Origin of the sequence: Marinomonas arctica, assembly GCF_003259225.1 — a bacterium.
Lineage (GTDB): Bacteria > Pseudomonadota > Gammaproteobacteria > Pseudomonadales > Marinomonadaceae > Marinomonas > Marinomonas arctica.
This window is the reverse complement of sequence record NZ_QHJF01000019.1, coordinates 1-57671: the sequence shown is the minus strand read 5'-3', so window position 1 is coordinate 57671 and position 57671 is coordinate 1. Positions and strand designations below refer to the sequence as shown.

General features: G+C 44.2%; 55 protein-coding genes and 1 tRNA gene (1 of these 56 running past the window's edge). 21 read left to right on the top strand and 35 right to left on the bottom strand.

All coding sequences use genetic code 11. The features are described from left to right. The 3 genes from clpP to DK187_RS12490 form a co-directional block, all read right to left on the bottom strand. Window positions 1-229, bottom strand: the start of a protein-coding gene (clpP, locus tag DK187_RS12500) for an ATP-dependent Clp endopeptidase proteolytic subunit ClpP (RefSeq protein ID WP_111607686.1). It extends 404 nt beyond the left edge of the window; the window shows 229 of its 633 coding nt (coding positions 1-229); the start codon lies at window positions 227-229; the stop codon falls past the left edge of the window. Between the two features lie 74 nt (window positions 230-303). Next, window positions 304-1629 carry a trigger factor gene (gene tig / locus DK187_RS12495; protein ID WP_111607685.1) on the bottom strand — a complete coding sequence of 442 codons (1326 nt, stop codon included), beginning with the start codon at window positions 1627-1629 and terminating at the stop codon, window positions 304-306. A 118-nt stretch (window positions 1630-1747) separates the two neighbouring features. Next, window positions 1748-1824 (bottom strand) — tRNA-Arg (locus DK187_RS12490). Window positions 1825-2309: 485 nt separating this feature from the next. Here DK187_RS12490 and DK187_RS12485 point away from each other — a divergent pair. After that, window positions 2310-3170 (top strand): YihY family inner membrane protein, encoded by an 861-nt coding sequence (locus DK187_RS12485; RefSeq protein WP_111607684.1) that lies wholly within the window; start codon window positions 2310-2312, stop codon window positions 3168-3170. A gap of 39 nt (window positions 3171-3209) precedes the next feature. After that, the gene (locus DK187_RS12480) at window positions 3210-3761 is read left to right on the top strand and encodes a hypoxanthine-guanine phosphoribosyltransferase (RefSeq protein ID WP_111607683.1); all 552 of its coding nucleotides are present in this window, start codon (window positions 3210-3212) and stop codon (window positions 3759-3761) included. A gap of 93 nt (window positions 3762-3854) precedes the next feature. Here DK187_RS12480 and sthA read toward each other — a convergent pair whose 3' ends face one another. The 9 genes from sthA to DK187_RS12435 form a co-directional block, all read right to left on the bottom strand. Continuing rightward, window positions 3855-5249, bottom strand: coding sequence for a Si-specific NAD(P)(+) transhydrogenase (sthA, locus tag DK187_RS12475; RefSeq protein WP_111607682.1), 1395 nt, complete (start codon window positions 5247-5249; stop codon window positions 3855-3857). A gap of 21 nt (window positions 5250-5270) precedes the next feature. Further along, window positions 5271-5504, bottom strand: a complete 234-nt coding sequence (nqrM, locus tag DK187_RS12470; protein WP_111607681.1) for a (Na+)-NQR maturation NqrM — start codon at window positions 5502-5504, stop codon at window positions 5271-5273. 40 nt (window positions 5505-5544) lie between these two features. Continuing rightward, window positions 5545-6558: an FAD:protein FMN transferase gene (locus DK187_RS12465; RefSeq protein WP_111607680.1), complete on the bottom strand. Its 1014-nt coding sequence runs from the start codon at window positions 6556-6558 to the stop codon at window positions 5545-5547. Window positions 6559-6620: 62 nt separating this feature from the next. Next, window positions 6621-7847, bottom strand: a complete 1227-nt coding sequence (nqrF, locus tag DK187_RS12460) for an NADH:ubiquinone reductase (Na(+)-transporting) subunit F (RefSeq protein ID WP_111607679.1) — start codon at window positions 7845-7847, stop codon at window positions 6621-6623. Window positions 7848-7889: 42 nt separating this feature from the next. Beyond that, the gene (nqrE, locus tag DK187_RS12455) at window positions 7890-8498 is read right to left on the bottom strand and encodes an NADH:ubiquinone reductase (Na(+)-transporting) subunit E (protein WP_111607678.1); all 609 of its coding nucleotides are present in this window, start codon (window positions 8496-8498) and stop codon (window positions 7890-7892) included. Further along, a complete protein-coding gene (locus DK187_RS12450) occupies window positions 8499-9161 on the bottom strand; it encodes an NADH:ubiquinone reductase (Na(+)-transporting) subunit D (protein WP_111607677.1) in 663 nt (220 codons plus the stop codon). Then, window positions 9161-9961: a Na(+)-translocating NADH-quinone reductase subunit C gene (locus DK187_RS12445; RefSeq protein ID WP_111607676.1), complete on the bottom strand. Its 801-nt coding sequence runs from the start codon at window positions 9959-9961 to the stop codon at window positions 9161-9163. Before DK187_RS12445 ends, DK187_RS12450 begins: the two co-directional genes overlap by 1 nt. Further along, window positions 9954-11150 carry an NADH:ubiquinone reductase (Na(+)-transporting) subunit B gene (locus DK187_RS12440; protein ID WP_111607675.1) on the bottom strand — a complete coding sequence of 399 codons (1197 nt, stop codon included), beginning with the start codon at window positions 11148-11150 and terminating at the stop codon, window positions 9954-9956. Before DK187_RS12440 ends, DK187_RS12445 begins: the two co-directional genes overlap by 8 nt. Before the next feature lie 3 nt (window positions 11151-11153). Continuing rightward, entirely contained in the window at window positions 11154-12491 is a 1338-nt protein-coding gene (locus DK187_RS12435) for a Na(+)-translocating NADH-quinone reductase subunit A (RefSeq protein ID WP_111607674.1), read from the bottom strand. A 441-nt stretch (window positions 12492-12932) separates the two neighbouring features. On the opposite strand from DK187_RS12435, the gene folX reads away from it, so the two are divergent. Genes folX through DK187_RS12420 form a run of 3 tightly spaced genes read left to right on the top strand, consistent with a single transcriptional unit; the run spans window position 12933 to window position 17399 of the window. Further along, window positions 12933-13301 carry a dihydroneopterin triphosphate 2'-epimerase gene (gene folX / locus DK187_RS12430; RefSeq protein ID WP_204355628.1) on the top strand — a complete coding sequence of 123 codons (369 nt, stop codon included), beginning with the start codon at window positions 12933-12935 and terminating at the stop codon, window positions 13299-13301. Between the two features lie 7 nt (window positions 13302-13308). Then, window positions 13309-16722 carry a transcription-repair coupling factor gene (gene mfd / locus DK187_RS12425; protein WP_111607673.1) on the top strand — a complete coding sequence of 1138 codons (3414 nt, stop codon included), beginning with the start codon at window positions 13309-13311 and terminating at the stop codon, window positions 16720-16722. After that, a complete protein-coding gene (locus DK187_RS12420) occupies window positions 16719-17399 on the top strand; it encodes a CsiV family protein (RefSeq protein WP_111607672.1) in 681 nt (226 codons plus the stop codon). Before mfd ends, DK187_RS12420 begins: the two co-directional genes overlap by 4 nt. Window positions 17400-17509: 110 nt before the next feature. Here the strand turns inward: DK187_RS12420 and sohB are convergent, their stop codons facing one another. Then, window positions 17510-18556: a protease SohB gene (gene sohB, locus DK187_RS12415; protein WP_111607671.1), complete on the bottom strand. Its 1047-nt coding sequence runs from the start codon at window positions 18554-18556 to the stop codon at window positions 17510-17512. A 248-nt stretch (window positions 18557-18804) separates the two neighbouring features. On the opposite strand from sohB, the gene nhaB reads away from it, so the two are divergent. After that, on the top strand, window positions 18805-20307 hold the full coding sequence (gene nhaB, locus DK187_RS12410) for a sodium/proton antiporter NhaB (RefSeq protein ID WP_111607670.1): 1503 nt from the start codon (window positions 18805-18807) through the stop codon (window positions 20305-20307). A gap of 127 nt (window positions 20308-20434) precedes the next feature. On the opposite strand, the gene dnaQ is transcribed toward nhaB, so the two are convergent. Genes dnaQ through DK187_RS12395 form a run of 3 tightly spaced genes read right to left on the bottom strand, consistent with a single transcriptional unit; the run spans window position 20435 to window position 22328 of the window. Beyond that, window positions 20435-21151, bottom strand: coding sequence for a DNA polymerase III subunit epsilon (gene dnaQ, locus DK187_RS12405; RefSeq protein ID WP_111607669.1), 717 nt, complete (start codon window positions 21149-21151; stop codon window positions 20435-20437). Next, the gene (gene rnhA / locus DK187_RS12400; protein WP_223232202.1) at window positions 21148-21591 is read right to left on the bottom strand and encodes a ribonuclease HI; all 444 of its coding nucleotides are present in this window, start codon (window positions 21589-21591) and stop codon (window positions 21148-21150) included. Before rnhA ends, dnaQ begins: the two co-directional genes overlap by 4 nt. Next, a complete protein-coding gene (locus tag DK187_RS12395; protein ID WP_111607668.1) occupies window positions 21588-22328 on the bottom strand; it encodes a class I SAM-dependent methyltransferase in 741 nt (246 codons plus the stop codon). Before DK187_RS12395 ends, rnhA begins: the two co-directional genes overlap by 4 nt. A 95-nt stretch (window positions 22329-22423) precedes the next feature. Between DK187_RS12395 and gloB the strand changes: the two genes are divergently transcribed. Then, window positions 22424-23197: a hydroxyacylglutathione hydrolase gene (gene gloB, locus DK187_RS12390; RefSeq protein WP_111607667.1), complete on the top strand. Its 774-nt coding sequence runs from the start codon at window positions 22424-22426 to the stop codon at window positions 23195-23197. A gap of 54 nt (window positions 23198-23251) precedes the next feature. Next, window positions 23252-24907, top strand: a complete 1656-nt coding sequence (locus DK187_RS12385; RefSeq protein WP_111607666.1) for a LysM peptidoglycan-binding domain-containing protein — start codon at window positions 23252-23254, stop codon at window positions 24905-24907. A gap of 73 nt (window positions 24908-24980) precedes the next feature. Here DK187_RS12385 and ppnP read toward each other — a convergent pair whose 3' ends face one another. The 4 genes from ppnP to DK187_RS12365 form a co-directional block, all read right to left on the bottom strand. Then, window positions 24981-25271 carry a pyrimidine/purine nucleoside phosphorylase gene (gene ppnP / locus DK187_RS12380; RefSeq protein WP_111607665.1) on the bottom strand — a complete coding sequence of 97 codons (291 nt, stop codon included), beginning with the start codon at window positions 25269-25271 and terminating at the stop codon, window positions 24981-24983. 58 nt (window positions 25272-25329) lie between these two features. Further along, on the bottom strand, window positions 25330-26217 hold the full coding sequence (gene gcvA, locus DK187_RS12375; RefSeq protein WP_308422566.1) for a transcriptional regulator GcvA: 888 nt from the start codon (window positions 26215-26217) through the stop codon (window positions 25330-25332). 141 nt (window positions 26218-26358) lie between these two features. Continuing rightward, entirely contained in the window at window positions 26359-27705 is a 1347-nt protein-coding gene (locus DK187_RS12370) for a DEAD/DEAH box helicase (RefSeq protein WP_111607663.1), read from the bottom strand. Window positions 27706-27793: 88 nt separating this feature from the next. Then, window positions 27794-28339 (bottom strand): DUF1285 domain-containing protein, encoded by a 546-nt coding sequence (locus DK187_RS12365; protein WP_111607662.1) that lies wholly within the window; start codon window positions 28337-28339, stop codon window positions 27794-27796. A gap of 193 nt (window positions 28340-28532) precedes the next feature. On the opposite strand from DK187_RS12365, the gene DK187_RS12360 reads away from it, so the two are divergent. After that, entirely contained in the window at window positions 28533-29492 is a 960-nt protein-coding gene (locus DK187_RS12360; RefSeq protein ID WP_111607661.1) for a hypothetical protein, read from the top strand. Between the two features lie 5 nt (window positions 29493-29497). On the opposite strand, the gene DK187_RS12355 is transcribed toward DK187_RS12360, so the two are convergent. After that, on the bottom strand, window positions 29498-30505 hold the full coding sequence (locus tag DK187_RS12355; RefSeq protein WP_111607660.1) for a glycosyltransferase family 9 protein: 1008 nt from the start codon (window positions 30503-30505) through the stop codon (window positions 29498-29500). A gap of 110 nt (window positions 30506-30615) precedes the next feature. Here DK187_RS12355 and DK187_RS12350 point away from each other — a divergent pair, with 110 nt between their 5' ends. Beyond that, window positions 30616-31326: a 3-deoxy-D-manno-octulosonic acid kinase gene (locus tag DK187_RS12350; protein WP_111607659.1), complete on the top strand. Its 711-nt coding sequence runs from the start codon at window positions 30616-30618 to the stop codon at window positions 31324-31326. After that, complete coding sequence (locus DK187_RS12345; RefSeq protein WP_111607658.1) at window positions 31319-32248, top strand: lysophospholipid acyltransferase family protein; 930 nt, start codon at window positions 31319-31321, stop codon at window positions 32246-32248. Before DK187_RS12350 ends, DK187_RS12345 begins: the two co-directional genes overlap by 8 nt. Window positions 32249-32328: 80 nt before the next feature. On the opposite strand, the gene DK187_RS12340 is transcribed toward DK187_RS12345, so the two are convergent. The 6 genes from DK187_RS12340 to DK187_RS12315 all read right to left on the bottom strand — a co-directional run bounded on the left by DK187_RS12340 (window position 32329) and on the right by DK187_RS12315 (window position 38942). Beyond that, window positions 32329-33312 carry an LLM class flavin-dependent oxidoreductase gene (locus DK187_RS12340; protein WP_111607657.1) on the bottom strand — a complete coding sequence of 328 codons (984 nt, stop codon included), beginning with the start codon at window positions 33310-33312 and terminating at the stop codon, window positions 32329-32331. Between the two features lie 153 nt (window positions 33313-33465). Beyond that, complete coding sequence (locus DK187_RS12335) at window positions 33466-35820, bottom strand: fatty acid cis/trans isomerase (protein WP_111607656.1); 2355 nt, start codon at window positions 35818-35820, stop codon at window positions 33466-33468. A gap of 152 nt (window positions 35821-35972) precedes the next feature. Next, entirely contained in the window at window positions 35973-36572 is a 600-nt protein-coding gene (locus tag DK187_RS12330; RefSeq protein WP_111607655.1) for a hypothetical protein, read from the bottom strand. Window positions 36573-36657: 85 nt separating this feature from the next. Beyond that, on the bottom strand, window positions 36658-37038 hold the full coding sequence (locus DK187_RS12325; protein ID WP_111607654.1) for a YacL family protein: 381 nt from the start codon (window positions 37036-37038) through the stop codon (window positions 36658-36660). Between the two features lie 11 nt (window positions 37039-37049). Next, window positions 37050-38078, bottom strand: coding sequence for a ribosome biogenesis GTPase YlqF (gene ylqF, locus DK187_RS12320; protein WP_111607653.1), 1029 nt, complete (start codon window positions 38076-38078; stop codon window positions 37050-37052). A 264-nt stretch (window positions 38079-38342) separates the two neighbouring features. After that, complete coding sequence (locus tag DK187_RS12315) at window positions 38343-38942, bottom strand: acyl carrier protein phosphodiesterase (protein ID WP_111607652.1); 600 nt, start codon at window positions 38940-38942, stop codon at window positions 38343-38345. A gap of 221 nt (window positions 38943-39163) precedes the next feature. On the opposite strand from DK187_RS12315, the gene DK187_RS12310 reads away from it, so the two are divergent. The 6 genes from DK187_RS12310 (at window position 39164) to DK187_RS12280 (ending at window position 45888) form a co-directional block, all read left to right on the top strand. Then, window positions 39164-40696: an ABC transporter substrate-binding protein gene (locus DK187_RS12310; RefSeq protein ID WP_111607651.1), complete on the top strand. Its 1533-nt coding sequence runs from the start codon at window positions 39164-39166 to the stop codon at window positions 40694-40696. Between the two features lie 281 nt (window positions 40697-40977). Beyond that, window positions 40978-41958 (top strand): ABC transporter permease, encoded by a 981-nt coding sequence (locus DK187_RS12300; RefSeq protein WP_111607649.1) that lies wholly within the window; start codon window positions 40978-40980, stop codon window positions 41956-41958. Beyond that, on the top strand, window positions 41955-42893 hold the full coding sequence (locus DK187_RS12295; RefSeq protein ID WP_111607648.1) for an ABC transporter permease: 939 nt from the start codon (window positions 41955-41957) through the stop codon (window positions 42891-42893). The genes DK187_RS12300 and DK187_RS12295 overlap by 4 nt, the downstream gene beginning before the upstream one ends. A 1-nt stretch (window position 42894) precedes the next feature. Then, a complete protein-coding gene (locus DK187_RS12290; RefSeq protein WP_111607647.1) occupies window positions 42895-43893 on the top strand; it encodes an ABC transporter ATP-binding protein in 999 nt (332 codons plus the stop codon). After that, the gene (locus DK187_RS12285) at window positions 43893-44903 is read left to right on the top strand and encodes an ABC transporter ATP-binding protein (RefSeq protein WP_111607646.1); all 1011 of its coding nucleotides are present in this window, start codon (window positions 43893-43895) and stop codon (window positions 44901-44903) included. Before DK187_RS12290 ends, DK187_RS12285 begins: the two co-directional genes overlap by 1 nt. Before the next feature lie 49 nt (window positions 44904-44952). Beyond that, window positions 44953-45888 carry a LysR family transcriptional regulator gene (locus DK187_RS12280; protein WP_111607645.1) on the top strand — a complete coding sequence of 312 codons (936 nt, stop codon included), beginning with the start codon at window positions 44953-44955 and terminating at the stop codon, window positions 45886-45888. Between the two features lie 46 nt (window positions 45889-45934). Here the strand turns inward: DK187_RS12280 and DK187_RS12275 are convergent, their stop codons facing one another. After that, on the bottom strand, window positions 45935-47428 hold the full coding sequence (locus tag DK187_RS12275; RefSeq protein ID WP_162623513.1) for a putative bifunctional diguanylate cyclase/phosphodiesterase: 1494 nt from the start codon (window positions 47426-47428) through the stop codon (window positions 45935-45937). Window positions 47429-47624: 196 nt separating this feature from the next. Between DK187_RS12275 and dbpA the strand changes: the two genes are divergently transcribed. The 3 genes from dbpA (at window position 47625) to guaD (ending at window position 50831) form a co-directional block, all read left to right on the top strand. Continuing rightward, a complete protein-coding gene (gene dbpA / locus DK187_RS12270; protein ID WP_111607643.1) occupies window positions 47625-49007 on the top strand; it encodes an ATP-dependent RNA helicase DbpA in 1383 nt (460 codons plus the stop codon). 30 nt (window positions 49008-49037) lie between these two features. Then, window positions 49038-49409: a VanZ family protein gene (locus DK187_RS12265; protein ID WP_111607642.1), complete on the top strand. Its 372-nt coding sequence runs from the start codon at window positions 49038-49040 to the stop codon at window positions 49407-49409. A 120-nt stretch (window positions 49410-49529) separates the two neighbouring features. After that, the gene (guaD, locus tag DK187_RS12260; RefSeq protein WP_111607641.1) at window positions 49530-50831 is read left to right on the top strand and encodes a guanine deaminase; all 1302 of its coding nucleotides are present in this window, start codon (window positions 49530-49532) and stop codon (window positions 50829-50831) included. Between the two features lie 8 nt (window positions 50832-50839). Here guaD and DK187_RS12255 read toward each other — a convergent pair whose 3' ends face one another. Continuing rightward, window positions 50840-51139 carry a helix-turn-helix domain-containing protein gene (locus DK187_RS12255; protein WP_111607640.1) on the bottom strand — a complete coding sequence of 100 codons (300 nt, stop codon included), beginning with the start codon at window positions 51137-51139 and terminating at the stop codon, window positions 50840-50842. Then, window positions 51132-51446, bottom strand: coding sequence for a transcriptional regulator (locus DK187_RS12250; protein WP_111607639.1), 315 nt, complete (start codon window positions 51444-51446; stop codon window positions 51132-51134). The genes DK187_RS12255 and DK187_RS12250 overlap by 8 nt, the downstream gene beginning before the upstream one ends. Window positions 51447-51588: 142 nt before the next feature. On the opposite strand from DK187_RS12250, the gene DK187_RS21100 reads away from it, so the two are divergent. Beyond that, a complete protein-coding gene (locus tag DK187_RS21100) occupies window positions 51589-51750 on the top strand; it encodes a hypothetical protein (protein WP_162623512.1) in 162 nt (53 codons plus the stop codon). Window positions 51751-51760: 10 nt separating this feature from the next. Here the strand turns inward: DK187_RS21100 and DK187_RS12245 are convergent, their stop codons facing one another. From DK187_RS12245 to DK187_RS12225, 5 genes are all read right to left on the bottom strand, one after another. Beyond that, window positions 51761-52264, bottom strand: a complete 504-nt coding sequence (locus DK187_RS12245; protein ID WP_111607638.1) for a hypothetical protein — start codon at window positions 52262-52264, stop codon at window positions 51761-51763. A gap of 1 nt (window position 52265) precedes the next feature. Further along, window positions 52266-53078 (bottom strand): hypothetical protein, encoded by an 813-nt coding sequence (locus DK187_RS12240; RefSeq protein ID WP_111607637.1) that lies wholly within the window; start codon window positions 53076-53078, stop codon window positions 52266-52268. A 38-nt stretch (window positions 53079-53116) separates the two neighbouring features. Then, a complete protein-coding gene (locus DK187_RS12235; RefSeq protein WP_111607636.1) occupies window positions 53117-55219 on the bottom strand; it encodes a site-2 protease family protein in 2103 nt (700 codons plus the stop codon). 12 nt (window positions 55220-55231) lie between these two features. Further along, window positions 55232-56569, bottom strand: a complete 1338-nt coding sequence (locus tag DK187_RS12230; protein ID WP_111607635.1) for an efflux RND transporter periplasmic adaptor subunit — start codon at window positions 56567-56569, stop codon at window positions 55232-55234. A gap of 3 nt (window positions 56570-56572) precedes the next feature. Beyond that, window positions 56573-57671, bottom strand: a 1099-nt coding sequence (locus DK187_RS12225; RefSeq protein ID WP_204355627.1) for a putative Ig domain-containing protein, incomplete at its 5' end; no start/stop codon positions are given.

Below are 57671 nucleotides of genomic sequence, written 5' to 3'. Positions count from 1 at the left end.
AATGAATGTCTTTGTCAGGGTTTTCTGACTCTAAAAACAATAACTGAGCGACAACCAAGTTGGCCATGTGATCTTCAACTTGACCAACTAAAAATATCACTCGCTCCTTAAGTAAGCGCGAGTAAATATCAAATGACCTTTCTCCACGAGCAGTCTGTTCAATAACCATTGGAACAAGGCCATTACTTGTAATAGCAACAGGACCGGTAGTTGGGTTCATCAAATTCATATCGCATTCCTTAAAACAAAAAAGTCGACATAACAAATGCTATGTCGACCTTATTAAAAAAGATAAGACTCGTCTTATGCTTCTTCCCCAGCCTCTTCAGCTCGGGCATTTGGCTTGATAGCGTCTTCATATCCCAATGTTACTTCAGTAACTTGGGCAGATTCCAACAGTTTATCAACAACTTGCTCCTCAAGTACAGCAGATTGCACTTGCGCCAATTGTTCTTTGTTCTTTAAGTAAAAATCAATCACTTGTTGTGGCTCTTGGTAAGCCTGAGCCATGTCTTCTAAGAAAGAACGCACACGGTCATTATCCACTTTCAAATCGTCTTTTTTGATTACTTCAGAGATAAGCAAACCAAGTTTAGCGCGTTTTTTGGCTTCTTCTTGGAATAACTCAGCTGGCAACTGAGACGCATCAAAACCTTGACCACCAAACTGCTGAGCAGCTTGCTTACGAAGTGCATCCACTTCTTGATCAATAAGAGCAGAAGGTACTTCCACTTCGTTGATTGAAGCTAGACCTTCGAACAAGGCATTTTTCAATTTAGCTTTGATCGCTTGATTCAGCTCACGCTCCATATTTTTGCGTACTTCAGCACGCAATGCAGCCACTGTCGCTTCTTCTAGACCAAATTTCTCAACGAACGCATCGTTAAGTTCAGGAAGAATTTGCTCGGCAACAGCAGAGACCGTAATTTTGAACGTCGCTTCTTTACCTTTCAAATTCTCTGCTTGGTAATCTTCAGGGAAAGTCACAGCGATAGTGCGTTCTTCACCTGCTTTAGCGCCCAAAATACCTGATTCAAAGCCAGGGATCATAGTGTTAGAGCCTAATACCAATTTATGACCTTGAGCAGCACCACCCTCAAACGCTTCGTCGCCTAGGTAGCCAACAAAGTCGATCGTTACTTGATCGCCATCAGCAGATTCACGCTCAACAGCAGACCATTCTGCATTTTGCTTACGCAGTGTTTCTAGCATGACATCAACATCAGCTTCAGTCACTTCTGATACTACGCGATCTACTTTAATCGCAGAGTTATCAGCCAATGTTACTTCTGGGTACACTTCTACCTTAACAACAAACTCAAGGTCAGCGCCTTCAGCAAAGTTCTTAGGTTCAATTGAAGGCATGCCAGCAGGTTGAATAGATTCTTTTTGAATCGCTTCAACATATGCATCACGCATAATTTGTTCAACAGCATCTAAACGAATGCCTTGGCCGTAACGTTTCTTAACAACGCTAACTGGCACTTTACCTTTACGAAAACCGTCAATGCGAATTGTCTTCGCTGTTTTAGCCACTTCAGAATTTACTTTTTCGTCCACACGAGCAGCGGGAACACTGATTGTCAGAACGCGCTCAATTGGAGACGTTGTCTCTACAGAAACTTGCATAAAACTTCCTCTCGGGAACTTGCTTTAATTTGTTGGCAATCTCGTCATTAACAAGACATACATTCAATTACCAGCCAACAAAACCTAAATAAAAATTAATTAAAGTAATGGACTGAAATGGTGCTCCGTACTGGATTCGAACCAGTGACCTACCGCTTAGAAGGCGGTTGCTCTATCCAACTGAGCTAACGGAACTATGCTCATTACATTTCATGTGGTGGGCTATTATAGGGATGGAATAGCAATCGTCAACCAATAGACATAAAAAAGCCCAGTAAAACTGGGCTAAAAATGACTATTTGCAACCAAGGAACCGAGAATAGTTAAAATTCACTACTCCGCAGCACAAATATCACAAAAGGAACGAGGTAAATATTACAAGCAGACCTAACAAAAAACAAGCTAAGTGCGCCAAAAGGAATCACCTTGCACTGTGTTTGTGCAATGTGCATTGAAAAGAAGATTAAGGATATTTTTTAAATTAAGCTGACAGCCAAACGAATCAGCAAAATACATTTAAAACAGTGAAAAGCATGATGCAAAAATCAAAAAACAAGTTAGACCAAAATAACAGCTAGCATTAAAAATTTAGGCATAACAAGCCATCCAAGAGCTTAGGAGTCGTGAAAAAATCTCAGGCTATGATATCGTAACGGTTCAACCAAGAGAGTTTCATCACCATGCCCGATCGTCTTATGTATTTTTTTCTTATCTTCAAACGTTATGGATATTTGACCATTACAAGATTCAAAAACAGCAACCTGTCACAAAAGGCGGCACAACTTACACTATCAAGTCTATTAGCTGCGGTTCCTATCATCACCATCATTGTAGGCATACTCAGCTTCACGCCAGCTCTTGAGTCAATGCAAACTCAATTATTTAAACTCATTGAGCAACACCTTGCACCAGGCTCCAGTGACATCATGATGCCTTACCTCATTAAATTTTCAGCACAAACGAAAAATCTGCCTGTGGCTGGCCTGATCGCCCTATTTGTTACCGCCCTATTGTTGCTCAACAGCTTTGAAAGTAGCGTTCAATCAATTTGGGAAATCAAGAAAGCCCGAAAAATCAGAGAAAGACTGCTCACTTACTGGGCCATTCTCACATTAGGCCCCATTATTTTTGCCTCATCGTTAAGCCTATACGGCACACTTATATCCATGCAGATATATGGGGTACAAACAAATGCTTGGCTTGATAATCTATTAGAGCTTGGCAGCATCATTCTCTACTTCTTGATGTTGTTCACACTGAATTTTTTAACACCGAATGCTGAAGTATCGGCAAAGTGGGCAGCCATCTCGGCTTTTGCTGGCAGCGTGGGTCTGTACTTATTAAACACCCTATTTGGCTCGTTCGCGCAGTTTTTTGCAGGCTATCAGGTCGTTTATGGTGCGTTTGCAGCCATACCCATTTTTCTTGTCTGGCTACAAAGCTCGTGGCTTGTTGTACTCGCTTCAATCTGCCTGTGCGCCACCTTGCATAACATAAAGCACACTTCTCAACAGAAAAACTTAGCATCTGGTCAGGATTAATGTAAAATCCCGCCAATTTTTTTCACAATAGGGCTTACCATGACGAATACAATCAACGACCTAAACAAAATTTTAGATGAAGCGGATTGCTTAGTCGACGAAGTAAAACTCAATGAAGCCCTTGATAAAATGGCATCTCAGATTTCAGCCGATCTCGCTGATAAAATGCCTCTTGTTCTGTGCGTAATGAACGGTGGACTTATTCCAACGGCCGCCCTAATAGAACGCTTACATTTTCCATTAGAATTAGACTACATCCATGCGACACGTTATGGAATGGAAACCGAAGGCGCCTCTCTAAACTGGCTAAGCTACCCGCAAACCAGCCTAAAAAACAGACACATATTGGTCATTGACGATATTTTTGACCAAGGCCACACGCTGCAAGCTATCGTAAACTGGCTGGAACAACAGGGAACCAGTAGTGTATACACTGCCACCGTGATCAACAAACTGCACGATCGCAAAACAAATATGACACCTGATTATATTGGTACAGAGGTAGCAGATAGATTTTTATTTGGTTATGGCATGGATTACAAAGGCTTTTTCAGAAACCTGAAAGGCATTTATGCCATCAAAGGCAGCTAAGCTGACTAAGAGATTAAAAATTCATTAAGTTATGATTAGCCAACAAAAATGCCCACTTCAAAGTGGGCATTTTTATTTCTCTATTCTGTGCGACTAAAAAACGCGGTTGAATCCATTTAACGCCGCAACACGATAAGCCTCAGCCATGGTCGGATAGTTAAACGTAGTATTTAAAAAATACTTCAAAGTATTCTGCTTGCCTGGCTGCTTCATAATAGCTTGTCCGATATGAACAATCTCTGATGCTTGGTCACCAAAACAGTGAATACCCAATAACTCAAGTGACTCACGATGAAACAGTATTTTCAACATCCCTACGGCTTCGCCAGTGATTTGAGCGCGAGCTGTGTTTTTAAAGAAAGCACGACCCACTTCATAAGGCACTTTTTCAGCGGTCAGTTCAGCTTCTGTTTTACCAACAGAACTGATCTCAGGAATAGTGTAAATACCTGTCGGCACTTCACTAATGAATTCCCCACCTGCTAGACCAAACATGTTGGCTGCCGCTGCACGCCCTTGATCGTAAGCAGCACTTGCCAAACTTGGCCAACCAATGACATCACCAGCCGCATAAACACTCTCAACCTGAGTTTGATACGTGTCATTTACCGCTAACTGGCCACGTGCATTGGCCTCTAAGCCAATCGCCTCTAAACCTAAATTGTCGGTATTACCAGAACGCCCATTACAAAACAGCAATGCATCAGCACGTATCTTCTTGCCTGACGCCATATGCATCACAACACCACGCTCTGTTGTCTCAACAGAATCATAGGTTTCATTATGACGAATCAGCACACCACCATCACGAAGGTGGTAACTCAAGGCATCGGTAATCTCGTCATCTAGGAAACTTAACAATTTTTTCGCTGGGTTAATCAGTTCAACTCGAACACCCAATCCGCAGAAAATCGACGCGTACTCACACCCAATAACACCCGCACCATAAATAATCAAAGAACGAGGAGTATGACTCAAACTCAAAATAGTATCAGAGCAATAGATACGAGGATGGGAAAAATCAATATTGGTTGGTCGGTATGGGCGAGAACCCGTAGCGATCACCACTTTTTTGGCCACCAGTAATTCCGGCCCTTTTTCATACGTATTTACTTCGATGGTGTTCACATCTTTGAACTTACCACGCCCAAAATAAATATCAATGCGGTTACGTGCGTAATATTCAGTACGCCCCATAACCTGCTTATCAATAACACGGTTTGCTCGATCCAACACTTTCGGAAATGAAAACCAACGAGGTTCACCAATATCACGGAACATAGGATTGGTGTTAAAGGCAATAATCTCTTTAACAGCATGACGCAAGGCTTTTGATGGAATAGTCCCTAAATGCGTACAACTTCCGCCGACTTGTGAACTGGCTTCAATAACCGCCACTTTTTTGCCTGCCTTCGCGGCACTCATCGCCGCGCCTTCTCCCGCAGGGCCCGTACCCAAAACCACAACATCATAATGTCTTGTTGTCATAACACCCTCTTCACTATTCAATTATTTCGTTGCGTCATAAAATGTGTCATCAGAGACCTTCTCGGCGACATTCTTTTTTGTCTCTTTTTCACACTTACCTTTATCGCCACCACAAATATCGCAAGCCACTTCCATGCCTAATGCACTCATACCACCGCACGAGCCAGAAATTGGCTTTCTTCCCATCAAGACACCAACAGACATAGCAGTAACCAACAAAAGCATAAGGACAAATGCTAAAACAATCGTCAACATAACTTTTCTCCTATAAACAAAAATACAAAAAATAGCTCACTTACTTTAAGTAAGGCTTAAAGGCATCCGATGGACGCTCTTCAAAACCAAAATCCGTTTTCACCAGCAAATAAGCGGCAATACCATTCTCTTGCGCAAACTCATAGCCCTTTTCCGGTCCAAGCACCGTAATGGCGGTAGCAAGACCATCGGCCATCGTTGTGGTTGTATCTACCACAGTAACAGATACCAAACGATGTGTAATCGGCCTTCCCGTAAGCGGACTTATAGTATGGGAATAACGCACACCATTTTGTTCAAAATAATTTCGATAATCGCCCGATGTCGCCAACGCTATGTTGGTTACATCTATAATTCTGTCTGCAATATTATGACCACCAGCCGGACTTTCAATGGCTACACGCCAAGGCGAACCATCCGGTTTCACGCCTTTTGACGAAATCTCACCACCGACTTCAACCAAGTAGCTTTCAATTCCTTTGTCCTGCAAAACTTTGGCCACAGCATCAACGCCATACCCTTTTGCAATGGATGACAAATCCACATAAATATCTTTTTCTTTGCTTAAACGAAGACCATCAAGCGTTAAAAATTGATAACCTACTCTCGATTTGGCCGCTTCTATCTCCGCTTCAGTTGGCACCTTATCTTCTCGTTTTCCTGGACCAAACCCCCAGAGATTCACCAAAGGACCAATCGTCACATCATACTCACCACCGGTCATGCGACTTAAGAGCAAAGCTTTATCAATAACGTAAGCCATCTCTTCACTTACCGTGAGTGATTGTCCTGCCGTTAATTTGTTAAATTCAGACAACTCAGAATTCGGATCGTAGGTCGACATAAGCTTGTTGACCCTTACCAAGACAGCATCAACGTCATCTTTTAGATCCCAAGGGTTTTCAACCTCTTCCGTGGTATAAAATTTAACCGTATAAGTTGTCCCCATTGTTGGGCCAGAGAAACTCACTAATTCTGGCGTAAACACGGAAAGTCTATAAAAAACGGCAACAATAATAAGTAGGAAAACTGGGAACAGTATTTTTTTACGCATAAAGAGTCTTTTTAATTGCCAATAAAACAAAGACCCACCAGATGGTGGGTCTTTATCAGGTGCTAGCCACCGAAATCATCAAGCAAAATGTTTTCTTTTTCGACACCTAGATCTTCTAACATTTTGATCACAGACGCGTTCATCATTGGAGGTCCACACATGTAGAACTCACAATCTTCTGGCGCTGGATGATCTTTTAGATAACTTTCATAAAGGACATTATGGATAAATCCAGTTTTGCCTTTCCAGTTATCTTCTGGCTGAGGATCAGAAAGTGCCAAATGCCATTCAAAGTTTTCATTTTCTTCTTGAAGCTTATCGTACTCTTCCACATAAAATGCTTCACGAACACTACGAGCACCGTACCAGAAAGAAATTTTACGCTTAGAATTCAAACGCTTAAGCTGATCAAAAATATGAGAGCGCATTGGCGCCATACCTGCACCGCCCCCTACAAACACCATTTCAGCGTCTGTATCTTTAGCGAAGAACTCACCAAAAGGACCGTACACTTTGATCTTATCGCCTGGCTTAAGACTGAACACGTAAGATGACATTTGACCTGGAGGTAAATCATCTTTTCCTGGCGGCGGAGAAGCAATACGAATATTAAACTTAACAATGCCTCTTTCTTCAGGGTAGTTCGCCATTGAATAAGCACGAATAACGGTTTCATCTACCTTAGAAACAAACTTCCAAAGGTTAAACTTATCCCAATCACCGCGATACTCTTCTTCGATATCAAAATCTTTGTAATGCACAGTGTGAGCCGGCGCTTCCAACTGAACATAACCACCTGCACGGAAGTTAACGTTTTCGCCTTCAGGCAATTTCAACGTCAACTCTTTAATAAAGGTCGCTACGTTAGGGTTAGACTCAACCGTACATTCCCATGCTTTAACACCAAACACCTCTTCAGGCACTTCTACATCCATGTCCTGTTTCACAGAAACCTGACAAGATAGACGGTAGCCTTCTTTTTCATCGCGACGCGTGAAGTGAGATTGTTCCGTGGAAAGCATAGAGCCACCACCGCTCATAACCTTACATTTACACTGAGCACAAGTACCACCACCACCGCATGCGGACGATAGAAAGATACCACTGTTTGCTAATGTTTGAAGCAACTTACCACCTGCGGGCGCAGTCACTTCTTTTTCACCATTGATGCGGATTGTAACGTCACCAGTACTTACCAAGCGTGCACGAGCGGCAAGGATAATTGCCACTAACGCAAGCACGATAGCCGTGAACATCACCACACCTAGAATAATTTCTAAGTTGACCATGTTAGTTAAACCTTATTCTTGGTTGTCTAAATGTGCGGCCGATTAAAGCTGCACACCCGAAAATGACATAAAACCTAAACTCATCAGACCAACAGTGATAAAAGTGATACCAAGACCACGCAATCCTGCAGGAACATCTGAATATTTAAGTTTCTCCCGAATACCAGCTAGCGCAGCAATAGCAAGCGCCCAACCAACACCAGCACCTACACCGTAAACAAGACTTTCACTGAAGTTATAGTCTCGTTCCACCATGAACAAAGAAGCACCCATGATGGCACAGTTTACTGTAATCAACGGCAAGAAAACGCCCAGTGCGTTGTACAAAGCAGGCATGTACTTGTCTAGTGTCATCTCTAGTATCTGAACCACAGCGGCGATAACACCAATGTAGCTCAACAAACCTAGGAAGCTTAAATCAACACCACCCAAACCGGCCCACTCAAGAGCACCATCTGCCAAAAGATTTTGATACAACAAGTTGTTCAGTGGCACAGTAATCGCCAAAACCACCACAACGGCAATACCCAAACCTATCGCTGTTTCTACTTTTTTAGACAATGCTAAAAAAGTACACATACCTAGGAAGAATGCCAATGCCATGTTTTCAACAAAAACGGCCTTAATAAACAGACTAATTAAATGTTCCATTTATAGCGCCTCCTGAGAACGAGAATTTGCCGCAATTTTAAACTCTGGCGCTTCAACTTGCTCTTTCTTATAAGCACGCAAAGCCCAAATAACCAAGCCAATTACGAAGAATGCACTAGGCGGAAGCAACATCAAACCATTCGGCTGATACCAACCACCGTTTTGTACCGTCGCAAAAATCTCAACGCCAAACAATTTACCTGCACCGAAAAGTTCACGGAAGAACGCCACCACGATCAACATCGCACTGTAGCCCAAACCGTTACCAATACCGTCTACAAAGCTCATTACCGGTCCGTTTTTCATGGCAAATGCTTCAGCACGTCCCATTACGATACAGTTTGTAATGATAAGACCGACAAACACGGACAACTGCTTACTGATTTCAAAAGCAAACGCTTTCAGAATCTGATCAACCACAATTACCAAAGAGGCAATAATGATCATCTGTACGATAATACGAATACTATTCGGTATGTGATTACGAATAATCGCAATAAAGAAGCTGGAGAAAGCCGTTACCAAGGTCAAGGCGATCGCCATAACCAAACTAACACTCAAACTGCTCGTCACCGCCAATGCAGAACAAATACCCAATATCTGCAAGGCGATTGGGTTGTTCGCAAGAATCGGCCCAAAGAGGACTTTTTTCACATCAGACATTATTGAACTCCTTCACTACGTAGCTGTGACAAGAACGGTCCAAAACCATCTTTCCCCAACCAGTATTGAACAAGATGAGTTACCCCACGACTTGTCAATGTTGCACCAGATAGACCATCTACTTTATACATTGCCTTAGGATCAGAACTGTCTACACCACCTTTAGCAAGCTGAATAACCGCTTCGCCTTCGTCGTTGTAAACTTTCTTGTCTTTCCACAAAGCTTTCCAGTTAGGGTTATCTACTTCGCCACCTAATCCAGGTGTTTCAGCTTGGTCGTAAAAACCAAAGCCAAGCACTGTATTGAAATCGCTTTGCAAAGCCATAAAGCCGTACATAGTTGACCATAAGCCATAACCATGAACAGGTAGAATGATACGCTCAATCGTATCACCCGACTTCACAAGATAAACCGCCGAAAAATTGGCACGACGCTTAATACTTGCTGGGTCTTCCTCAGCTTTTAGAGCAATGGACAAATTAGGGTCTTTCGCCGCTGCTTGCTGATTGAAAGTCGCGACATTAATGCCAGCCTCTTTCATTTCCTCTTCCGTTGCGAATGCACCTGTTTGTAGGTTAACAATACGCGTTTCAACCGTTTCGAAAATCTCGTCAACAGACTTGCCTGACTCAAGCATGCCAGCCGCCGACAAAATATTACGTTTACGGTCTAAATCTTTATTGGTGTTCTGTATAGGCTTAAGACCTACTGCTGCGGCTGCAACAAAAATAGAACAAACCAAACACAAAGATAAAGCAACTATAATGGTCTTTTTAATACTATCGTTACTGCTAGCCATTGCGTGCAATCCTCCGTTTAATGTTCGCCTGAACAACAAAGTGGTCAATAAATGGCGCAAACAAATTCGCGAACAAAATTGCCAACATCATACCTTCTGGGTACGCAGGGTTAACAACACGAATCAGCACAACCATCAAACCAATCAATGCGCCATAGAACCACTTACCACGATTCGTCATTGATGCAGACACAGGATCGGTTGCCATGTACATCATACCAAAGGCAAATCCACCCAAGACAAGATGCCAGTACCAAGGCGTTGCAAACATCGGGTTAGTATCGGAGCCAATGAAGTTCAATAGCCCAGAAGTTAGAACCATACCCAGCATAACCCCAGCCACAATGCGCCATGCAGCAATTCGCATGATCAACAACGCACCACCGCCGATCAAAATAGCCAGTGTGGATGTCTCACCCATTGAACCTTGGATAAATCCAAAAAACGCATCAGACCAAGCAACGGTTAGACCAGGAACACCATCTGCAGCCAATTGGCTCAATGCTGTTGCACCAGAAAACCCGTCAACCGCTGTCCACACCGTATCACCTGACATAGAAGCAGGGTACGCGAAGAACAAAAAGGCACGACCAGCCAAAGCAGGGTTAAGGAAGTTTTTACCCGTTCCACCAAACACTTCTTTCGCCAATACCACACCAAAGGTGATACCCAAAGCTACTTGCCATAAAGGCACAGTCGCAGGCAAAGATAAGGAGAACAAGATTGAGGTAACAAAGAAACCTTCGTTAACTTCATGTTTACGCACAGACGCAAACAATACTTCCCAGAAACCACCTACAACGAAAGTCACAAGATAAACAGGCAAAAAGTACATTGCGCCGTAAATCATGTTGTCCCATATGCTGGAAGCATCATAGTTGGTTAGACTGCCAATAATGCCGTGGCGCCAAGAATCTGCCGCTGTAACACCCATGGCGTCCATAGCCGTATTGGCTTGAAAACCAATGTTGTACATACCGAAAAACATTGCTGGAAATGTACACATCCACACCAAAATCATAATGCGTTTCATATCCACCGCATCACGAACATGGGAACCATTTTTGGTCACTGAACTTGGACGGTAAAAAATAGTATCTACCGCTTCAAAAAGCGCATACCACTTTTCGTATTTTCCACCTGAATGAAATTCAGGTTCGATTTTATCAAGTACTTTTCTAAGCCCCATGAATCAACCCTCTTTCTCTATTAGAGTTAGGCAATCCCGAAGGATCGGGCCATATTCGAACTTACCTGAACAACTGTAAGTACACAAAGCCAAATCTTCTTCGTCCAATTCAAGCGCACCAAGCTTCTGAGCTTGCTCTGTATCGTTCACCACCAAAGCACGTAGCAATTGTGTTGGAAGGATATCAAGCGGCATGACACGCTCAAAGTTACCAAGTGGCAACATAGTACGATCACTACCATTTGTCGTGGTGGTCATATCGAAGGATTTCTTTCCTGTTAGCTTAGACAAGAACACATTCATAATAGAATGCTTTTCTACGCCAGCACGAAGATAATGCATCATTTGACGCTCACGACCTTCTAACAGAACAGACACCTGATTATGGTAACGACCTAAAAAGGCATAAGGCCCTTTAGCGGCACGACCTGAAAGTACGGATCCAGAAACAACGCGATTGTCACCATCAGCCAATTCACCCGACAACAAGTTATCAAGGCTTGCACCAACTTGAGTACGCACCAAGCGAGGCTTTTTAACTTGTGGACCCGCTAAAGAAACCACTCGCTCAACACTTAACTCACCAGTAACGAATAACTTACCGACCGCTACAACGTCTTGATAGTTAATAGACCAAACCGTCTTTTTATCATTAACTGGATCAAGGAAATGTATGTGAGTACCAGCAAGACCTGCTGGGTGAACACCGGCAAACTCTTCAACCGTTACATCAGATGTGGTTGGAATTTTTGCACCCGCTGCTTTACAAACAAAGACCTTACCTTCCGTTAAACGCGTTAACACAGTAAGACCATCAGCAAAGGCTTCAGCTTGATCAGCCAAGACCACTTCAGGAGAAGCAGCCAATGGGTTGGTATCCATTGCCGTCACAAAAATAGAGCTCGGAACGGATGCCACTTCAGGCACTTTTGAAAATGGACGAGTACGGAACGCAGTCCATAAACCCGATTCGACCAAATTATCAACCACCTTACTGCGCTCTAAAGACTTCAATTCAGAACCAGAGTAAGAGGCGAAGGTTTCAGACTCGTCACCCTCAACATTGATAACTAATGATTGAAAGACACGTCTTTCACCACGATTGATCGCAGCAACGGTTCCAGAGGCAGGAGCCGTGAACTTCACGCCCTCTGTCTTCTTATCCGTAAAGATGACTTGACCTTTCTTAACCTTATCCCCTTCCTTGACCAGCATGGTGGGTTTCATTCCATGATAGTCTGGACCAATCACAGCAACTGCTTTCACAGCAGCGGCCGTCTCAATCACTTGATTGGGAGCACCTGAGATCGGTAGATCTAGGCCTTTTGTAATTTTATACATATGTTCTGCCCAACAATAAATTGAACACAAAAAGCGTAATGTGTAATGCTCACACCCCCCTCCGGGAAAACATGCACGAGCGAACAATCAATCTTAAGATAATTGTAAAACACAAACTCACTTCACCAAAAAACCGACGTATTATAAAGATCATTCCCCCCATTGACCAGCTCATGAAGCGGACTTTAAGCACCAACTTTTACTTAAAAGCACAACTTGCTCCTTATTCACTGACGTGTAGCCATAAAAAAATACTTTTTTTTGTTATTTTATTACATGATAAGAGACAATCCAGTTCACTAAACCGACTTAGCAAATTAAATCAACGTCAGGCAATCCAAATAGGAAGATCAGCCGTACTTTAGTCGGTTGCCATATCTAATTGAAAACGACACAATATCGCCTAACAAATGAATAGGCTCAAAACACGGAAGCAAACCTATGATCAAACCAGAAGCTCAAATTCATATTAAAAACTTACGTTTAAGAACCTATATTGGATTCAATGAATCGGAAAAGCAGAACAAACAGGACGTTGTGATTAATGCTTGGATACACTATCCAGCCTCTCAAGCCTATGACACAGACAACGTAGAAAACGCGGTAAACTATCGAACCATTTGCAAGGAAATGATTGCCCACACTGAAAACAATCGTTTCTTACTGCTTGAAAAATTAACAGCAGACCTACTGGAACTGTGTATGTCTTCAAGTCATGTTACTTTTGCGAAAGTAGAAGTGGCAAAACCACATGCATTACGTTTCGCAGACTCTGTTTCATTAACACTGTCCGCCACTAGAGATCAATAAGCCTAACATGTCAGAAACCGTTTCAATCACCCTAAAGCCCGGCTTCAAAAACGTCATTAATGGTTTAGATGGCAGTCGTAAAGCCCTGCAGTTGCTAGCCATTGCCGCTCAACATAAACGGCCCATTCTCATTATGGCCAATACAGTTGCCGAGCTAAATGAGCTTGAAGATGAAATACTGTTTCTAAACCAAAATAAACGCGAAATACTCCGATTCAGTGACTGGGAAACCTTGCCATATGATGCCTTTTCCCCCCACCAAGACATCATTTCTCAACGCCTAGAAACGTTAGCGAAGCTGACGGAAACTAAGCACCCAATTGTCCTGACAACCGTGGCATCCTGCTTAACTCGCCTATGCCCCAAACAACATTTAGATGCACAACGCTTCCATTTAAAAGAAGGGCAAGAACTGCCTCTTGAAGACTTATCCCGTAATCTCACGAACGCAGGCTATCTAAACGTAGAAAATGTCCACGAGCATGGCGAATATGCCATTCGCGGTGCTTTAATGGATGTGTACCCAATGGGGGCGGATAATCCAATTCGTATAGACTGGTTTGATAACGACATCGATTCTATACGCTGGTTCGACCCAGAAACTCAGCGCAGCATCAATAAAGTGACAGAAATAAAAATGCTGCCTGCAAAAGAGTTTCCAACCACGGCGCAAGGCATCCAGCAATTTCGTCAAGCGTTTAGAGAGCGCTTTGAAACCAATCCGCTTTCCAGTCCTATTTATCAAGACATGTCCAGCGGCATTATCCCTGCGGGCATAGAATACTATCTGCCTTTATTTTTTGATCAGACCGCCAGCGTATTCGACTATCTACCAGATGACACCCTCATCGTACGCGCAGATAATTTTAATGATCAGTTTGCCAGTATTAAACTCGACTTCCGCAGCCGTCACGAGTCACTCAATTACAATATTGAACGCCCCATTTTAAAGCCTGATGAAATCTGCTTGAGAGAAGACGAGCTGTTTGCGAAACTCAACCAGTATACCAACATTATTTTTTCTGCCACCGGTGAGCACCCTGCCTACAACGCCCTTGATGTGGTAAAAATCGACTCCCGAGCAGAGCAACCACTGAGCAAATTACAGCATTTTCTTGCCACTACCACAGCAAGAGTTCTCATAGTGGCTGAATCAGCAGGCCGGCGAGAAGCACTGCTCGATTTACTCAAAAAGCACAATATCAAACCGAAACAGGTTGACAGCTGGGAAGCCTTCACAAAATCGACCAAATCGCTTGCTATCACGGAGGGTAACATTGGTCGCGGCTTCATCATCAACAATGAATTAGCGCTCATTCCTGAAAGCGAAATACTGGGTGAGCGTGTTTCTCAGCATCGCCGACGCAACAAACAAAACAATATTAGCGAAGACGCTATTATTCGCAATCTCACTGAATTGCGATTAAACGCCCCCGTTGTTCATATCGACCATGGTGTCGGCCGCTACCTTGGATTAACCAACTTAGAAATCGATGGGCAAGAAACAGAACTACTCACCCTTGGCTACGCCAATGAGGCAAAGCTCTATGTTCCCGTATCCTCATTGCAGCTGATTTCTCGTTACACTGGCGCAGACGAAGACACCGCACCATTACACAAACTTGGTACAGATAAATGGAGCGTTGCGAAGCAAAAAGCCGCTGAAAAAGCACGCGACACTGCAGCAGAATTGCTAGAAATATACGCCAAGCGCGAAGCCAGAGTAGGCCACGCCTTTGCCAAACCAGACGACCAATATGAGCTATTCGCCGCGGGCTTCCCATTTGAAGAAACCCCAGATCAACAAATGGCCATTGATGCCGTTATGCGCGATATGTCCACCAAAAAGCCGATGGACCGTTTGGTATGTGGCGATGTTGGATTCGGCAAAACAGAAGTGGCCATGAGAGCGGCCTTTCTGGCGGTGCAAGATGGCAAACAAGTGGCTGTCCTCGTACCAACCACCCTACTCGCCCAACAGCACTATGAAAACTTTTGTGATCGATTTGCTGATTGGCCGGTAGAAATCGAATTGCTATCTCGTTTTCGGTCTGGCAAGCAATCCAACACCTCTATTGATCGTCTAGAATCAGGCAAAGCCGATATTGTTGTCGGCACGCATAAACTGATTCAAAGTGATATTAAGTTTGCCAATTTGGGCTTGGTTATTATTGACGAAGAACACCGCTTTGGCGTCAAACAGAAAGAACAATTTAAAGCCTTAAGAGCGGAAGTTGACATACTGACTCTCACGGCGACCCCCATTCCCCGAACATTAAATATGTCTTTGTCTGGTATTCGCGATTTATCCATCATCGCCACGCCCCCAGCAAAACGTTTATCTGTAAAAACCTTTGTCAAACAGAAAGACGAGCACCAGATCAAAGAAGCCATATTGCGTGAATTGCATCGCGGCGGGCAGGTTTATTACTTACATAATGAAGTACAAACCATTCAAAAAGCCGCAGAAGAATTAGAAGAACTTATTCCAGAAGCTCGCGTCATTGTGGGTCACGGGCAAATGCGTGAAAGAGAACTGGAACAAGTGATGTCCGATTTTTATCACAAACGCGCCAACGTACTCGTCTGCTCGACCATCATAGAAACCGGCATCGACATACCGAATGCGAATACCATTATTATTGAACGCGCAGACAAATTTGGTTTAGCGCAACTGCACCAATTACGTGGACGCGTTGGCCGATCACACCACCAAGCTTACGCTTACCTACTCACACCCAATGATCGCAAGGTCACCAGTGATGCCGAAAAACGCTTAGAGGCCATTATGCTCGCCGACAAGCTAGGGGCTGGCTTCACTTTGGCCACTCACGACCTAGAAATTAGGGGCACAGGGGAACTATTAGGTGACGGCCAGAGTGGTCACATTGAACATGTTGGCTTCTCACTCTTTATGGACATGCTGGACAGAGCCGTCAAATCATTAAAAAATGGCGAATCGCCTGATATTGATATTACCTCACCCGCTCAAACCGATGTGAATTTGCGAGTCCCCGCACTGATACCAGAAGATTACTTAGGCGATGTACATTCACGCCTGATTCTGTATAAACGCATTGCCAGCGCGAAAGTCAGTGACGAACTGAAAGACCTACAAGTGGAAATGATCGACCGCTTCGGGTTACTGCCTGATGCCACCAAAAACCTATTCCGCCAAACTGAGCTCAAACTCAAGGCAGAAAGCCTTGGCATTAATAAAATTGAAGTCAACGCAAAAGAAGGTAAAATCATCTTCAACAGCAAAACGCCAGTTGATCCGATGAAACTGATTAAACTCATTCAAACAAAGCCAGATGTTTATAAACTCGCAGGCTCTGACACCTTGAAGTTTTTAGTATCAATGAACAGCGCAGAAGAGCGCTTCCAGCACACAACGATGACTTTGGAATTATTACATTGAAAGCCTTAATTTGTACTTTATTATCCTTAACGCTGTTAACCAGTGGCGCTTATGCGGCTGACAACCGCTTTGATCCGAATACTGCCAAGGCCTATGAGGCCTATGTGGTTACCTTTATGTGGCCTGAAGGCCAGTCAAGCGAACAAGTGAGTTACAAAAACATCTTACCAACTGACCGACTTGTTCGTTTTCCAGCACCCAATGACGTCGCAGGCAGCACACTTAGCAGCAACCAAGCATCGCCATTTGGCAATAGACTGGGCCGTCAGGTAAAAATCCTTGCTAACCAAAAATGGACGCTCATCTTTAAACAGCCAGGTGACACCATCAATAAAAGTTTGATTAGCCAACAAAACGTAAATGGTTATCCTGTATTAACCGGCAATGTCGCTATCACTCTGGGACGGTATTTAGAGTCAGACATACGCTATCAGCATTATTTGTTTGGCCGCGCTCAACAAACAGCTTCTACGCCTCAGGACAAAAACAGTACGCCGCTACCAATCGCACCCACAACAGCCAGCTCGGCAGAATTAACGCCTACATCGGTACTTAAATTACGCCAGACCAATCGAACCGCTAGCAAAAAGGTCAACTATTTAGACCACCCAACCATAGGCACTCTAATATACTTTGAACCGATTGAATTGGAACAGGCCATCTCACAACAGCAGTGACACCAGAAAGTGACTTGGGCAATAAATAAGGTATAACCTCTCTTTCCCGCAACGAACGCTTAAATAAAAAGGAGCTTACAAAAGCTCCTTTTTACTAACCCAAAAATAGACTAATAACCGCGAGACTGGGCCAACTTACCCACCCAAGCAATGGCTTTTTGCTCAATCACTGAAAAAAATGACAACCCTAAGCGCTCAGCCATGCCTTTCGGTTGTTTGTACGCTAAGCGAATCACTTCCGCCGTACTATAATGAGACACCAGATAGGCATCGCTGGTCATCACGACATCAACCAATTTGTTGTCTAATGCCTCCGAACCGTACCAAGTCTCACCGGTGGCAATACTTTCGATGTCTAACTGCGGACGCTGACCTGACACAAACCGTTTAAAAAGATCATGGGTATCTTCTAAATCTTGCTTAAACTTTTCTCGACCCTCATCGGTGTTTTCACCCAACATAGTCAAGGTGCGCTTATAACGCCCTGCCGTGTGCAATTCAACATCAATAAGGCTTTTATCTAATAACCGATGTACGTTTGGAATTTGCGCAACCACACCAATGGAACCCAAAATTGCAAAGGGCGCTGCGATAATTTTATCCGCCACACACGCCATCATATACCCACCACTGGCAGCGACTTTATCCACGCAAATTGTTAATGGGATATTCGCCTCTCGGATACGCTGTAACTGGGAAGCCGCCAGACCGTAACCATGTACGACGCCACCACCACTTTCTAAACGCACCACCACTTCGTCCTGCGGCTTGGCAACACTTAAAATAGCCGTTATTTCTTCCCTCATCGTTTCAACCGCGGACGCTTTGATATCGCCATCAAAATCCAACACGTACAAGCGTTTTTTTTCCACTTCTTGCACATCGGACCCTTTAGACTCTTTTTTCTGAGATTTTTTTTCTAGCTTGGCTTTTTTCTTTTTTTCTTTCTCTACACTTTTTAACGCTTTTTTATCCATTAATTGACGATCCAACTCCGCCTTCATCGCATCATATGTCTCGTTTAATTTGGTAATAGATAAGCTACCAGGTTGCGATTTGCGCTTTCCGCTTGCCACTATTGCTAACAAGAAACCAATCACCACAGCAACACTGATTAACTTCAGCAAAAAACCGGCATAGTCAGTTAAAAATTCCAACGTTCATTTCCTCTAAATAATCATAAGTTCTTGGCATATTGGGGATATTTTTACAAATAACAATCATATTTACTCATATTTCACTATAGATACTGTCAAGCATATGCCTTATTATCTGCACACTTTGATAGACCCTGAGCATTTTTCAGCCTAAAAACATCAGAAAACTAACAAGATTTTTTTGTTTCATCAGAAAAATCTCGTTAATTTTTTGCACATTTTCAGTGTTTTCCTAAAAGGAGTAATCAATGAAAGCCTCTCTGTCCCAAGCACTAGGAAGAAACTTCCTCGGTGCATCACCACTGTGGTACAAGCAAGTCATCTTAGCGTTTCTGATTATCAACCCGATTGTCTTAGTGGTGTTAGGGCCATTTGTCGCAGGCTGGCTATTAATTATTGAGTTTATATTTACACTGGCGATGGCGCTAAAATGCTACCCACTACAACCTGGAGGATTACTTGCCATTGAGGCCGTGGTTCTTGGCCTTACTTCTCCCGAAGGCGTATATACCGAAGTCTCTCACAACATGGAAGTTATTTTACTGCTCATGTTTATGGTGGCTGGTATTTACTTCATGAAAGACATGCTGCTATTTATTTTTAACAAGCTGCTAGTCAAAGTAAAATCGAAAGTTATCATCTCATTAATTTTTAGTTTTTCTGCTGCGCTGCTCTCGGCTTTTTTAGATGCCTTAACGGTAACAGCCGTTCTGATCAGTGTCGGCGTTGGTTTTTATTCGGTTTACCACAAAGCAGCGTCAGGCCAAAGCTCTAATAAAAATCACGATCATGGTAAAGACGACTCGATTTTGCCAGTCAACACAGAAGACTTGAACGAATTTCGTTCGTTTCTACGAGATTTATTGATGCACGGTGCCGTTGGTACCGCACTCGGTGGCGTCGCAACGCTAGTAGGCGAACCGCAAAATTTATTGATTGCTAAGGTGGCTGGCTGGGATTTTGGCGAATTTTTCATGAATGTTGCCCCTGTCTCAATGCCTGTCTTAATTTGTGGTTTATTAACGGTGATCGTTTTAGAGAAGACCGCTTGGTTTGATTACGGCGCTCAATTACCAGATACCGTTCGAGATATTCTTAATAATTTTGAACAAGAAGAAAGTAAAAAACACACCAGCAAAACCAAAGCTCAACTGATTGTGCAAGGCATTGTTGCTATTATTCTTGTGCTGTCTCTTGCCTTCCATGTTGCAGAAGTTGGACTGGTCGGCTTAATGGTCATTGTGCTGTTAACGTCATTCAACGGCATCGTCGAAGAACGTCAAATTGGTCATGCATTTGAGGAGTCATTACCCTTTACGGCATTATTGGTGGTATTTTTCACCGTGGTTTCCGTTATCCATTCGCAGCATCTGTTTCAGCCTGTCATTGACGTAGTGCTACAGATGCCAACAGATCGCCAACCAATTATGCTGTTTATTGCCAATGGCCTATTGTCTGCAATCAGTGACAATGTCTTTGTTGCAACCGTATATATCAATGAAATAAAAGCCGCACTGGATGCTGGAACCATTACTCGTGAGCATTTTGATACCCTAGCTGTTGCTGTCAATACGGGAACGAACTTACCAAGCGTAGCAACACCAAACGGTCAAGCCGCGTTCTTGTTTTTGCTTACCTCAGCCATTGCGCCACTATTACGATTGTCTTATGGAAAGATGGTGTGGATGGCTCTGCCTTACACCATAGTATTGAGCATTGTCGGTGGATTATGTGTTGTTTACTTATTGTAATAGTTCTCTGATTTACCAATAAGCCATATAGCAAAACACTGCAAAAAAAACCAATCTGTTTAATCAAGATTGGTTTTTTTTATTGAGACGCTTTTATGTTGATGGCTTCACCATGCTTTATTGCCGCTTATTCATGTTTAATACGCCATAAGGACTGACCAGATTTTTTATCAATCAAGTCTAATCGCTCCTCATGCGCTTTTAACTCACTGTCACTGGCCCTAATAATTTTTAAGGCAGGACGATTGGCAGAAAAACGACGTATGGTTTCCACGCCGCCTTCTTCTTTGCTCTCTGAGTCTGCATGATTAGCAAGCCCCAAACTGGTCTGCCCACCCGTCATCAACAGATACACATCTGCTAATATTTCAGAGTCTAAAAGAGCGCCGTGCAATTCGCGGTGAGAGTTATCAATACCATAACGCTTACACAAAATATCCAGATTATTTTTCTGCCCCGGATGCTTCTTGCGAGCGTAAACCAGACTGTCAAAAACACCGCATACTTCTGCGGTTTTTGGATAGCCACCAATACGTGCAAACTCATGATCCATAAAGCCAATATCAAACGGGGCATTATGAATAATCAGTTCAGCGCCCTTGATAAAGTCAAAAAACTCTTGGGCGATCTCATGAAATCGAGGCTTATCAGCAAGAAACTCGTTACTGATACCGTGAACTCTAAACGCCTCTTCCTCCACTTCTCTATCGGGATTGATATAGACATGAAAATGCCGATTGGTTAACTTACGACCAATCATTTCCACACAACCAATCTCAATAATTCGGTGTCCTTGTTTCGGATCAATCCCCGTTGTTTCTGTATCAAGCACGACCTGTCTCATGAAAGCGCCCTCAATTCATCAATACCTTTATTTGCCAACTGATCGGCAATTTCATTACCTTCAATTCCAGCATGCCCCTTCACCCATTTCCAAGTCACCTCGTGATGTTGGCATTGCTCATCTAGGGCCTGCCAAAGATCTTTGTTTTTCACAGGTTGTTTGGACGCGGTCATCCAGCCTTTTCGCTTCCAGCCAGCCAACCATTCGGTAATACCTTTTTGCACATAAGACGAATCGGTATACAAAGTAACTGCACATTTTTCTTTTAGTGCACGCAACCCTTCTATTGCCCCCATAAGCTCCATACGGTTGTTGGTCGTATCATGCTCACCACCACACAAACGCTTCTCATGCTCACCAAATGTTAGCCAAGCACCCCACCCTCCGATACCAGGATTTCCCTTACAAGCACCGTCTGTATACATTACAACCTTTTTCACTCTTTCATCTCTTTTACTGTTGGTTTTGTTAAAGGAGGCACTCGGACTCTAGCCCCAGACCAACGAGGTTTTAATGGAATAAAGCGCTTTACTTGCTTCGTTGCCACCATCACATAAATACCGCTAAAAGGCAGCTTCAATGGCTTAAACATTCTATCAATCCACGCAAAGCGCGACCGCCATTTGCCGTTTTGCAGCGGCGGTTGATAATAAACAAAACGTTTTGTCTCCAAGGTTAGACCAGCCACTTTAAGCCAATCCTCCAAGCGTTGATGAGCAATAAAATGACCACACCATGGCGCTTTCACCTTTTTCGAAAACAACCGACAGAACCCCCACATACTCCAAGGATTAAAACCGATAATGATTAGCTTTCCACTTGGCAACAGAGTTCTTGCCGCTTCGCGCAAATCATCATGCGGCGTTGCGGAAATATCCAACGTATGATGAAAAACGTGGACATCAATGCCATCTGCTTCAAAAGGCAGTTCACTTGCTCTCGCAACAACGGTATTAGATGGCGCACCAAACTCCAAAATAGGCGCGATTAAAATACTCTCACGCAAACGATGCTCCCGCACAGAGAAGTCTTTAAGAGGAGATTGCGTTACAAGATAATAGCCTACAGCGGAATCAAGCTCAGCTGCGACTTCATCGCGCTCCAACTGCAAGACACTATCGCCTAAATTACTCTTGTACCAATTTTGAAAAAATTGTCTTGATTGATCATCCAACATACAATGAATTCTCTTTTTAAACGGTATGACGCTGTATTTATTTTTTTATAGACACGCCATATAAACAACCACCGCCTCTATAAAGCAGACAACTTATGACTATTTTTCCGCTTCCCGCTTTTCAGGATAATTATATCTGGATCATCCAAGATAAAGATAGTTCAGCCATCTGGGCTGTAGATCCGGGAGATGCCGACGTTGTATTAAATTATTGCCATCACGAGAACAAAACCTTAACAGGCATTTTAATCACCCACCACCACAAAGATCATACTGGGGGCGTCAGTCGACTAAAACAACATTTTGCTTGTCATGTTTATGGTCCTGCCCATCTTACTGATCTCATTACCACGCCCATGCACGGAGGCGACCAAGTCACCATTTTCACACGCACCTTTCATGTTATCGCCACCCCAGGGCACACACTTGACCATTTATGTTACTTTTACCCAGAGGAGACAAGCACCTTATTCTGTGGTGACACCTTATTCAGAGGTGGCTGTGGTCGAATCATGGAAGGAACACCAGAGCAAATGTTAGATGCAATGACAAAAATTCTCCACTTACCCGACAACACACTCATCTACGGCACCCACGAGTATACGTTGGCCAACTACCGTTTTGCCCTTTCTTTAGAGCCCAATAACAAGGCACTTTTACGCTCAAACCGAATAAGCCAAGCAAAAAGAGCCAATAATCAGCCCACTTTACCAACAAAACTCAGCGTAGAGAAAAAAACTAACCCCTTTTTACGAACCCACATTAGATCCTTAAAAGTTAAAGCAGCACAACAACTTAACGAAAAACCAGCCGATAATTCTGTGGCGGCATTCAGTCAAGTTAGACGCGCCAAGGATAGTTTTAGTTGACCTATCGCAATACTCCCTTAAAATGTCCAAACTTTATTCAATTTTGTGACTTACATGATATATAAAATATTCTGGATTTGCCTTGTCAGCCTAACACTGAGCGCCTGCCAAAGCGCCTCAAAAATAGATCAAGATAACGCCTCTAATGAGCTCACAGAGTCTTTAGAAGATAGCGATATTGTCGAGGCAGATACCGAACAATTAGGCTTCATTGACACTGTCCCACCAGTCGAATCGACCGCTGAAGACAATGAAGACGCCGCCAATGAGCAACAGGCTGTCACGACAACGCCGCAAGAGCACGCTGACATATGGGAAAGAATCCGCGCTGGATACCAGCTTGATCTTGACATAGATCGCCCTCGCCTATCCTCTCAGCTACGCTGGTTCAGCTCTCACCCTTCATACTTAGACCGAGTATCAAAGCGTGGTGAGCGTTACTTATATTACATCGTTGAGGAACTAGAGAAAGCAGGTATTCCTACAGAAATAGCCTTATTACCCATCGTAGAAAGTGGCTTCGATCCATTCGGATACAGCCATGGACGCGCTTCTGGTCCTTGGCAATTCATCCCGTCTACCGGTCAAATGTATGGGCTGGATCAAACATGGTGGTACGACGGTCGTCGCGATATTATAGGCTCAACTCAGGCAGCCATCGCCTACCTGACTCGACTGCATAAAATGTTTGATGGTAACTGGCTCCATGCACTGGCGTCTTATAACTCGGGTGAAGGCACCGTTATGAGAGCGATCAGAAAAAACAAAAAAGCCGGTAAACCTACTGATTTCTGGTCCCTAGACCTGCCGCGAGAGACACGCGCTTACGTACCCAAGTTGATCGCTCTTGCAAAAATCATCAAAGATCCAGAAAAATACAATTACTCAACGTATTCCATCCCAAACAAGCCTTACTTTGATGTTGTCAACATTGGCGGTCAAATAGATTTAGCGCAAGCGGCAGAGATGGCGAACGTTAGTATTGATGAGGTTTACTTATTAAACCCAGGCTTTAACCAGTGGGCAACCTCCCCTGATGGCCCTCATCGACTGTTAATGCCTATTTCCAAGGCTAAAAAATTCAGAGCAAAGCTGGCAGAAATCCCCAGCAAAGAGCGAGTAACTTGGGTTCGCTATTCGGTAAAAGCAGGTGACAATTTACTCCTAGTGGCAAAACAGCACAACACAACAGTCAACGTCCTGCAAGACGTTAATAAAATGTCTTCCTCTATGATCCGCGTTGGGCAAGAGCTCATGATCCCAGTAGCCGGAAACAACATAGAAAGCTACACATTAAGCTCTCACCAACGCTTACTAGCCAAGCAATCTAAGGCACCAAACCGCAATCGCATTAAAATAAACTACACCGTCAATTCTGGTGATAGCTTATGGTTGATTGCCAACAAATATAAAACGGACACTAAAACACTCGCCCGTTGGAACAATATGGGTCTAGGCGATCCGTTAATGCCTGGCAAAAAGCTGGTGCTCTGGCTAGAACCTGAACAATCAAAAATCAACAACAGCACCCGCAGCGTGATTAAGAAAGTGATTTACACCATAAGACCAGGTGAATCATTGGCCGTTGTTGCCAACAAGTTTAAGGTGTCCGTCAATGACATTCGTGAATGGAATCCGAAAGTCAGCAGCAAGAAATACGTTCAACCGGGCGACAAAGTCACGCTTCTTGTAAACGTGGTCGGCGGCTAAACAACCAACAGAAAGCAAAAAGGGCTGATTTGATCAGCCCTTTTTTTATAATACTGCTTTTAAAAAAACCGTATCACTCATATCGACAAAGATAAGCGGTCATCTCAGTCACTTTTAATTGAAAGGTTTGATTCGCTTCTACAATAAAAGTGTCGCCTTTCACAAAGGTTGTCCATTCGTCTTGCGCAGGTAATTTAACCGTTAGCGCGCCTGACACAACCGTCATATACTCTCTTTGACTGGTACCAAACTCATAGTCACCAATTGCCATTACACCAACGGTTGATGTTCCTTCCGCGTTATCCAATGCAATGGATTTTACTTGATCATTAAAATAGCTATTTACTTTTAACGCTGTGCTCATATACAAGTTCTCATTTCCGTTTTAAAAATATGTTTTTTAGCCATGATTCAAAATGCACTTATGTGTTTTTATGACCCACCATTTCTTCAATTATCCACTCTTTAAAAGCCGACATAGCCGAGGTAACTGAACGACGTTTCTCATACACCAAATAAAAAGACCGATTGGTAATCAAATGCTGATTAAACAACACTTTTAGCGTCCCAGCCTCTATTTCCGGCATAATCAATTCTGGGTCAGTCAATGATATACCCAACCCTTGCGCTGCCGCGCCAGCGGTTAAAGACCCACTAGAAAACATCAAACCGCGACGAAATAATTTAGGATCAAGATCATGCTGTTGCAACCAATCATGCCATTCGTCTTTTCGCTTAGTCACGTGTAACAACGGATAAAAACGCATGTCTTCTGGTTTCACGATAGGCTGTTCAGGCTTTATCAAACGTGGGTTACAAACGGGAGCCAAGCGTGCGGGGCGTAAATAATATGCCTCTACATCATCCCAATCACCGCTACCAAAGTATACCGCCATATCAATGTCATTGGCTGAGAAGTCAATCAACCCTGTGGAGGAACTAATTTCGATCTGAATATCAGGGTAACGCTCTTGAAAGCGCTCCATTCTAGGCATGAGCCAACGAGTCAGAAAAGCTGGCGCAACCGCCAATCGCAATGATCCAGACTTTTGCTTGCTCTTCAGTTCCGATGTCGCATTTTCTAACTGCTCAAAAATACTCTTTATAGGTTTTAAATACGACTCACCCGCTTCCGTTAAAATCACTTTACGTTTTGTACGGCGAAAAAGCTCAAGGCCTAGAAAACTTTCCAAACCCTTGATTTGATGACTAATCGCAGAAGGCGTGACAGACAATTCCTTGGCTGCTTTATTGAAACTACCATGACGAGCAGCAGATTCAAAACACTTCAATGAATTTAAAGGGGGCAAACGATTAATAAGCTCATCTCCAATAGATAAGAAAGGTAAAGAAAGATTTCTACACTTTCCCTAATCAATAGCGTGAAAATGGCTCACCTGTCAATTATTATAGTTCTGCGTTCACAATAATGTTACGCAATACTAATCAGATTACTCATCTTCATCACTGACCACTTCCGATGTCGCAAAACGCTTAGGCGGTAATTTAAAAGCAGCAAAACCGTCCTGTTGATTATCATGGAAACGAGCTTTGCCAGCTGGCTTTTTATTTGTCTTTTTAGGCGCTTTAGTTGGCATTTTGACATTCCCCTTCTTCGTTTCTTGACGAACAGGTTTAGGTGGAAGTAAGCCCTTAAACGTCGGCTCGAGCCCTTCTATAGACTCAGCTGTAAAGGTTTTTTGCAAGAAAGCTTCGATTGCTTTGAAATTCACCCAATCTTTTGGACCAACCAAAGAATAAGCGTCGCCTTTAAAACCAGCACGACCTGTCCGCCCCGTTCTATGAACAAACTCTTCGGCTTGCTTGGGCAAATCGAAATTGAACACATGGGACACACTGGCAATATCCAAACCCCGAGAAGCCACATCTGTGCTCACTAAGACATCAAACTGACCTTTGGCAAAACTTTCCATGGTTTTATTACGTGCGCTTTGCGATAAATTACCATTCAAAGCCTGCGTACTTAATCCCCAACCAGCAATGATTTCAGACAAGCGCACAGTATCGCTTTTCGTTGCTGTAAAAATAATCGCTTGCTTGATCGTTTGGCCCAATAACAGATGCTTAAGTAAAGCCTCTTTATGATCCAAGTGATCACACAACAAAACGTGCTGAGAAATATCCGTGTGCTCGTCAAAGCCTTGACCAACAGCAACACGTGAAGGCTCCCGTAATAGCTCACCAGCGATCACGCTGACTTCCGTGTTATCCAATGTCGCTGAGAAGAACAAGGTTTGACGTTGACGGTGACTGGCGGCGGCATTAATCGCACGCATTGCGTCGGCAAACCCCAAATCCAACATGCGGTCTGCTTCGTCCAAAATAAGCAACTCAAGGCCTTCCAGAAAAACATGACGCTGTTTTAAGTGATCGACTAAACGACCCGGTGTCGCCACAATAAAATGGGGATCTTTTTGCAAGGATTTGTGTTGATCATTAAAGTTTTCACCACCTTGAATGAGAATAGACGTGAAGCGGCTGCCTGCTAATAATAATCTTAGCTGACCAAACACTTGCTTAGCCAATTCACGAGTTGGCACCAAAACCACAACGCGAGGGTCGCGTTTTGACAGTGCTTTTTTCTTGTAAACTCGATGCAATGCAGGTAAAAGATAGGCAAGCGTTTTTCCAGAACCCGTTTTTGATGACGCCAATAAGTCTCGTCCAGCCATGGCTTCTGGAATAGCGCGAGCTTGTATTTCCGTTGCCTCATCAAACCCTAAATGGCCCATAGACTTTAAAATACGATTATCAAAACCAAATTCTTCGAATAACAAACAAACACCCCTTCAAAACGAAACAATACTACGCAACCAAAACGTCGCGTCTAATGGACGCATTATAACCTAGACAATCTAAAATTCGTTATGCATCTTGCATTAAAAGATAGCTTTTACCTGCACTTATTACGCCCACACCTCGCCCCTGTGACGTTTCAACCTCAGCAAGGCTTTCAGCGAGACCATAAAACACATTTCGCCCCACCAGAGCCTTCATGCCATAGCGCATAGAAATGTAAGGACGCTCTTCTTCATGGTAAAACCCCATCCAAATATCACAGTCAACGCCGAGTACCAAAACATCCTCAGTCTGCGTTCGAAATTCGATCGCTCGACCGCATACGGTTTCTATCCATTGCCAACGGTTAACGTGAAAAGGTGCATCGTCTACTTTAATTCGCACCTTTTCGACAGGCGTCATTAAGAAGTACTCACCATGTTCGAACCATAATATTCGGCTAAACATCGTCACCATTGCAGGACGCTTAATTTTGCTGCCCTCATGACACCAATCGCCATTTGCCTTAATCACCATGTCCATGTCACCGCAAAACGGTGGCGTCCAAGTATGCACTGGTGGTAAAACCGAAGAGGTCGCCTCAGAAAAACCTTTCAACTCTATATTTGACATGCGCTTTCTCACTTATAATGAAGTGCAACCCAGTCAATCCCCAAATAAGATTAGAGACCTTCACTTCATCAATAATATTATTCAACTTACAGACAAAGCCTTGAATTCATTTCACTGTTAGAATAACCACAACAAACAAACTTATCGAGCCGCAGAACCACATAGCTGCCTCGTCTATTTAGAGTGTGACATTATGAAATCGGCATTAGCAACAAAATTTCAAGATCCAAGTCGAGGCGTATACTTCATTGGTACAACACCGCCCAAGTCCTCTTTGGAAGAAGAGCAACTAGAACAAGTCAGCCAAAAACTGCTTGAGCGTCTTGATAATATCGATGTGGATGGTTTGATCGTCTATGATATTCAAGACGAAACCAGCCGCATTGACAAGCCGCGCCCTTTTCCTTTCATGGAAACCCACGACCCTCGTGCTTGGTCAAAACGTCTTCACCAGCAATCTGGCAAGCCTGTTATTACCTACAAATCCGTCTCTTCACGTAGCTCAGCAGAATTTTCTGGCTGGTTAACAGAAGCATGGGAACAATATGGTATTCGTGACTTGGTTTTAGTGGGGTCACCCTCTTCAACGGGGGATATCAAACTGCCCTTACCGCAGGCCTATGACACACTAAAAGCATCGCCTCATGCCTTTAACCTAGGCGGTGTCACCATAGCAGAGCGACACGCAAAAAAAGGCGACGAACACTTACGCCTGTTGAAAAAAACAGCATCTGGATGTGAGTTCTTCATTTCACAAGCCGTTTATAACCACCAAGCGACCGCAGATCTAATCAGCCGCTACGCAAGAACCTGCAAAGAAAGAGGCGAAACACCAAAGCGGATCATTCTAACCTTCACTCCATGCGGCAGCGCCAAAACATTGGAATTCATGGAGTGGTTGGGGATTTCCGTGCCCGATGCAACCAAACATCGCATTTTGGACGCTCAAGCACCATTGGAAGAGTCCATTAAAATTTGCCGCAACGCTTTAGAGCAAATTATTGAAACGGCCCTTCCTCTTGGTGTTCCACTTGGCTTAAACATAGAAAGTTTAACCAACCGCAAAGAAGAAATAGACGCTTCAATCAAGCTGTATAAGCTACTTAAAGCGACTTTAGATCTTAAACTGGCTGAGCAAACTCTGTCTAAATAGCCTCGCTAAATAAGCGTATCTAATTTAGCCAAAACTTGCTCAATACGAATATGCTGCATGGCCTTAGGGTCATGCACGGTCGTCGCCCAAGGCAGCTCTCTTACCGGTTTGTTATATTCTTTCTCGGCAAGCTCGTCATAGACACTCACAACATTATGTATATCGTTATAAGGCCCAGTGCGTTTCGGATTAGAAAGTGCATACAAACCCAATACTGGCGTGCCCACTAAAGTGGCAATATGTGCAGGGCCAGTATCAGGACTCACCACTAATAAAGCACCTTTAATTAACGTACACATAGATTCCACTGACGTTTTGCCTACTAAATTAAGCACCCCTTCAATACCTGACTCAATGTTCTGAGAAAACGTTACTTCTAACTCAGAAGGTCCACCTGTTAAAACTGGCGTCAAACCTTTTTCTAAAATACGCTTCACAACCGCTCTATTACCTTCAAGCGTCCAATTTTTTTCAACTTTAGAACCACAAGGATTAACGATCACGTAAGACTTAGGCAAATCAAATTCGATTTCAGGTAGGTTTAATTGACATGGGAAAGTAACGCCCTGAACCCCTAATACGCTAGCGACAGACAAAAAAGAATCCAGTACATGATAACCTTTAGGCTCCGGCGCTAGCTCATTGACAAACCAGTTCTGTTTTTCACGGGACCGAGACAAAGAAAAACCGATACGCCGCTTTACTTTAAGCATTCTCGTTAGAACACTCGATCTTGATGACCATTGCAAATGAAGTAACGCATCAAATATGACGTGTTTCAGTTTCGCTCTAAGTGTAAACATACCAGCAAGACCACTTTTTTTATCGTACTCGATGACATCTACTCCCTCCAATAAGCGAACCAATCTAGCCTCCAACGGAGACGTAATCCAAGTAACTTTAGCGGTGGGATATAATTTCATCATCGCTTGTACGACGGCCACGGCATGACACACATCCCCTAAAGCAGACAATCGAACCACTGCTATCTGCTGAATACCCTCTTGCTGCATGTCTTCCTCATTAAGGCTGCTTAAACGTGGCAAGTATTATAGAATAGTCCTCTTTGAATGTGTCCAAATTTATAGACGCGATAAAGACCATCCTATGTAAAGCGAGCAAAATGCCAGAAGCCATCAAAATATCGCCTAATACGATACTGTTAAAAAGTGACCCCACACTGCCACTGTCAAGCACTTGGTTTGACCCAACATTCTGGCAGTCTCAACAAGCATTGAGCGGCGCAGGCCATGGCCGAGGCGCTGTCTGGTTTATTAACAGTCAATTTGGTCAGTTTGTTATAAGACGTTATCGTCGCGGCGGACTGATCGCCAAATTCAATAAAAGCCATTTTTTGTTTACAGGGCAAAAACACACTCGCCCATGGCTTGAACTGAGCTTATTAGAGCATATGCGCTCAATAGGATTACCGGTTCCTCGACCTATCGGCGGCCTATATGTCCTCGACAAAGGCTTTTACCAAGCCGAACTGCTAACTCAGACCATCGAAAACGCACAGGATCTTTTTGATATTATTAAAGCAGGGAACAGCCAAACACTTAACTGGCACGAGATTGGAAAAGTCGTAAAACGCTTTCATAACGAAGGTATTTTCCACTCAGACTTAAATTGCCATAACATTATGGTAGATCAAAACAACAAAATTTGGCTGATTGATTTTGATAAGTGCGAGCAAAGAACTCAGGATACACAATGGAAACAAGCCAATATTGATCGATTAAAACGATCGCTGGATAAAGAATCAAACCTACACACCCAATTCAATATTTCAGACGCGCAATGGCGCACCTTTTTGGAAGGTTACCGTGGCTAAAAAAATCTCAACGTTAGACGAAAGCATCACTCACTACCTTGGCCCAAAGCACTGGTTAAGCTGGCTTGCTATGGGAATCGCCTACGCCTTGAGCTTTCTACCTTGGTCGCTACAACAAGGTCTAGGAAAATATCTTGGCCGGGCACTGCATGCCATCGCGAAAAGACGTAGACACATTTGCGATGTAAACTTAAAAATCTGCTACCCTGACATGAGCGCAATAGAACGAAAAAAGTTAACTAAAGCGCACTTTGAAAGCCTAGGAAAAGGCACAATTGAAACATTCGCGTCTTGGTTCCAAAACCAGGCTAAGTTTCATTCACGAGTCACTTTTGAAGGGCAAGACGTCATTGATCGAGTGCTCGCCAAAGGTCGCGGCTGCATACTTATTAGTGGACACTTTTCTTCTCTCGATATTTGCGGAGGTCAGATGCCACGCTTTATTGATGTTCATCCCATCTACAAACTACAGACCAATCCAGTCATGAACTGGGTCATGGAGCGTCAGCGCCAAGCTATTTTTTCTAAAACCATTGAACGCACCAACATGCGAGAAGTACTGAAATCACTGAAACAGAACAAAGCGGTTTGGTACGCGGTCGATCAAGATTATGGACGAAGAAACTCTGTCTTCGCCCCATTCTATGGTCGCCAATGTGCCACCATCGCTCATATTGGACGTATCGCCAACATGACCAATGCGCCAGTGGTGCTTTATGATTATGGTAGAACCGAAAAGGGCTATCATCTAAGTTTGACTGAAGTGGAAAACTATCCAAGCCAAGACGATGTTGAAAACGCGACCAGGATCAATGAATTAATGCAGTCCGTTATAGAACCCAAAAAAGAGCAATATTATTGGTCGCATCGACGCTTTAAGACACAACCTGTTGCGGGCGATCCATCGCCTTACGACAAATAAAAAAAAGCCACTGGAGAACATCAAATTTCCAGTGGCTTTTTTAACGGCTAGGATTTTTTAAACCGCCATATTACTTAACATTAAAGACCATCTCGGATCTCGGCCATTAGGCGCAGCGATTTCAATCTCGCTTCCGAATCATGAATCGGCATAGAAACAATCAGTTCATCCACCTTTGTTAACTCTAGAAAGCTCGTCAATTGAAACGCAACACTTTCTTTTGATCCCACCATGGCATACTGCAACATGTGCTCAACCATGTGCTTTTCACTCGGCGACCAGATCTCATTCATATTGTCGACGGGTTTTGAAAAGGGTAAATTGCGGTTACGACGCAAATTGACAAATTGTTGCTGTGCCGACGTAAATAAGTACTTTGCCTCTTCATCCGTCTCCGCCACAACCGCCATAACACCCGCCATTGTGTGAGGCTTGGCAAGCTGTTCGGAGGCCTTGAAGTTTCGACGATAAACCGTCAGCGCTTGAATCAATTGATCTGGCGCAAAATGCGACGCAAAAGAATAAGGCAACCCAAATTCTGCCGCCACTTGAGCGCTATACAGACTCGAACCCAACATCCAAAGGGGCACATGAGTATTGTGCCCAGGTACCGCCATTACCCCTTGCGTTCCCTGACCAAGTAAACGCTGCAGCTCTAGGACATCATCTGGGTAGCTGTCCACCGAGGCATCCATGTTACGGCGCAGAGCACGTGCTGTTTGCATGTCCGTCCCCGGTGCGCGACCTAGGCCTAAATCGACTCGCCCCGGATAAAGCTCAGCCAGAGTACCAAACTGCTCCGCGATCACTAAAGGCGAATGATTCGGCAACATAACACCACCCGAGCCAATGCGAATAGTGGATGTCGCAGCACCTATGTAAGACAACACAACCGACGTCGCAGAGCTGGCTACGCCTGCCATACCATGGTGCTCAGCCAACCAAAAACGCGCGTAACCGTTTTCTTCTGCTGCCATCGCCATTCTGCGACTCATCGCCAATGAATCGGCAACAGAATAACCATCGGCAACCGGAGCCAAATCAAGAATTGAAAAAGGAATCATAATACTTACCCAATAAGGTGATAAAGAATATACCTTTTATTTGGGTCCTTTTAGAGAGAGAACAAGCCAACAATCATGCAGAAAATGCAGAAGCGTCGCCCAGTTTCCATTCTCATAAACAGACGACACTCTCTTTTTCAATAAACCACCGGGTTATTTATTCTCTAGGCGATTGTAATCCAATATGCCGCTCTCTCTTGGACGATCAAGTTTATTTAAGTTGCTGATTGCATCACTCACAAACCAGAAATTTGGATGCGTCCTGCGTATACCAAAGCTATCAAGAAGGGCGGCATAATCCGCCTGTGTTTTAAGGTTAGCAACTTGATCAGCCCAAGCAACCAACTCACTTTCTTCCACTTGCATTAATACATTTGGATAGTCGCCTAATACACCTTTCGCAATCGTCACCCCATCTTCTTCTGGCAAACGAGCTGCTTCTTCATCCAATAAGCTCGATATATTAGCGTGAGCCTTATTATGGATCAGACTAATCACGTCCAAAGGCACGCCTTGCTGTGTCACTAAGACTGTCGCGACATTGGGTAAATGCACCAAACCGCCCCCACGCACAGACTGAAGCTTATACAAGGCTTCAATTTGATTCGCAGACAACTTGCTCTGCTCTAGGTCATGACTATGATCCAATACGGCCGCCAGCTTATGTCTAAGCTTCTCATACAGTTCAGACTGACGATCATCCGTGCTGTATTCAACTTGAGACTGACTGTCCACTTTTATGTAATCACTAAAAATGTAATTTTTGATGGTTTGATCAGCGCCCCGATACCAATATTGCCGAATCGATTCTCGGTCCTCCTTGGGCAAAAAAAGTAAAAAATTCATCTCCCCTTCCATGCGCAAAAAGTCCATATACAAACGTGTAACCAATTGATGACCCACATTGCCGTAAACATCAAATCCCGCCACTAACAGGTAATGAATGCGCTCTAACAAAGGGTAATCAATCACCCACGACGTTTTAGGATGCTGACCAACCATACCCTTTACGACAGAGGCATTATCAAAGTGCCGAAAAACCGTTAATACCGCATTGCTATTATTCCCATCACCGTCCCAGATAACACGTAAATCCAAAGGAATGGTCTTACCCACTTCCGATTCAATCAATGCGGCTTTCGCCGATAAATACGACTTTTGTTGTTCAGAAAACGTCACCCAAGAAGTGGGTGATAGCGCGTTACTTGATCCAATAGCAGGCAAATCTAAATTCTGCACTTGATCTTCTAAATAATCTGCTGAGCCTTTGTTGTACGCAATTTCTGGATCAAGAAAATACACCCAAAATTGCTCATTAATCACATTCACAGCAACTTGCCCACGACACACAGGGCCCTTAATAAATGACATGATGGTTTTCTGAGAGTGATCCAACAGAAAGCGATAACGTCCATAAGCAGGAATTTCACGGAAGGCTCTGAAGGGATTTGTCGCCACTTCCGGCGCATATCCTGGGTCTCTCGTTACCTCGTAATCATTACCATAAAAATAGGACTGCCAGCGGGCATACCTCGCTTCGTCAAGCTGCATGGGAATATGATTTTTTTGAACCTTTACTTCCGGGTCAGCCCAAAGTCGGTAATACACACGATCAACCCCCGGAGAATCATATGGACGACGCGTAGCAATGCGATCAATTGGCTCGCCGGGCGGCGTCTTAGAGCGCACTAACTGAAAGCGAAAGTCTTCACTGCTATCATCCCCCAAGTAAAGACTATATAAGTAAAGATGTTCATATATGTAACGAGACACCAACTGGCCTTTAAGGTCATCGCCATTTAATCGCGATTCCCATAACGCCACCTGTTGTTGTAGCTTAACAGGCAAAGGCTTGGCTTCTGGCATCTTGCCACCTTTCGCCAACCACCGAGTTAATACATCATATTCGTTGTCACTTAACGCGGGAAGACCATAAGGCATCCCCCAATTAGGGTAATCTCTTTCAAACTGCTGATACTCCTCAATACTGACACATTGCTGATCACGAGCGAGCGAGAAATCATAGCTATCTGGTAAAATCGGCTGCGTAAAATCGCCCTGTTTCTTGCGCAGTGCAACAGCACGATACAGCAAACTACCTTGCAAATTTGCGGAAGGCGATTGCTCACGTTCGTTTAAAACCGGATGAAACCCTTTTGTCCGCCATTCATCGGGGCTTTTCGCATCAATAAACAAACGCGTCGGAGAGGATGCTAATAAGCGAGTACCATCATAAACCAGCTCTTTTGAGCCACCTCGTTCAATCCCGCCTGCAGCCGTCAACTTCAACTGACACGGTGCATCGTAACAGGCATGACAGGAGACACAACGACTGTCTAAAATAGGCTTAACTTGCTCATTATAAAAAGCCGCTTCCTCGTCATTGATATCACCAGTTCGGTTTGCCGTATCTTGCGCGCCAAACACAGAATCAAACTGATGAGTAGCGTACGCCGCACAGCCAGAAACAAGCACCAATGCCAGAAAAAGGGTTATCCACCGAGACATAAAAAGCTTCCTATTTTTTATTTCGTTTTATTCGCAAAACACGTCATCAAAAACCGCCAAGATCGTCCAATAAAACAACATAAATACGACAATATAAATAAAAAAACGCCCGTTAAGGCGTTTTTGCTATAAATTAGAAAAAGAGTGATTCACTAGTCTTCGTCTACAATACCGTCATCAGGGTATTCATCCGAGCGTTCATAGGCGTCATCGCCCATTGCATCGTTTGCTAGCAACAACGCATCCTCGTAGGCGCCACCGAACTCAATACGCGTGATATCGTACAAATCGTACTCAAAAGTATCATCAAACCAGCGTGCATCAGAGCCAATTTCCTCTAGCTCATAGGTCACCGCATCGGCACGAACAACGCGTCCGATTTCGCAACTGTCAGGCTCAACTTCTTCACGATGCAGCGTCACAAGCCCAAATTCTTCGCTGATATCAATCAACAATACCGCCAAGTCATCCAGATCCACTTCAGGGTCCGTCACTTCCTCGCCACGAAGTTCCAAGACTTTCTTCTGAAAATCATTAAACGGCGCGGGGTGAGCAAAGTCGCTAATATCCTCTAAAAAGAGAATTTGATAACCATTAAGACGAACACTGTCATCCACCAATTGGAGCAAAACCATTTCTTCGTTGGCATCCACAACAAAACCGTCAGTCCAGCTATCTGGTCCATCCAATTCTTCACGAAAAATGCGAACAACATTGTTTCGAGTGCGGGCTTTTTCCAATTCGATGAGCATATCGGCTCCCTAAAAACGTAAAAAATAAACAAGCACTAGTGTAAACCCAGCCAGCGCAAGGAACAACTCCCCTAACACGTTAAGGTTATTGCAGTACTTCGTGCCAATTTTCAATCAAATTAATTAAGTCGTCCAAACCGCATTCTGCTTGTATACCGTCGGTTGACGTCTGATAAAAGCTTTCTTGACTATCAAACATTGCTTTTATCTCTTCTTCCGCTGAATCAAGATCAATCTGCCTAGACACTGAGACGCCTTCTTCACTTAGCACAACATCAAAGGGACCGTGTTTAAACTCCGTCACTTCTTTCGCCGTTTCTGCTAAACGAGCCGCCATTAAAACCCGCTGAATACTTTCTAGATCGCGCACGTATTCGGAAACCCATTCACCAATGGCGGCAAACTCGTATCCGGTGTAAATGCGATAAACATTTTCGTCCTGATCAAAGGCAATTTCATAATCCATGACCGTGAACCTCACTGCTTGTCATCTGTGTTCTCATCTTGCTGAATAGTGTGAACTTGTTCTGTTGATTCTACTTGAGCTGTCGCTTGAGCATTTCGATAAGCACGGTTAATTGCTTGCTGGCGTTGTGGAACAGCGGCAGCCAACCTCGCTTGTCGTTCGGCTTCTTTTTTCGCTTTTGCTTCTTCAACCAAACGCTCTTCGTGCGCAATCATCTCTGGCGTTTCCATGACATAAGGCCCAATAGCCCCCGTTCTTACATCATTCAAAAAGACTTCTGCCGCTTTATGCATGTCGACTTTACCACCAGCCCGTAACGCCCCGCGCTTGGAACCAATAACCTTGAGCACCTCGTAAGGATCCGCTGAAATCTCTTTTAACTTATAACGCGTCACAAGAGAATCTAAATAGTCGGCAATAAAAAACTTCAAACCCACCAAGGCAACATCTTCATAATTAATAGCGGTAGCACGAACGGCACCTGTCACAGCCAAGCGATAACTGGCATCAGGGTTTTCAATTTTCGGCCATAAAATACCCGGCGTATCCAGTATCTGAAAACCATTCGTTACTTTCAGCTTTTGTTGCGACTTCGTCACCGCGGGTTCGTCACCTACTTTTGCAACACGACGACCTAATAAAGCGTTCATCAAACTCGACTTACCAACGTTGGGAATACCGGCAATCATGGCTCGAATAGGCTTTTCAGCACTGCCTCTATGGGGAACCATTTGACTCACCCATTGACTGACTTTCGCCACGTCGGCTTTATCCAAAGTGGAAAACGGATGCGCTAACACCGTCTCACTGCCACGCCAGTGCTCTAACCATAAGTCTAGACGAGTTTTATCTGCCAAGTCTTTTTTATTCAACAAACGCAATACAGGGACATCCCCACGCAGCGTATTGAGCATCGGGTTTTGACTCGAATCAGGAATGCGGGCATCCAACACTTCAATCACGATGTCTACTTGCGTCATGACCTCTTCGATTTCTCGACGCGCTTTATTCATGTGCCCTGGATACCACTGAACGCTCAACCTAACACTCCTATTCTAACCAAGTCTTTTTCGGTGGCGGATTCTACCATAAGTTCTTCTCAAGATAGAGAAAATACTGCTATAGCGTCTTTAATTTGAGTAACCCGCTCTAATCTGATCCAAATCAAGGCAACGTATGGCGTAAACGCTCTATACTCATTTGCGCCATGTAGACGAAAGCAAAGAATCTGCACTGAGCTTGTAGCGTTTATATGGTTGTTCTCTCGATCGGATCACAGCGATTTACATCGCTAAAGGGTCCATTCAACCGAGGCTGTGTGTGGCCTCGGTTTTTTTCATTTCTTGTCGCACATACGCCAAGAGATCTGGATACAAATGTAAAAATGGCGCCTCTGCTTGAGCAATCACACTCGGCAGCTCCTCAACAAAGCCTTGCAAATGCGTCCCATGTTGCCAACGATGCATAATGGAACGAATCGCTTTTTCAACCCCGTCTAACGTCCCCAAGTTGGACAACCAATTTTCACGCTCCAATGAACAAATCATGTTTTTTAAACGATCAGGGCTTCGCTCCTTATCCAGCGCCAATCCTGATACCGCTTGCTCACAAAACACAGACAGAGGTTGCGTGCTAAAATCTGACCAATATTGAATGAGCCAGTAATCCATGACTATATCTTGTACAATCCCAGCAAATCGGCGACGCCCCTTCCGTGCCATAGAGCGAAACAACACACTGGCTTCGTGCTGGTCAACCATGACATCTACTTTTTGGTGCAAACGCCAACCCACCAGCAAATCCGCCTCTAAACTGGCGGGTTCAACTGGAAAATCCCCCAATAAATTGCCAACCCAAGAGGTATTTGTAATAGAGGCAATGTGCAGATGTGCAAAATAATTCATATTTACCTACGCAGCTGGCGAAATACTTTAAATAAAACACAATTCCATCTTAATATGACAAAACAAGATGCTCTTGCTGTCTTTTTACTTATTTTTTTGCAAAAATGCTGGGTCGTCTACATGGTCAGGATCATCGTCATGCTTTCTAAATCGTGTTCACGCAATTCGATAAAGCACACCGTCATCGCGTGTAAGCCATACCCAATAAAGAGACAGAGATAATGAAAATAAAGGTTATGATAACCTGCTGCTTGGCTCTCATCTTATGGAATCAAGCGGCAGCAACAACCCTAAGAATGGCATTCGACGCTGACCCTGTTTCATTGGATCCACACGAGCAGCTGTCAGAAAGCACATTACAATTTTCTCACCTTGTTTTCGACCCGCTTATACGATGGAAGCAAAATGGCCAATTTGAGCCCCGTTTGGCTACCAAGTGGCAGCGGCTTGATGCTCAGACCATGCGCTTTTATTTACGCGAAGATGTCACCTTTAGCAATGGCAATCCGTTTTCCGCAAAAGACGTGGTGTACACCATTCATCGGTTAAAAAGGTCGCCTGATTTTCGTGCTATGTTCGACACAATCGACGCTGTTTCTATGGTAGACGATTACACCATCGACGTTCATACGACCTATACCAACCCTCTGTTACTCAACATAATGACCTATGTCTTTCCACTCGATAAGACATTTTACCAAGGCCACGACGAAATCATTAAATACGGCGAAACCTTCGCTTCTAGCCATGTCTCCGGCACTGGCCCCTTCATACTCATGAATCGTGAATTGGGCAGCCGCATGGAACTTAAACGCAACCCCAATTACTGGGATAAAGATACCGCTGGCAATGTCGATCAAATCATCCTAACGCCCATTCACGCGGACTCGACTCGGCTGGCAGCGTTGCTCTCTGGCGATGTGGATTTTATTTTTCCTGTGTCACCGATAGACATAGAACGAACCAAAAAAATACCAGGAATTCAACTAGTTACACTGCCCAGCACGCGTATTTTACTGCTGCATATGAATCAAAAGCGCCGTGTCGAATTGCAAGATGTTAGGGTAAGAAGAGCCATCAACCTGGCCATCAACAAACCGCTCATTGTCGAAAAAATCCTAAAAGGCTACGCCACACCCGCAGGCCAATTAAGTCCGGATCGATTTTTGGGGCATATTAATGGCCTAGAACCTGAATACAATGTGTCAAAGGCACTGGAGTTGATGAAGCAGGCCGGCTACGAAAAAGGCTTTCGTATCAGCATGATGGCACCAAACAACCGCTACATGAACGACGAAAAAGTCGCCCAAGCCATCACCGCCATGTTGGCCCGAATCAATATCACAGTGGATTTAAAAACCTTACCTAAAGCACAATATTTCAAAGAGTTTGATAACCGCAGTGCCGATATGATGATGCTGGGTTGGCAGTCAGACACCATGGACTCGAACAACTTATTTGAATTTATTATCGCCTGTACGGATGCCAAAACGGGCTTAGGTGCTTATAATGCCAGCGAATATTGCCAACCCAGTATTGATGATGATATTCGTCAAGCTAATAGAGAAATGAACCCAGAAAGACGTTTACGGCTTTTGCAGCAGATAGAAAGAACACTTTACAATGATGCGGCCATTGTCCCTCTTTACTGGCAGTCATTGATCTGGGCGGCAAAAGACAATGTCAAAATACAAGACATAGTCAATGATCAAAACTACCCACACCTAGGAGATTTATTCATTGAAAAACAATAAATATCCACAATATGTTGCGGGTCTATGTATTCAAAAAGCAATGACAAAAATGACATTAACAAAGGCCAAAAGGAATAAAATTATTCCATGAGACCTCTGCACGATGTCACGAGCGAAGCCAAGACGAGGCAAAAACAGACGAAAAAGCGGACACCTATATGGATGCTGGTGTTAGAGCGACGCAGGAAGCCAAAGCCGAGTCTATGGGTTATAAATGAGCATTTTGAGTCTGTTTTTAACAAAGTATTGGAGAGCGCAGTAGTCGTGAAAGGTCTCATTCCATGTTGATATTCTTACTCCGCCGTCTAGTTCAGGCCTGCTTTGTTATGATCATCATCAGCATCATCAGCTTTGCCATACAAGACAAGCTAGGCGATCCGGTGCAACAAATGGTGGGTATGACGGTATCACCAGAAGAACGCAATCAACTTCGCAACGAATTGGGCTTAAACGATGGTTTTTTCAGTCAATACTGGCGCTTTGCAAAAGGGGCAATTCAGGGTGACTTAGGCACATCGTATTATTATAAAGAGCCGACGCTGGATGTGATTCTTAATAAATTGCCCGCAACACTAGAATTGGCCTTTTGTGCCATTTTAATTATTGTGCTAGTGGCGACACCATGTGGGGTGTTGGCCGCCATTAAGCCCAAACACATACTCTCTCGCTTATTAATGATCGTCAGCTCGATTGGCCTTTCTGTGCCTATCTTTATTGTCGCCATTCTAATGGTCTATATTTTTTCAATTGAGTTAAATATGGCGCCCAGCTTTGGTCGAGGACAGACAACCGAGGTTTTTGGCTTATGGGAAAGCGGGCTATTTACCAAAGATGGCTTAAAACACCTACTCCTTCCTAGTTTGTCCCTCGCTATTGCCTTGATGCCGATTTTTGTTCGCTTGATACGAGCTGAAATGATGGAGGTTTTGCAGTCAGAATACATACGCTTTGCCTGGTCAAAAGGCCTATCTGCACCACGCATATATTTTAAGCATGCCCTCAAAAACACCATGCTACCCGTTATCACCGTCGGCGGCATCCAAGCCGGCACCTTGGTTGCTTACACCATTTTGACCGAAACCATTTTTCAGTGGCCTGGCATGGGCTTTTTGTTTATGGATGCGGTTAACCGAGTAGACACACCGCTTGTCTCTGCGTATTTAATCGTCGTTGGGGGCATATTTGTCATCACTAACACCTTGGTGGATTTAATCTACGGATTAGTCAATCCCACTGTACGCTTGGCGAGTCACGGATTATGAAGTACTCGAAAAAAGACCTTATTCACCCTATCCCAAGCAGTCGCTGGCACCATGTTTGGTCTGGTTTTGTCGGTGATAAACTGGCCATTCTGGCGCTGATTGTTTTTCTTTTTTACTGCCTTGTTGCGCTATTAGCGCCATTGGTAGCGCCGTTTGACATAGCGGATCCGGCCTTTATGGATCTCATGAACGCCGAGATTGCGCCGAGCTGGATCAGTGGCGACGAACGATTTTTACTCGGCACAGATGCCCAAGGGCGCGATTTATTATCGGTGATCTTGTACGGCACGCGACTCTCTTTAACCATTGGCATCTGTGCCGTCTTAATACAGGCAACATTAGGCATTTGCATCGGCCTTATCGCTGGATATTTGGGTGGACGCATCGATAACTTTTTAATGCGTTGCGCGGACATCCAACTGTCTTTTTCCAATATGATGGTGGCGATTGTTTTTCTTGCTATTTTTCAATCTTTATTTGGCATTGCATTATATCAACAGCTGGCGATGGTTATTCTGATTTTGGTTATTGGTTTAACTGAATGGCCACTTTTCGCACGCACGATTCGTGCCTCGGTGTTGGCCGAAAAACAAAAAGAATACGTCGATGCCGCTCGTGTCATGGGCATCAGCTCTAAACGCATCATGTTTCGCCATATACTACCTAACACCTTGTCTCCAATTTTGGTCATTTTTACCGTGCAAATTGCCAATGCCATCGTTGCTGAAGCCGCCTTGTCTTTTTTAGGCTTAGGCATGCCAGCCACTGAACCCTCTCTTGGCTCCTTGATATCCGCAGGATTTGCTTACATGTTTGCTGGATCTTGGTGGATCTGTGTGATACCAAGCCTCACCCTAATACTCTTGATTCTCGTCATGAATCTTCTTGGTGATTGGCTACGCGACCACCTCAACCCTAGGACCTACAAAGACTAAAATGAATTTACTCAGCGTCAGCAACCTCCACGTCAACTTTCACACCAAGGAGCGCGAACTCGCAGCACTCATTGACGTCAGCTTCACGCTAAACCGTGGAGAGCGCATCGCTATTGTAGGGGAATCTGGTGCGGGGAAATCGGTATTGGGCTTCTCTATTGTGAACTTGATTGGCAAACCTGGGTATATCGAGTCTGGTTCCATTAAATTAGAAAACAAAGAACTGACTAAGATGAATCTGCGTCAGTTACAAGAAATTCGTGGCAAACGCATTGCGATGATATTTCAAGACCCTATGATGACGCTTAATCCCGTTATAACCATTGGCGACCAGCTGGTCGAAACCATCCGCAGTCATACCAAAATTTCTTATAAAGACGCGCGTAATATTGCCATCGAAAAACTGCATCACGTCCAAATAGCCTCGCCTGAAAGACGTTTTAACCAATACCCACACGAATTATCTGGCGGCATGAGACAAAGGGTGATCATTGCTTCGGTTTTGTTGCTAAACCCAGACATCATTATTGCAGATGAACCAACAACGGCACTGGACGTCACCATCCAAGCGGAAATTCTACAACTGCTTCTGGCAATTTGCAGAGACAATGGCGTGGCGTTAGTGCTAATTAGTCATGACCTTGGTGTGGTGTCTAAAGTGGCCGAGCGGACTCTTGTCATGTACGCCGGTCATATTGTCGAAGAAGGACCCACACTGGAAATCATTAATGATCCGCAACATCCCTATACACAGGGCTTACTAAATGCCTTACCCCAAATGACCTTACCGGGACAAAGATTGAATCAAATTCAAGGCAGTATGCCATCTTTGGCTGAGCGCCCTTCCGGTTGCGCCTTCCACCCTCGATGCCCTTACGCCACGCAAAAATGCCGCGAGCAACAACCACGTTTTATTTACAGTGGCGTGTCTAGTGTGGCCTGCTTTTTAGTAGAAGACATGCTCAATGAGTTTGCTGAACAAGATCAGGAGGCAAACTGATGGCCACCCCTCTTATTCAGATTAGCGGTTTAGAAAAAGCTTTCTCCACCAATGAAAGCTGGTTCAGTCAATGGCGCTTCCATCAAGGTAAACTCAAACGACACAAAGACAGTGTTCATGCCCTTAATGGCGTCAATCTCACGATCAACCAAGGTGAAACCTTATGTGTCGTCGGTGAAACGGGTTGCGGCAAATCCACATTAGCACGCGTTATTATGGGGTTAACCACCCCAAGTGCGGGGGAAATACATTACCTTGATCAGCGCATAGACCAACTAAACAATCGCCAACGCATGTTTTTTCGTCGCCGCATGCAAATGGTATTTCAGAACCCTTATGCGTCTTTAAACCCTAGAATGACGGTTTACCAAACGCTCAGTGAGCCCATTTCTTTCCACAACCCACAGTTTTCACAGGCTCAAGTGGACGAGCAAATTGACGAATTACTCGAATCCGTAGGCATTTCTGCATCAAGTTCAGACCGCTACCCCCATGAGTTTTCGGGCGGTCAGCGCCAACGCATTAGCCTTGCCCGTGCGCTTTCTGTGGAGCCTGACTTTATTGTCGCCGACGAGCCTTTATCCGCCTTGGACGTATCAGTACAAGCTCAAGTGCTTAACTTAATGATGGATAAACAAGAAGAACGCAATTTAAGCTATTTGTTTATCACGCACGACCTTGCCGTAGTGGAGCATTTCGCCACACGGGTGGCGGTTATGTATTTAGGACGCGTATGTGAATTAGCCCCGACCCGCACTTTATTCAGCGCGCCTAAGCATCCTTATACCAGAGCCTTGTTATCAGCAATCCCGCGCTTGGACAGCAATATTGCACAACCCATTCGTTTAATTGGTGAGGTGCCAACCCCAACGGAAAAACCTATTGGCTGTGTTTTTCAGGCTCGCTGCCCTTACGCAAATCAGCGCTGTTATGAACAATCCCCTGCGATGGTGCTACAAAATGACGGCAGTAGCGTGGCTTGCCATGCGATTGAGGAGGGAAGATTATGATTCTCTCAGCATTACTCAAACACACGCCTTCGTTCTCATGGGAGGTTGTATGGAAATAAGATGGCTTGAAGACTTTATTGCGCTCGCAAAAACACGTCATTTTTCACGTGCTGCGGATGAGCAAAACGTCACACAACCAACCTTTAGCCGACGCATTAAACTGCTCGAAGAGGAAATGCGCGTCACCCTGATAGACAGAAACACCCTGCCTTTGTCTTTAACGCCAGCAGGAGAAGTCTTTCTTCAAAGTGCGGAGCTGATCACGAGACAATTACGAGACGCCAAAGAGCGCTGCCAAGAAATTCGCAAACAGGAAGAGTCTCAAATACGCTTTGTCACCACACAAACGCTGTTTCTGAGTTTTTACAAAGACGTCATTGAACCGTTTTGTCAAAGTATCAATGTTGATTTAGACATCAACATGAAATCAAGTTCATGGTTAGGGATTGATTTTGTCAATGCGCTTATGGACCAACAATGCGACATCATGTTGTGCTACTGGCACCCTGCTATCAACTTTATCCGCGCCCTCGATGATGAACAATACGAGCATTTGGTTATTGCCGAAGAGACACTTATTCCATGTAGCGCAACAGACAACACAGGGCAACCCAAATTCACCCTACCCGGAGTGAAAAGAAAACCACTGCCTTATATTGGCTACTATGAAAACTCTTTTTTACAGCCTGTGATACATCACCATCTACAGCGTCAAAGAGACATCCCGCAGCTGCAGACGCTGTCCGAGAACTATCATTCGGTCAGTATCAAAGCCATGGTGAAAGAGGGCTACGGCATAGGTTGGATTCCCAAACGCCTGATGCTAGACACATTAAACTATGGAAAAGTAGCGTTGGCAGGAGAAGCCAACTGGAACATTCCGCTGGAAATACGACTATACCGTTCAAGGTTTAATCAGAACCCTAATCTCACACAATTCTGGGATACATTAAAAGAAAAAGTACGTAAAGACGGTACCTTGTAATGGCATCGCTAAGCGTCTAGCTGGCCATCAATATTTTAACAGCAGACTAGAGCGCCTGTTCGTTCAGCGCGACAATCATAGGATCACTCGCTAAAGAATCCGCACCAAGTGCTTTACTGAACAAATAGCCTTGGCCTATATCGCAGCCGTATTCACGTAACAAGGCAAGTTGCTCTAGACTCGTTATACCCTCAGCAATGACTTTTAAATTCAAACTGTGACTGAGGCTAATAATGGCATTCGTTAAAGCCGCATGACTTTTATCATTCACAATATTTCGAATAAATACCTGATCAATTTTCACATAATGGAAAGGCAGATCTTTCAAATAACTCAAACTAGAGTATCCCGTACCAAAATCATCAATGGCCAGTTTAATACCAAGATGACTCATCTCATTTAGAAGTTCAGCACAAATGGTTGCGTCTTCAATTAAAATAGACTCAGTTACCTCTACTTCCAACAAACTGGGATCAATTTGATACTTTTCTAACAAGGCTAGTAGCTTCATTAAAAAATCAGCACGTTTTAATTGCGCCGCTGAACAATTAATCGCAATAGGTGGCACGGCAATGCCCTGCTTTTGCCATTCCAGAATATGTCGAAACGTTTGCTCAAACACCCACTCACCCAAGGGCAAAATGACACCTGTTTGCTCAGCAATCGGAATAAACTCTGCCGGAGATACACACCCCAATTCCGCATCATTCCAACGTAATAAAGCTTCCATCCCAACACAGCGCTCTGTCATAAGATCTACTTTGGGCTGAAAGTGCATCTCTAAGCTTTCATTCTGTAAAGCTTGGCGTAAACGCGTCTCTATTCTGACATTACGCGCAAATTGTCGACCCATTTCACCATCGTAAAAATAATACGTGGCCCGACCCGCTGATTTGGCTCGATAAACGGCCATGTCAGCGTTCTTCATTAAGGTGGCCGCATCCAAACCAAACTCTGGATACACAGCAACACCAATCGAACAGCCAATATTTAGCGTCAACGCCTCGACGTAGTAACTCTGACTCACATGATCAATCACACGTTTTGATAAAGACACAAGATAGGGCTTATCTTGATCACTATCCAGCACCAATAAGACCAGAAAGGCATCGCCCCCCAAATACCCAATCACAGCCTTTGGTGGACAGACAAAAACCAGACGTTGCGCGACACTAGCCAGTAGCTTATCACCAACCTCGTGACCAAACGCATCATTGATGGTTTTAAAATGATCTAAATCCAATACGCATGCCGCTAATTTTTTATCTTGCGCATGACAGCTAAGAATTAACTGATTCAACTCTTGTTGAATTTGGTAACGACTAAATAACCCAGTAAGCTCATCTGTTTCGATGCGTTTATTGACAGAATCAAGGACAGCGTCATAATTCGACAAGAATTTTTTTGTATAAAAAGACAAAACCAAAGCCAAGAAGCTAAATACCCACAGCGAGCTAAACTCCCAAGGCATAAGGCTGGCGACAACACCACACGCAAAAACAGTACAGAAGACAATAGTGTGTGTGTGCTTATTTTTCACATTATTCCTTGAAGAAGTCATCATCGGCTCGTCAAAAGTCCGTAAACAAAATACTCTTTAATACAACTATATCTATACTAACGTCCACTGTACCTAAAAATAGCAAAATCAACACGGAATAAATGGCGAAGCAAAGTATTTATACTCGTTTTCTGGTATCCTCTGCCCATTATTTATTCTATCGAACGAGCCTCTTGTGATCCAATTTCAACACGCACTAAACAATTTGTTACCGACCAAACTTACCACACTACTTTCAGACATGGGTTTCACCACTTTTACCCCGATCCAAGAACAAAGCTTACCACCGATGATTGACGGTAAAGACATTCTGGCTCAAGCACAAACAGGCAGTGGTAAAACCATTGCTTTTGCCATTGGCCTGTTGCTAAAAATTAACCCACGCTTTTTTGGCGTTCAAGCTTTGGTTATGTGCCCGACACGAGAATTGGCTGATCAAGTATCAAAAGAAATACGTAAAATGGCTCGCTTTCAAGACAACATAAAAGTCCTGAGCCTATGTGGTGGTATGCCGTTTGGTCCACAGATTGGTTCCTTAGAGCATGGCGCGCACATTGTTGTGGGTACACCAGGTCGCTTAATGGAACACCTACGCAAGGGGTCACTGAAACTCAACGCATTAAACACACTCGTGTTGGATGAAGCAGACCGTATGTTGGATATGGGATTCATCGACAGCATACGTGAAGTGGTAGAGTTAACGCCAAGCAACCGCCAAACCCTGCTTTTTTCGGCCACCTATGGCGACGGAATTGAAGCCATTAGTGCTGAATTCCAAAACAACCCCATCAGCATTAAAGTTGAAGCACAAGAAGACCTTAAGCCGAATATCGAACAATTTTTTGTGCGCAGTGAAAACAAAGACAAATGTGAAACACTCCTCGCCACATTACAGCACTTTGAACCACGCCAAGCCATCGTGTTCTGCAACACAAAGGCAGAGTCACAAGTGGTTGCTGACTGGCTAGCAGAGCATAAAGTCGCTGCCCAGGCGATTCATGGCGATCTTGAGCAAAGACAACGTGACCAAGTATTGGTGCGTTTTAGCAACCAAAGTAGCTGTGTCTTAGTCGCTACCGATGTCGCTGCTCGTGGTATTGACGTAAAAGAAATTGATCTCGTCGTCAACTACGACACCACCCGCGATACCGATGTTCATACCCATCGTATTGGTCGTACTGGCCGTGCTGGCGCAGCAGGCATTGCCGTCAACCTCGTTACGTCAAAAGATGATTACAAAGTGCGTGATATTGAAACACGCTTTAACACCACGGCAAACTTTATCGAACTGGATGGCATTGATCCGCACTATCGTTTGATTCCACAAAAAACCACCATCTCTTTTGATGCAGGTCGTAAAAACAAGCTTCGTCCAGGCGACATCTTAGGCGCACTAACAGCGGGACTAGGACTGGATAAATCACAAGTTGGTAAAATCGATATTTTTGACTTTCATGCTTACGTCTCTGTTGACAACGAAGTGGCCAAAACCGTTGTCAAAGAGTTCGAAAACAAAAAGATCAAAGGCAAAAATATTCGCGCAAGAATTCTCAGATAACACCAACTGAGAGGATAAAAAGCGACCACCATGACTAAGTCATTTTATGTCACATGGCTAACATCCCCGACAGCACAAGCTGTCGGTTTTCTACTTGGCGCACTCATCATTAGTGTCTCCACTCTTACGCCTGCAGAATTTCTTCCTCCTGCGCCAGGTTCCGACAAAATTCACCATCTGCTCGGCTTTGGTGGCTGGACGCTACTGTGCGCCTTCGGTCCAATAAGACGTTTTGCCTATATGGCTTTGTCTATTGTCTTATGGGGTGGCATGATTGAACTTATCCAGCCCTATATTAACCGCCATGGTGAATGGTTTGATTTCTATGCAAATAGCTCAGGCGTCATCTTCATTGTCTTTAGCAAGCTCTTATTAGAACGTTTTTTTAAACACCCTATCTAAATAATCCTTTTCAATTAAAAATAGTTTGCTGAAAGACAGAAAAAGACCTGTTAAAGTATAACCAATCGGTCAAATATTTTTTAAAAAAAAGACATCCACTCAATATTAAAGAGAGATCAGATGAGCCATTTAAAAGCTTGGCGCGCCGCCATTATCCACTGCATTGCCGACCCAAAAGACGTTGGCGTGAATGCCGCCTATGAATACTTTGAAGATGGGCTCTTAGTTGTTGAAGGTGATAAAATACACGCTTTAGGTGACGCTACCGCACTTCTTGCGACATTACCGACAGACATCCACATAGAACACTATCCCGATGCCATTATCACTCCAGGCTTTATCGATACACATATCCATTACCCACAAACCGATATGATCGGCTCATACGGCGAACAATTACTCACCTGGTTAAACACCTACACCTTTCCAGAAGAAGGTAAATTTCACGATAAAGATCACGCACGCAATGTGGCAGATCGTTTTCTTAAAGAACTGTTACGCAACGGCACGACCACTGCATTGGTATTCGGCACAGTTCATAAGGTTTCTGTTGAGGCTTTTTTTGAGGCCTGCGAAGTGCATAACTTACGCATGATTTGCGGCAAGGTTATGATGGACCGCAACGCACCGGATTATCTAACAGACACACCGGAAACGAGCTATCAAGAAAGCAAAGAACTCATCGATACTTGGCATAACAAAGGCCGATTGCATTACGCCATCACACCGCGCTTCGCGCCGACCAGCTCAGATGAGCAGTTGCAATTAGCAGGCAAGCTACTCAGCGAATACGACGATGTGTATATGCACACCCACTTGTCTGAAAACAAAGATGAGTGCGCTTGGGTACAAGATTTATTCCCAGAGAGTACGAACTATTTAGACGTTTACGATCAACACAAACTGCTCAGCGAACGCTCCGTATTTGCTCATGGCATTCACCTTTGTGATAACGAATACCATAGATTACATGAAACCGGCTCAGCGATTTCCTTCTGCCCAACCTCCAACCTCTTTATTGGCAGTGGGTTGTTCAAACTTAATAAAGCAGAAGCGCATAAGGTCAACGTGGGTCTTGGCACAGACGTAGGCGGCGGAACCAGCTTCTCCATGCTGCAAACCATGAACGAAGCCTACAAGGTGATTCAGCTACAGAACGAGAACCTAAACCCAATCAAATCTCTATATTTATCTACTCTAGGTGGTGCCAGAGCGCTTCGTTTAGAAGATAAAATTGGTAACTTAGCAATTGGTAGTGAAGCAGACTTTATCATTCTAGACAAAAAAGCCACGCCTCTTCTCACATCACGCTTGGCCTTATCAAAAGGCATCGAAGAGACACTTTTTGTCTTTATGACCATTGGTGATGACAGAGCGATTCAAGCGACTTATTCCGCCGGGCAATGCGTACATAAACGCTAGATCGTTCATTAACCTCTGAGACTAAAGTCTTCTCGGATCACTTCTGGATGGCGAAAGGCAATCTCGATGAGCGCCTTAGCAGGTCCAGAAGGCTGACGACGCCCCTGCTCCCATTCCTGTAAAGTACGCGAAGAAATATGCAGCACTTTAGCAAATTCTTTTTGGGTTAAACCCGTTTTACCACGAGCCTCTGTCACCATATTAGGCTTTGCATGACTCAATCGTGCGGCTTTGCCCGCTTTCATTTCTTTAACAGACTGAAGCAGCTTGTTACCAAGCTCCTCTGCACTCAAAATCTCATTACTCATTTTCTAATACCTCACGAATCGACTTTAAGATATGCGCGGGTATACTTTCCCTAACGGCTTTTTTGTAAATCACTAATAACCAAATCTCACCATTTGCCAACCTAGTGAAGTAGATAACTCTTACTCCTCCACTTTTCCCTGAACCCGCAACCGACCAACGAACCTTCCTACACCCACCACTACCGACAATGGGGTCACCAATTTCCGGATTCGCAGCCAGCCAAGCCAAAAAAGAACTTCGTTCTTCCTCTGTCCAAATTTTTCTAGCATCCGCTTCAAATGTAGGCGTTTCAATAATAGTAAACATAATGACAAATATACGTCATTGACGGATCATTACAAGATCAACAAGGTAAAATGATGCGGTAAAACAAAAAATCCATGTCACTTTCTTTCAGTGTGGCCATTTTTTTATATAATCCGTGCATCACTTTATAAGGTCAAATACCATGAACTCTCTTGCTACTGTCGCCCTTGGTGCTTTTGCTATTGTTTTCTTTTGTTTCGCGCTGATGATTGGACTCATCGTCCTAAAAAAATACAAAGCAGAACAAACCAGGCTGAATCAACTAGCAAGAAAAAAAGCAGAACAAAATAAAGACACCCCATGACGGCCTAATACTATGGGTAAAGGCGCACAATCCCGCTTTTACCTTCCATATCGCCGAGAATCCAAACCTTCTCAAAGGCGTGAGGAACGGGAATAGTAATAAGATGCTCCAACGCTTTAATGTCTGCTTGGCTCCATGCAGGATGCGCGTTTCGAATCACCAGCCAAACACGTTTGGTGTCATACCGTTTACTGGCTTTATTCTCCAGAATCCGATTCAAAGAACACAACAAACGTTCGTCTGCTGGCTCTTCTTTTAGGGCTTGCAACACGGTACGTGTCACATCACTCAAGTCCCGGCCCAAAATCTCCATCGCCTCTTCTTCCGAACCATAAAGGTGCGCAATTTCCAGATCTAGGCGTTCACCTTCTAACATGCAGGAGACATCGGGGCGAATGGGGTCATTGTGCCAAATATGACGAATGTGTTTGCCCGTATTGCGCTCATAACAACGCATAAAAAGTTTCGCCGCTTGGTGTTCAAGCGCTATTTTTTCTTGCTGACTGCTGTGCATGTCAAATACCTTTTGGCAACGCCAAATATGCCATCACGGCACGGTCACGAACATGAGATCCCAAATGATATTGCTGCGCCCTGTAGTGCCGACAATACGCTATCGCATCGCCTTGAGCGTGCAAAAAGTCATTAGCGGCTAAGTTCGATAAGGCCTCGTGCCACTTTTGCATCAATGCTTCAGGCAGAGAAGGTAACGTAGACAAAATACGCTCAGCGGCTGAAAATTCGTTATTCATGGTCATGGCTAACATATCGTCGTTCGCCTCTCCCATCCAACTCACCCCATCTTCACGTATGTAGATCAATGGCATAAAAGGCGCCAATGCCGGGCACACATCATTACGATACACGTCAACTCCCCAATAACACTGAGCCACTTTAATAAACTGCTCAAAACTGGATATGTCAGCAAAACCTGAGTCGGCTAAAGGCAGTACTTCCACTCTCGGTTTATTAGGGTTGACGGTGTCATTAGAGACATCCAAATACCAGTTTCCCAACGTCATTGCATTTTGAAAATAAACGCCGCGTAAATCTCCCCATATTTTTTTTAATACCGCGCCTTGATCAAGAGCCTCACGTATCAAAGTTAAACCGACTCCTGTTGGCTGCAGAAGCTGAGCTTGTAAGGCGGTAAAAACAGCATCGCGGATTTCTTTGCAACGCCCTAATGGATAAATTTTTTCACCAAAATAAGGGTAACGAGGCACCAGATCCAAATCCACTGTCAAACGCAAAGTAGCTAAATCTTTCACTACCGCATCAACCTGTTCAGGTGTCCATTCAATTATTAAGCGATTCTGCTTTTTCATATCATCATTTTCATTTTAATATCGACATCAGGCCTGACTTAAAAACCAGACTCTCGAATAAACACCCCATAAAGATAACGCAACCCATCGACCAGAAAACTGGTTGGCTCAATGGCCAAACTCACCCTACCAAATTGTTGGCGATTAAGCTGCGTGCTTCCTTGCAATACCAGATGCACTTCATAGGTGGCTGTTTCAGGAACCAACTCATCGTTTAACTTTTGCGTTGCTATTGCACCGCCATGTGTTGAAGCAAGTCCTGGGTACTGTAAACGTTTTACCGCAATGGGGATAACCTTATCAATAAGCAAACTCGCCGCCAACGGATGGCCATCGTTGCCAATAAAAGAAGCCGCCTCACTGTGTTTTAAAGACGGGATAAAACGACCATCTATGTACGCTTTAACCATCAGACTTTCGTCATCATATAAGGTAGCTAACGCTGAACGCTCATTGACATAATCACCAACAGACAAGGGTAGCCATTCACCGATATAACCATCATAGGGCGCTTTAATTGCCAGCCTCTCTCTTTGTTCAAGCAAAGATTGTAGACGAGATTGCTCCCTCGCTATTTGCACCTGTAAACTAGAAAACGCATCCAGTATACCAGCGCCAGACCCAGCTCGCTGCCAACTGATCTGCAAGGCATTCAGCCTAGACTGGGTTAGCACAATTTGTTGCTCAACATCAGAAGATTCTAGCAATATTAACAGCTGTCCCTGCTTCACTTTCTCATTTGGCACCACCTGCCAAGCAACGACTCGACCCGCTTCACTCGGGTAAAGGGTTTGATGACGTTCAAACGTGACGACCGCAGGCACACTAATGTGTGTTTTCCATGGCACAACAAGAACAAGCAACCCTAAAACACAAAACAATACCGTCATTGTGGTGGCGCGATTAAACGACATATTTTTTCTCAAACTGATCCATACCTTTATTTCTTTCACTATTGGCAGCAGCACAAACCAAATAATTTCCACTAAAAACAGAATGATGCCTAATACTTTAAAAGCGAAGTAGTACACCAAAGCGGCAATGCCTAAAAATAAGAAAAACCGATAAATCCAAGTACACCACGCATAACTCACCATCAAAGCACATTTTTTTCGATTAAGAGGCTCTGGCGGTAAAAAGCCAAACCCAAATAAGCGCTCACGCAAAAACCACTTTCCGACTAAGAAAGAACGCGGTTGCAGGTTTTCCATGCCAAGAAAATCTGACAGCGCATAATAGCCATCAAAGCGCATAAACGGACTAATATTAATCAATAAAGACGAGATCCAACTGGTGGTAGCAACAAAGAACAACACACCGCGAAGACCACCATCAGGCACAATCCCCCATAAAAATGTCGCCACACAAGCAATATAAATTTCAACTTTCACCCCAGCGGTCACAATGCTTAAACGCTGAAAACGTGAACGCAAACGCCATGCGTCGGTCGTATCGGTATACAAAATGGGCGTCATCAGGAGGAACGCGACCCCCATAGAACTCACTCGACAACCGTAACGCTTAGCCACCAAAGCATGACCTAACTCATGGGCTGTTTTCACCAACACCAAGGCTAAAATGTAATAAACAATGGCAGATAAATTAAACAAGTCTTGAAAGGTATGAGTAAACGTCTCCCATTGCCTTAACACCATCACTAAGCCAAGGACACCAAGCACTAAGGCGATTCTGTCTACACGCCATTTAAAAAGATACTTCGCCAGTGGATAAAAGCGATTCAAGAACAAATCAGGACGAAAAAGTGGGATTTTGATAAATAAGTAATTGTGCAGAAGCCATGATAAAAAATGCTTTTTATGCCGGCTAACTTCCGTTCGTAAACGCATTAAATCTTTTTCTGTGCGAGCCTCCAAAAAATGATTCGACTCCAAGAAGCGCAGGAAATAATCAAATTCCTTCTCCTCCACGTCAATGCCTTTTTGAGCGAGCCGAGACAATAACTCATCATCGTGGCTCGCATAACGCCATTCTCGAAAAATATAAAAAGCGGTTCGGGATAAATAGTAAAATTTATTGCTCAGCGGATCAAAAATCTGCCAACGCGGCTCGCCATCTTCATCTGGCGGAGCCGTCAGCAAAGACAAATTTTGACGTAACTTAGGCAGTGCTTTCGCTTCCATTTGGACCGACACCTACAAACCCAAAAATTGACGAATAAAGGTAAGGGGGCGACGCAACAAATAATACGCTAAAGACACCTCATCACCATACAGTTTCGCCGTGCCACGTAAACCAATTCTTGGTGGCTTAATATCACCTTGTATATCTGCCACAATCCGATAGGCAATGATCTGATCTTGGGTCAAACTCGGCTCAAAAGACGAATAATTCACCAAAAATGGGATAGGATTTAAAGGATCGGTATCAAGAAATAATGTAACCTCGTTACCATGGTTTAACGATATAGCGTCAGTAACTGGCAGCCTAATTTCTAACTGTATGTTATTGGGGTCTGCAATCGACAAGATACGCTCGCCGACAACAACAGGACGACCTTTCCATTGTTCTGGGTCATCAAGCACCACAACCCCGGCTTTATCGGCCAAAATTTGTGTTTGATCAAGCTTGGTTTGTAAATAATTTCGCTCAATGGTTTTAAGCGCGACTTGAGACTCAAGCTCAGCCAACTCCGCTTTCTTTCGACGATCAACATAGCCAGCCTGTTCGGTGGTTCTAAGCTCTGCCATCGCCCTTTCTAATTCTCGCTGCGCAACGTCAAAGCGCCCTTGAAACTCGGTTTTATCCATGATGACAATAGGCTGTCCCACACTAACCAAGTCTCCAGGCTTAACCCTTACTTCACTTACCGCACCTGCGATAGCAGACGTCACGAGCAAAGCCTCTTTCGCAATAATCTCGGCAGGCGCTAGAACCGTTAAACGGACAGGCACAAAACCCAGCAAGATCACCACAAGCACTGTCACTAAGCTCACTTTCTTAGACAACAAGCGGCGTCGCCATACCCCCCATCCAGAATGGTGGACGAATACCTGCATCGCATGGGCATAACTGGAAGCCAAATGCTGCAACAGACCTATCTCTTTTTCTGTCCATGGCTGGGACTTCGCGAGCCAAAGAACCCCCACCCTTTGATTGGGTTTAGAGGGAATTAGCAAAGGCAGCCACAACATATACGGCGCCGTAAAATCGTTCAGATCATTCAACAGTGCCGCTGGCAAGCTTTTTGTCTCTATCGTGTGAACTTTGTTCACCTGATCGGAGGCATTCACCACCGCTGACACCTGTTCCAACCACGCACTAAATGGCGTGGTTCGATCCACCAAAGCGATATCACTGATCGCGTTTATTTTTAAAGATTCCAGTTCCGTCCCTGACAAATACACAGCGTGCTGATAAGGGACCAAATCTCTCGTTGTATTGACTAAAATAAAACCCAAGTCCGTCGCTGTTTCACAACAACGGACTTGCTGCTCTATTTGTAACAATTGAGCAATTGCATTGTCAGACATAAGTTAAGAAGCCAACAGCTTCATTAAGCCGCTCCCATAATCGTCATACTGCTCCGCAGCAACGGCCAATTGATCATCCAACGACATGAATACAGGACTGACATTAGTCACTGTGTCCGCTGGTGCTGTTTGCGGTAAACTCTCTAAATCCACTTCTATTTCCAATATCCGCACATTGCCATCAGCATCCACCGCGTTCACTTTTAACGTAATCGTGCCTTGTCCTGATGGTGGTGTCATCGTGACTTCACCCGTCGTAGGGTTGATTTCAACCCAATCTGGAAGCTGTGTCCCGTCTGCCAAGGTACCACTGTATCGAGCAACGGTGGAGGTATCCGCAATGGTAATAGACACTCGCTCCCCCTGCGGCACAATGGTTGCCACGGTTAAGCCTGTCGTATTGGTCGATACGCCACTGGCTTCTGAGACCTGAACCTGCCCATTGGCACCCACATTCACGGCCACTCTGGATTCAGACACCACAACCGTATTTGAGCCAGCAGTTTGTCCTACGCTCGGTGCATTATTTACTGGCGCTTCAGCGACGGGCTGAATCTGACTAACGCCAGCCGATGCTGTCACCTCAGTAAAGCCCCTTGAGCCTCCAGATGTTTCCACCACACCCGTTGGCAAAGCCGTAGACGTGGTCGTGACATCCGGCGCCGTAAAACTGGTGCTTTGAGTCGGCACTGGCACAGTCGGTGCTGCATCAGCCACTGGGCTAACAGGCGCGGAGACAGGAGCAGGGTTCAAAGTAAGCGTCACTGGTACTTTAACCTGACTACCACTGCGATCTGTCGCAACCACCTGCAATCTATTCGTGCCTTCGAAACCACCCTGCGGCGTTCCAGATATAGTGCGAGTCACCGCGTTAAAAACCAGACCCGTTGGCAGATTCTCAATACTCCATACCAGCTGATCACCGGCATCCACATCCGTAAATAAGTTAGCAGGCAAGGTAACAGGGGTAAATATTTGACCTGATGTTCCTGACATATTCACAAGGACACCAGTAATAATAGGAGCCTCATTCACATCATTAACACTAACAGTGACAGCTTGGGTGTCCATCAGGTTCCCTGTGCCGTTATCGGTCGCGACG

Excerpts from the sequence above, each read along its gene's own strand:
- tig (WP_111607685.1), bottom strand. The coding sequence starts at position 1,629 with ATGCAAGTTTCTGTAGAGACAACGTCTCCAATTGAGCGCGTTCTGACA.
- DK187_RS12485 (WP_111607684.1), top strand. The coding sequence starts at position 2,310 with ATGCCCGATCGTCTTATGTATTTTTTTCTTATCTTCAAACGTTATGGA.
- DK187_RS12480 (WP_111607683.1), top strand. The coding sequence starts at position 3,210 with ATGACGAATACAATCAACGACCTAAACAAAATTTTAGATGAAGCGGAT.
- sthA (WP_111607682.1), bottom strand. The coding sequence starts at position 5,249 with ATGACAACAAGACATTATGATGTTGTGGTTTTGGGTACGGGCCCTGCG.
- nqrM (WP_111607681.1), bottom strand. The coding sequence starts at position 5,504 with ATGTTGACGATTGTTTTAGCATTTGTCCTTATGCTTTTGTTGGTTACT.
- DK187_RS12465 (WP_111607680.1), bottom strand. The coding sequence starts at position 6,558 with ATGCGTAAAAAAATACTGTTCCCAGTTTTCCTACTTATTATTGTTGCC.
- nqrF (WP_111607679.1), bottom strand. The coding sequence starts at position 7,847 with ATGGTCAACTTAGAAATTATTCTAGGTGTGGTGATGTTCACGGCTATC.
- nqrE (WP_111607678.1), bottom strand. The coding sequence starts at position 8,498 with ATGGAACATTTAATTAGTCTGTTTATTAAGGCCGTTTTTGTTGAAAAC.
- DK187_RS12450 (WP_111607677.1), bottom strand. The coding sequence starts at position 9,161 with ATGTCTGATGTGAAAAAAGTCCTCTTTGGGCCGATTCTTGCGAACAAC.
- DK187_RS12445 (WP_111607676.1), bottom strand. The coding sequence starts at position 9,961 with ATGGCTAGCAGTAACGATAGTATTAAAAAGACCATTATAGTTGCTTTA.
- DK187_RS12440 (WP_111607675.1), bottom strand. The coding sequence starts at position 11,150 with ATGGGGCTTAGAAAAGTACTTGATAAAATCGAACCTGAATTTCATTCA.
- DK187_RS12435 (WP_111607674.1), bottom strand. The coding sequence starts at position 12,491 with ATGTATAAAATTACAAAAGGCCTAGATCTACCGATCTCAGGTGCTCCC.
- folX (WP_204355628.1), top strand. The coding sequence starts at position 12,933 with ATGATCAAACCAGAAGCTCAAATTCATATTAAAAACTTACGTTTAAGA.
- mfd (WP_111607673.1), top strand. The coding sequence starts at position 13,309 with ATGTCAGAAACCGTTTCAATCACCCTAAAGCCCGGCTTCAAAAACGTC.
- nhaB (WP_111607670.1), top strand. The coding sequence starts at position 18,805 with ATGAAAGCCTCTCTGTCCCAAGCACTAGGAAGAAACTTCCTCGGTGCA.
- dnaQ (WP_111607669.1), bottom strand. The coding sequence starts at position 21,151 with ATGAGACAGGTCGTGCTTGATACAGAAACAACGGGGATTGATCCGAAA.
- DK187_RS12395 (WP_111607668.1), bottom strand. The coding sequence starts at position 22,328 with ATGTTGGATGATCAATCAAGACAATTTTTTCAAAATTGGTACAAGAGT.
- gloB (WP_111607667.1), top strand. The coding sequence starts at position 22,424 with ATGACTATTTTTCCGCTTCCCGCTTTTCAGGATAATTATATCTGGATC.
- DK187_RS12385 (WP_111607666.1), top strand. The coding sequence starts at position 23,252 with ATGATATATAAAATATTCTGGATTTGCCTTGTCAGCCTAACACTGAGC.
- ppnP (WP_111607665.1), bottom strand. The coding sequence starts at position 25,271 with ATGAGCACAGCGTTAAAAGTAAATAGCTATTTTAATGATCAAGTAAAA.
- DK187_RS12365 (WP_111607662.1), bottom strand. The coding sequence starts at position 28,339 with ATGTCAAATATAGAGTTGAAAGGTTTTTCTGAGGCGACCTCTTCGGTT.
- DK187_RS12360 (WP_111607661.1), top strand. The coding sequence starts at position 28,533 with ATGAAATCGGCATTAGCAACAAAATTTCAAGATCCAAGTCGAGGCGTA.
- DK187_RS12355 (WP_111607660.1), bottom strand. The coding sequence starts at position 30,505 with ATGCAGCAAGAGGGTATTCAGCAGATAGCAGTGGTTCGATTGTCTGCT.
- DK187_RS12350 (WP_111607659.1), top strand. The coding sequence starts at position 30,616 with ATGCCAGAAGCCATCAAAATATCGCCTAATACGATACTGTTAAAAAGT.
- DK187_RS12340 (WP_111607657.1), bottom strand. The coding sequence starts at position 33,312 with ATGATTCCTTTTTCAATTCTTGATTTGGCTCCGGTTGCCGATGGTTAT.
- DK187_RS12335 (WP_111607656.1), bottom strand. The coding sequence starts at position 35,820 with ATGTCTCGGTGGATAACCCTTTTTCTGGCATTGGTGCTTGTTTCTGGC.
- DK187_RS12330 (WP_111607655.1), bottom strand. The coding sequence starts at position 36,572 with ATGCTCATCGAATTGGAAAAAGCCCGCACTCGAAACAATGTTGTTCGC.
- DK187_RS12325 (WP_111607654.1), bottom strand. The coding sequence starts at position 37,038 with ATGGATTATGAAATTGCCTTTGATCAGGACGAAAATGTTTATCGCATT.
- DK187_RS12315 (WP_111607652.1), bottom strand. The coding sequence starts at position 38,942 with ATGAATTATTTTGCACATCTGCACATTGCCTCTATTACAAATACCTCT.
- DK187_RS12310 (WP_111607651.1), top strand. The coding sequence starts at position 39,164 with ATGAAAATAAAGGTTATGATAACCTGCTGCTTGGCTCTCATCTTATGG.
- DK187_RS12300 (WP_111607649.1), top strand. The coding sequence starts at position 40,978 with ATGTTGATATTCTTACTCCGCCGTCTAGTTCAGGCCTGCTTTGTTATG.
- DK187_RS12295 (WP_111607648.1), top strand. The coding sequence starts at position 41,955 with ATGAAGTACTCGAAAAAAGACCTTATTCACCCTATCCCAAGCAGTCGC.
- DK187_RS12290 (WP_111607647.1), top strand. The coding sequence starts at position 42,895 with ATGAATTTACTCAGCGTCAGCAACCTCCACGTCAACTTTCACACCAAG.
- DK187_RS12285 (WP_111607646.1), top strand. The coding sequence starts at position 43,893 with ATGGCCACCCCTCTTATTCAGATTAGCGGTTTAGAAAAAGCTTTCTCC.
- DK187_RS12280 (WP_111607645.1), top strand. The coding sequence starts at position 44,953 with ATGGAAATAAGATGGCTTGAAGACTTTATTGCGCTCGCAAAAACACGT.
- DK187_RS12265 (WP_111607642.1), top strand. The coding sequence starts at position 49,038 with ATGACTAAGTCATTTTATGTCACATGGCTAACATCCCCGACAGCACAA.
- guaD (WP_111607641.1), top strand. The coding sequence starts at position 49,530 with ATGAGCCATTTAAAAGCTTGGCGCGCCGCCATTATCCACTGCATTGCC.
- DK187_RS12255 (WP_111607640.1), bottom strand. The coding sequence starts at position 51,139 with ATGAGTAATGAGATTTTGAGTGCAGAGGAGCTTGGTAACAAGCTGCTT.
- DK187_RS12250 (WP_111607639.1), bottom strand. The coding sequence starts at position 51,446 with ATGTTTACTATTATTGAAACGCCTACATTTGAAGCGGATGCTAGAAAA.
- DK187_RS21100 (WP_162623512.1), top strand. The coding sequence starts at position 51,589 with ATGAACTCTCTTGCTACTGTCGCCCTTGGTGCTTTTGCTATTGTTTTC.
- DK187_RS12245 (WP_111607638.1), bottom strand. The coding sequence starts at position 52,264 with ATGCACAGCAGTCAGCAAGAAAAAATAGCGCTTGAACACCAAGCGGCG.
- DK187_RS12240 (WP_111607637.1), bottom strand. The coding sequence starts at position 53,078 with ATGAAAAAGCAGAATCGCTTAATAATTGAATGGACACCTGAACAGGTT.
- DK187_RS12235 (WP_111607636.1), bottom strand. The coding sequence starts at position 55,219 with ATGGAAGCGAAAGCACTGCCTAAGTTACGTCAAAATTTGTCTTTGCTG.
- DK187_RS12230 (WP_111607635.1), bottom strand. The coding sequence starts at position 56,569 with ATGTCTGACAATGCAATTGCTCAATTGTTACAAATAGAGCAGCAAGTC.